We start from the raw sequence: 57,671 nt of genomic DNA, 5'->3' as shown, positions 1-57,671 counted from the left end.
CGCAGCACTTCCAGGCAGATGTCCAAGGCATGCTCGGCGTCGTACTGGCGCAATCCGACGATCCCCAGTTCCTCGGCCAGCCTGCGCTTGCCGGGACCGCGCTGCGCCGTCCGGGCGGAAACTGACCGGGTATCCTTGAGCAGGGCCCGGGCGAACTGGCCGAAGGTCATGCCGACCTTGGCCTGCTCATCCAGCCCCATGCGCCGACGCAAGGCGCCGAGCTTGGCCGGCGTGCGCGCCAGGGCCAGCACCCGACCACGGGGCAGGCAGTCCATGAGCGCGCCGAGCAGGTAGCTCTTGCCGATCCCGGCATAGCCCTGCACGTGGATGTCTTCGTCGAGGTTGGCCTGGATAACCTTGAGCAGCTTGTCCTGCTCGACGGTCAGCCAGCGTTCGGTATCGAAGCCGGTGGTCACCCGCTGGCTGAACGGGTTGTCGCTGTGATGCAGGCGAATGCGGTAGTCGAAATCCCACTTGCCATCGGCCAGCAGGTATTCCCGCGCCTGGACCTGCTCCGCGTCGAGCAGACGCAGCTTCGAACCCTTGATCACCTCAAGGCCGAAATAGAGCTTGCGCGCATCGAACAGCCTACGGGCCTCAGACAACAACCCCACGCCAGGCGAGTGCGCGCCATCTACCGCCCACGCCAACAGCTTGCCCAGCACCTTTTCCGCCGCCCGCGCATCGACCTGCCCCTGTGCATGGGCCAGGTTCTGGATCACCAGCACTGCCGCCAACTCCGGCTCGCCCAGGGTGTCGAGCGCCAGCGCGCCGTCGGCCAGCAAGGCCTGGCACACCTCTGCGGTAACCGGCAGGTACACCGGATGGGAAAAGTCGAAGTGCTCGGGCTGCATGTCGGTACGGGTCCGGGGATCACTCAAGGTTTGTCGGATTCAGCGGCCTGCCCCACCACCAGGTCGAAGCGGTAGGCACCCAACGACCCAGACATGTCGCCGGGATGGCTGACACCCGCCTGCGGTGCGTCGAGCACGCCATCGAGCTCATGCAGGGCCAGCTCCAGCAGCTTGCGCAAGTCACGCACCGAGCGCGCCGACACCTGCAGTTCCAAGGCCACCGCGTCAGCCTTCACCGCCACTGGCGCAGCCGCTTCCTCGAGGATGCGCTCGTGCTCTTCTTCCATCTGGTCGAGCACCTGGGACAACTCCAGCACGCGCTCGGGACTGGCGGCCATCTGGTCCTTGATTTCCAGGCGGCGCATTTGCCACTCGCGGATCTTCTGGCGGGTGAGGTCGTCGACATGTTCCACGGTCGCTATCTCCTGGCCGAATGGGCCGACACGATGGGATGCATGATAAGGCGCTGCGCGGGATCGTGCAGGCGGAAAACAGTGCGAGGGTGTAAAGAAACGCGTCTGATGTGCGACGCCTGACAGGTACGCCGGAAAAATCCTGCGCCCAAAATGGAGGCGGCCCCACCAGCCACACCCCGGCACTCGATGTTCCCGCTATGGCTGCTCCCTTCCGGGCCTGACCAGGTTAACGGGTAATCAATGCGGGGGGACCGATGGGGCCACCACGACGGCTCGCCAGCTGACGAGCCGCGCCATTGTACAACGCCAGCGAGAAGTTACAACCTTTGATCGAGAAAAAACCATCATTTCTCAAGGACTTGTGGCAAATCTATCGCGAGGCGAACCCGCCCCCCACGTGCGATCACCCGTGGGAGCGGGCTTGCCCCGCGACAAGGCCACCGGCCTCAGACGTCGATTCCGCGCTCCGCAAGGAAGCCCACGAACGCCTCCTCGTCCATCACCGACACGCCCAGCTCGCTGGCCTTGGCCAGCTTGGAGCCGGCGCCGGGCCCGGCCACCACGCAATGGGTCTTGCCGGACACGGAGCCCGCCACCTTGGCCCCCAGGCTTTCCAGCTTTTCCTTGGCGATATCGCGGCTCATGCGCTCCAGGGTACCGGTCAGCACCCAGGTCTGGCCGGCCAGCGGCAAACCCTCGGCGGACTTCTTCTCGCACGACCAGTGCATGCCGAAGTCCAGCAACTGGGCTTCGATGGCGCGGGCCAACTGCTGGTTGGCCTCGACCTTGAAGAACTCGCGCACCCCGTCGGCGGCCTTGGTATTCAGGGCCTGGCGCAAGTCGATGCCATCGGCGGCGATGATCTTGTCCAGGGTGCCCAGCTTGTCTACCAGCTTCTCGGCGCCGGTCGGGCCGACCGACGGGATATCGAGCTTGGCGAGCATCCCGGCGAGGGTGGTGCTGGCGGCGAACTCGGCGCCCAGCTCCCCTTCATCCTGCAGTTGCATACCGCTGTCCAGCAGCTGCTTGATCACCGCACGGTTGTGCTCGTCCTCGAAGAAGTTATGGATCTCGTAGGCAACTTCCAGGCCAATGTCCGGCAGGTAGGTCAACACCTGCGGCAGCGCCACCTGCACCCGCGCCAGGCTGCCCAGGGAGCGGGCCAGGACCTTGGCGGTCTCCTCGCCGACATCGGGGATGCCCAGGGCGTAGATGAAACGCGCCAGGCTCGGGCGCTTGCTGGCCTCGATGGCTTCGAGCAGCTTGCGGCTGGAGACCTCGGCAAAGCCTTCAAGGGCGACCACTTGCTCGAATTCCAGCTTGTAGAGGTCGGCCGGCGAGCGGATCAGGTTTTCATCGACCAGTTGCTCGACGCTCTTTTCGCCCAACCCATCAATGTCCATGGCGCGACGCGACACATAATGGATGATCGCCTGCTTGAGCTGGGCGGCGCAGCTCAGGCGCCCCACACAGCGGTACACCGCGCCTTCGCTGGTGGTTTCCTTGCCCTTGCTGCGCTTGACCAGCTGAGTGCGCTCGACCTGCGAGCCGCACACCGGGCATTGGCTCGGCACCTGCACCGCACGCGCGCCTTCGGGGCGGCGCTCGAGCACCACCTGCATGACCTGCGGGATCACGTCACCGGCACGGCGGATGATCACCGTGTCGCCGATACGCAGGCCCAACCGGGCGATCTCGTCCATGTTGTGCAGGGTGGCGTTGGACACCGTCACGCCGGCCACCTTCACCGGCTTGAGGCGAGCGACCGGAGTCACCGCGCCGGTACGCCCGACCTGGAACTCGACATCGAGCACCTCGGTGAGCTCTTCCATGGCCGGGAACTTGTGGGCGATCGCCCAGCGCGGCTCACGGGCACGGAAACCCAGCTCACGCTGGGAGGCCAGGGCATTGACCTTGAATACCACCCCATCGATTTCGTAGGGCAGGCTGTTGCGGCGCGCGCCGATGTCCCGGTAATAGGCCAGGCACTCGTCGATACCAGCGGCGTGCCTGAGCTCGCGACTGATCGGCAGCCCCCAGGTCTTGAGTTTCTCCAGGATACCGATATGGCTGTCGCCAAACGACTCGGACACCTGGCCGACGCCATAGCAGCAGAACTCCAGCGGGCGGCTGGCGGTGATCTTCGAGTCCAGCTGGCGCAGGCTGCCGGCGGCGGCGTTGCGCGGGTTGGCGAAGGTCTTGCCGCCGGCCTCGGCCTGGGCCGCATTGAGCCGGTCGAAACCGGCCTTGCTCATGTACACCTCGCCGCGCACTTCCAGCACCGCCGGCCAGCCCTCGCCCTGCAGCTTGAGCGGGATGTTGCGCACGGTGCGCACGTTGGCGCTGATGTCCTCACCGGTAGTGCCATCGCCGCGGGTGGCGCCCTGCACCAGCTGGCCGTCGCGGTACAGCAGGCTCACCGCCAGGCCGTCGAGCTTGGGCTCGCAGCTGTAGTCCACGGCCGCCTGATCGCCGCCCGGCAGGTCCAGGCCTTCGACCACGCGGCGGCCGAAGTCGCGCAGGTCGTCTTCCTCGAAGGCGTTGCCCAGGCTGAGCATCGGTATCTCGTGACGTACCTGGCTGAAGGCCGCCAGTGCCGCACCACCGACGCGCTGGGTCGGCGAATCCGGAGTCACCAGGTGCGGATGTTCGGCTTCCAGCGCCTTGAGTTCATTGAACAGGCGGTCGTACTCGGCATCAGGCACGCTGGGTTCGTCGAGCACGTAGTAGCGGTAGTTGTGCTGGTCGAGTTCGGCGCGCAGTTCATGGATTCGGGATTCGGCGTTCATTCCTGGTCTTCTCTTGCAAAGCAAAAGAGCAGCCCCTGGCTGCTCTTTCGTTTCAATCATCGCGGCGCGGACCGAGGCAGGGTCCGCCCGCTCGGGTCGGTCAGCGTTTCTGCGTCAGGGCGCGGCGCTCGAACTCGACGATACGCTGGCGGTAGTGCTCGATGGTCTGGGCGGTCAACACGCTGCGCTGGTCGTCCTTGAGTTCGCCATTGAGCTCGTGGGCCAGCTTGCGGGCGGCGGCGACCATTACGTCGAAGGCCTGCTTGGGGTGGCGCGGGCCTGGCAGGCCGAGGAAGAAGCTCACCGCACGGGTGCTGAAATGGTCGATGTCATCCAGGTCGAACACGCCGGGCTTGACCGCATTAGCCATGGAGAACAGCACTTCGCCGTGGCCGGCCATGCTCTCGTGGCGATGGAAGATGTCCATCTCGCCGAAGCGCAGGCCGCTTTCCAGGATGTTCTGCAACAGCGCCGGCCCCTTGAAGCCGCCTTCGTCACGCGAGATGACACTGATCACCAGCACTTCTTCGGCCGGCGGCAGCTCCTTGGCCGGCGTGGACGCGGCAGTGAAACCGCTGTTGCGGGCGGTGTCGGCGGCGAAGTCATCGTCGCCAGCGTCGAACAGGTCCGGTTCACGCGGCTCGGCGGCCAGCTTCAGGTCGCCCTGTTGCGGCTCGCTGTTGTTGCGCTTGCCGCGCTTGGCCTTGGCCGGTTTGGCTTCACGTTCGCGCTCACGCACTGGAGCGCTGACCGATGGCAGGTCGCTCTCATCCAGCTCGGGCTCTTTATGGGTTTCCAGCACACGCGAAGGGCCGAGCACCTCGGCGCCGCCGCTGTCGTCGTCCGGGGCGTTGGCGTAGCTACGGTCCAGACGGAACTTCAATTTGCCCTTGCCGCCGCGCATGCGGCGCCAGCCGTCGAAAAGAATACCGGCGATGACAATGATGCCGATGACGATCAGCCACTCGCGCAGACCGATTTCCATGTAATCCCGTGCCTCTATAAAAAATATGCTTGAAAACAAAGGCTTCAAAGGCCTTTAACACGTGGCGCCAACTCTATGTTCTGACAGGCGTTTTACCCACGCAAAAAACAAGTGACATTAAGCTAGCACGACCAAAGGCAACTTTACACCGTCTGTCGCGTCTGCTGAGGCTTTTGCCTACACGTTCACACCCTTTCTTTACCCCTTAGGCTCTGTCCGAAATGTATCTGCACTCGCCCATACTGCGTTGAAACGGGGCTCGGAATGCTCATGTACTCCAGTACACTGCGCTTCCTCCCCCCGTTTCGCCTTGTCTGGCCTTCGCGCAGACACATTTCGTACAGACCCTAGGCGTCGACCATGGCCATAGCCTCTTCCACATCAACTGCTACAAGACGTGAACAACCCGGCTCGTGCATGGTCACCCCCATCAGCTGGTCGGCCATTTCCATGGCGATCTTGTTGTGGGTGATGTAGATGAACTGCACGGTTTCGCTCATTTCCTTGACCAGGCGCGCATAGCGCCCGACGTTGGCATCGTCCAAAGGTGCGTCGACTTCGTCGAGCATGCAGAACGGCGCCGGGTTCAGCTTGAAGATGGCGAACACCAGAGCCAAGGCCGTCAATGCCTTCTCGCCGCCGGACAGCAGATGGATGGTGCTGTTCTTCTTGCCCGGCGGGCGCGCCATGATCGTCACCCCTGTATCGAGTAGATCTTCGCCCGTCAGTTCCAGATAAGCGCTGCCGCCACCGAAAACTTTTGGGAAAAGTGCCTGTAATCCGGCATTTATCTGATCAAAGGTATCCTTGAAGCGGTTGCGGGTTTCCTTGTCGATCTTGCGGATGACGTTTTCCAGGGTCTCCAGTGCCTCGACCAGATCGGCGTCCTGGGCATCCAGGTAGCGCTTACGCTCGGATTGCTGCTCGTACTCTTCGATGGCCGCCAGGTTGATCGCGCCCAGGCGCTGGATACGCGCCTCGACCTGCTCCAGCGCCTGCTCGGTGCCCTGCTCGCTGGCCTCGGCCTCGAGCGTGGCGAGCACGCCCTGAAGATCGTAGCCGTCGGCGAGCAGTTGTTCCTGCAAGGTCTTGCGCCGCACATCCAGCCCCTGGGACTCCAGGCGCTGCTGCTCCAGCTGGCCGCGCAACAGTTGCGACTGCTGCTCGGCCTGGGTGCGGCGGCGCTCGGCATCACGCAACTCACGGTCCGCCTCGTCCATGTGCAGCCGCGCCTGGCGCATTTCTTCGTCGACACTCATGCGGCGCTCGAGCAGTTCCTCAAGCTTCAGGCGCAACTCTTCGAGCGGCGCCTCGCCTTCCTCGAGATTCAGGTTCAGTTGCTCCTGACGCTCGTTCAGGCGCGCGGCCTGCTGCTCCAGGCGCTCGAGCGCCTGGCGGGTGGAATCGTGCTGGGCGCGCAACGAGCCCAGGCGCACGGCCAGTTGATGGGCATGGTCCTTGTGCTGGCGGGCCTCCTGGCGGACCCGGTCGAGACCTTCGCGCAGGGTGTCGCGGCGCGCCATCAGTTGCTCGCGCTGTTCGGTGTCCGCGGCCATCAGGTCGAGGGACTCCTGCAACAGCAGGCGCGCCTCGCCCAACTGCTCATGCTCCAGGGCACGCTGCTCCTGGAGCTCGGCCAACTCTTCGTGCAAGCGTCGGCGGCGCAGTTCAAGCTGTTCGGCCCGGGCCCGGCCAGCAGACAGGCGCGCCTTGAGCTCACCGTGCTGGCGGCTCTCGTCCTGGCTGCGACGGCGCAATTGCTCGCGCTGCTCCTCCAGGTCGAGCTGTTGTTCACGCAGACGCTGCAGTTGCTCGTCGAGCTGTTCGAGCGACGCTTCCTGCTCCAGTTGTTCCTGGGCCAGGCGTTCGATTTCCTGGCCCCTGGCCAGCACGCCACCCTGGGCTTCACCACCGCGGCTGACCCGCAGGAAATGCCGCCCCACCCAGTATCCGTCGCGGCTGACCAGGCTTTGCCCAGCAACCAGTGACGCCCGCTGCGCCAACGCCTGCTCCAGCGTTTCAACCGGCCTCACCTGCCCCAGCCAGGCCGACAGGTCGGCCCGCCCCTCGACCTTGTCGAGCAGGCTGCCGGGAACACGCGGACCCTCGCCCCCGGCCAGCAGCAGGCGCAGATCGCCCTGCTCCAGCGCGGCGAAGTCCAGGCCGGCGAAGTCATCCAGCAACACTGCCTGCAGGTCGGCGCCAAGCACCGTTTCCACCGCCAGCTCCCAGCCGGGCTCGACCCGCAGCCCCTCGGCCAGGCGCGGGCGCTGCTCCAGGCCCTGGGCGCGCAGCCAGTCGGCGGCCCCCACACCGGGCTCCAGCGCCGCCTGCTGCAAAGCCTCCAGCGAGGCCAGACGCCCGCCCAGGCGCTGCAGATCACCCTGCTGTTGCTGTTGTGCCTGGCTGGTCTGCTGCAGGTGTTCGCGCAACCCTTCCAGGCGCTCGACCACCTGCTGCTCTTGCAGGTGCAGCTCTTCGAGCAGCAACTCGCTGCTGGCCACTTGCTCGCCCAGATCAAACGTCTCGGTGTCCTGGGTATCACCACCGAGCTGCTCACCCTCCTCGCCCAGCTTGCGCTGGCGCTCGGCCAGGCGCTCCAGGCTGGATTCGAGCTGCGCCAGGCGCGCCTGCTGCACCTCGGCCTGACGGCGCGGCTCGGCGGAGCGGGTGTTGAAGCCGTCCCACTGCTCCTGCCAGCCGTGCATGCCGAGCTCAGCTTCCTCCAGAGTCGCGGCGGCTTCCTCGGCCGCGGCCAGGGTCAGCTCCTGCTCCGGTTCGAGCATTGCCAATTCTTCGCCGAGGGTCGCCAGCAAGGTGCGGTCATGCCCCAGGTGCGATTCGGTTTCCAGGCGGCTGCGCTCGGCCTCCTTCAGGTCGTCCTGCAACTGGCGCAGACGCTGCTGGCCGTGCTGGATGCTCTGCTCGACGCGGGCGATATCGCCAGCCACCGAATAGAAGCGGCCCTGCACCTGGTTGAAGCGTTCGGACAACTCATGGTGACCGTCGCGCAGTCGCTCGATGCTGGCGTCGGCGTTGCGCTGTTCGGCCACCAGCGCCTCGAAGGCGACCTCCTGGTCGCCGATCACCGTCTCGCGCTGGCGCACCCGCTCATCCAGGTCGCGCCAGCGCAGAGCCGACAGGCGTGCCTTGAGCTGACGCTCCTCGGCCTTGTACTCACGGTATTTCTCGGCAGCCTGGGCCTGGCGGTGCAGGCGCTCGATCTGGCGTTCCAGCTCTTCGCGCAGGTCGGTCAGGCGCGCGAGGTTTTCCTGGGTACGGCGGATGCGGCTCTCGGTCTCGCGGCGACGCTCCTTGTACTTGGAGATGCCCGCCGCTTCCTCGATGAAGTTGCGCAACTCCTCGGGCTTGGCCTCGATCAGCTTGCTGATCATGCCCTGCTCGATGATCGAATAGCTGCGCGGCCCCAGACCGGTGCCGAGGAAGATATCGGTGATGTCACGACGCCGGCACTTGGTGCCGTTCAGGTAATAGGTGTTCTGCCCGTCGCGGGTGACCTTGCGGCGGATCGAGATCTCGGCGTAGGCGGCGTACTCGCCCACCAGGCTGTTGTCGCTGTTGTCGAACACCAGCTCGATGCTGGCCTGGCTGACCGGCTTGCGGCTGGTGGAGCCGTTGAAGATGACATCGGTCATCGACTCGCCACGCAGGTTCTTCGCCGAACTCTCGCCCATCACCCAGCGCACCGCGTCGATGATGTTGGATTTACCGCAGCCGTTGGGGCCGACCACGGCGGCCATGTTGCTGGGGAAGTTGACCGTGGTCGGGTCGACGAACGACTTGAACCCGGCCAGGCGGATGCACTTCAGGCGCACCGCTCAGACCCGCGCCAGCGCCGCCAGCACCAGTTCGCAACTGCGCTGGCAATAGGCGGTGAGCACCTCGCGGATGCGCGGCAGGTCGCGGGCGACCACAGCTTCGAGCAGGCGGGCAAACAGCTCCAGGTAATCTGCCATGTTGGCCTGGCGCTGGTCCAGGGCCAGGTAGTAGGCGCGGCTCATGGCCGGCTGCAGGTTCTCGACGGTTTCCTGCAGGTACGGGTTGTTGGCGAACGGATACGCGGCGCGCATCACCGCGAAGCTGTCGCCGACGAAGGCCTTGATGTCCTTGCCGGCATGGGCCTGCTTGAGGCGCTGCTGGATGTCCAGGAACGGGCGCAGGTCGCCCTCGGTGCGCCAATGCTGGGCGACGGCGTTGCCCAGCAGGATGTAGAACTCGCCCATCAGGGCGCACAGGCTGCGCACGCTGTTTTCGTCGAGCTCGGTCACATGGGCGCCACGGCGCGGCAGGATGGCCACCAGGTGCCGGCGCTCGAGGATGAGCAGCGCCTCGCGCACCGAACCGCGGCTGACGTTAAGGGCCTGGGTGACCTTCTGCTCCTGGATGCGCTCGCCGGGTGCGAGTTCGCCGCGGATGATCCGCTCGGCCAGGTAGTGGGCAATTTGCTCGGAGAGGCTGTCCGGCGCCTTGAACGTCATGGTTTTCCTTCGCAATCTGGGTAGCTGTGCACAAGGGCGCGATTGTAGCGCACTTGCCAGGCGCTCGCGCAGCAGGACTGCGTGCTTTGTGCGACTGGCGGGTCAACTTTCCTGCACGGCGCGAACTATGCTTTGGAAAAGGCTCGATGAGGCGGCTCGGAAGGCCCTCGTGCAAATTCTTGACCTTTGAGTCAGAAAATTATTGACCCGAAGGTCAGCCGTTGCTTAGAGTCCGCCGGAACAACAATAAAACCATTGCGAGGCCCTCCCCCGTGATCCAGTTTCTCGTCAACCAGGAGCTGCGCAGCGAGCATGCCCTGGACCCGAACATGACGGTGCTGCAGTACCTGCGCGAGCACCTGGGCAAACCCGGCACCAAGGAAGGCTGCGCCAGCGGCGACTGTGGCGCCTGCACCGTGGTCGTCGGCGAACTTGTCGAAAACGCCCAGGGTGGCGACGACATCCGCTACCGCAGCCTCAACTCATGCCTGACGTTCGTCTCCGCCCTGCACGGCAAGCAACTGATCAGCGTCGAGGGTCTCAAGCACCAGGGCGAACTGCACAGCGTGCAAAAGGCCATGGCCGACTGCCATGGCTCGCAGTGCGGCTTCTGCACCCCTGGTTTCGTCATGTCGCTGTTCGCCCTGCAGAAGAACAGCCAAGGCCACGACCTGCACCAGGCCCAGGAGGCCCTGGCCGGCAACCTGTGCCGCTGCACCGGCTACCGGCCGATCCTCGAGGCTGCCGAGCAGAGCTGCGCACGCCCCTGCCGCGACCAGTTCGACGCTCAGCAGGCGCAGACCATCGCCCGCCTCAAGGCCATCGCCCCGCAACAGACCGGCGAGCTTAATAGCGGCGACAAGCGCTGCCTGGTGCCGCTGACCGTGGCCGACCTGGCCGACCTGTACAGCTCGCACCCCGAGGCGCGCCTGCTGGCCGGGGGTACCGACCTGGCGCTGGAAGTCACCCAGTTCCACCGCACCCTGCCGGTGATGATCTACGTCGGCCATGTCGCCGAACTCAAGCGCATCGACAAGACCGCCAGCCATCTGGAGATCGGCGCCGCCACGCCGCTGACCGACTGCTACACCGCGCTCAACGAGGAGTACCCCGACTTCGGCGACCTGCTGCACCGCTTCGCCTCGCTGCAGATCCGCAACCAGGGCACTCTCGGCGGCAATATCGGCAACGCCTCGCCAATCGGTGACTCGCCACCTCTGTTGATCGCCCTCGACGCGCAGATCGTCCTGCGCCAAGGCGAGCGCCAGCGCACCCTGGCCCTGGAAGACTACTTCATCGACTACCGCATCACTGCACGCCAGGACAGCGAGTTCATCGAGAAGATCATCGTGCCGCGCGCCAGCAACGACTGGGCCTTCCGTGCCTACAAGGTGTCCAAGCGCCTGGACGACGATATCTCCGCGGTGTGCGCGGCGTTCAACCTGAGCATCGAGAACGGGGTGGTCAGCGGCGTGCGCATCGCCTTCGGCGGCATGGCGGCGACTCCCAAGCGTGCCCGCGCCTGCGAAGCCGCGCTGCGCGGCAAGCCGTGGACCCAGGCCAGCGTCGAACGCGCCTGCCAGGCCCTGGCCGAGGACTTCACCCCGCTCAGCGACTTCCGCGCCAGCCGCGAGTACCGCCTGCTGACCGCGCAGAACCTGCTGCGCAAGTACTTCATCGAACTGCAAACGCCGCACATCGAAACCCGGGTGACCGCCTATGTCTAACCATCACGCCGTCAAGAGCCAGGCCGAGATGGCCGCACTGTTCAGCCAGGACCTGACCACCGGGGTCGGCCGCAGCCTCAAGCACGACAGCGCCGACAAACACGTGGCCGGCGAGGCGGTGTACATCGACGACCGCCTGGAATTCCCCAACCAGCTGCACGTCTATGCACGCACCGCCGACCGCGCTCATGCGCGCATCCTGCGCATCGACACCACGCCCTGCTACCAGTTCGAGGGGGTACGCATCGCTATCACCCATGAGGACATCCCGGGGCTCAAGGACATCGGCCCGGTGGTGGCCGGCGACCCGCTGCTGGCCATCGACAAGGTCGAGTTCTTCGGCCAGCCGGTGCTCGCCGTGGCCGCCTGCGACCTCGAGACCGCCCGCCGAGCCGCCATGGCCGCCATCGTCGAGTACGAAGACCTGGAGCCGGTGCTCGACGTGGTCGAGGCCCTGCGCAAGAAGCATTTCGTGCTCGACAGCCACACCCACCAGCGCGGCGACTCTGCCGCCGCACTGGCCAGTGCCCCGCACCGCATCCAGGGCACCCTGCACATCGGCGGCCAGGAGCACTTCTACCTGGAGACCCAGATCAGCTCGGTGATGCCCGGTGAAGACGGCGGCATGATCGTCTACTGCTCGACGCAAAACCCCACCGAGGTGCAGAAGCTGGTGGCCGAGGTGCTCGACGTGCCGATGCACAAGATCGTCGTCGACATGCGCCGCATGGGTGGCGGTTTCGGCGGCAAGGAAACCCAGGCCGCCAGCCCCGCGTGCCTGTGCGCGGTGATCGCGCGCCTGACCGGCCAGCCGACCAAGATGCGCCTGCCGCGGGTCGAAGACATGACCATGACCGGCAAGCGTCACCCGTTCTACGTGGAATATGACGTCGGCTTCGACGACAACGGCCGCCTGCACGGGATCAATTTCGACCTGGCGGGCAACTGCGGCTACTCGCCGGACCTGTCCGGTTCGATCGTCGACCGCGCCATGTTCCACTCCGACAACGCCTACTACCTGGGCGATGCCACGGTGCACGGCCACCGCTGCAAGACCAACACGGCCTCCAACACTGCCTACCGCGGCTTCGGCGGCCCGCAGGGGATGGTCGCCATCGAGCAGGTGATGGACCATATCGCCCGTCACCTGGCCCTCGACCCGCTGGCGGTGCGCAAGGCCAACTACTACGGCAAGACCGAGCGCAACGTCACCCACTACTACCAGACCGTCGAGCACAACATGCTCGAGGAGATGACCGCCGAGCTCGAAGCCAGCAGCGACTACCATGAGCGCCGCGAATCGATCCGCCGCTTCAACGCCAACAGCCCGGTGCTGAAAAAAGGCCTGGCGCTGACCCCGGTGAAGTTCGGCATCTCGTTCACCGCCACCTTCCTCAACCAGGCAGGTGCCTTGATCCACATCTACACCGACGGCAGCATCCACCTCAACCACGGCGGCACCGAGATGGGCCAGGGCCTGAACACCAAGGTCGCCCAGGTGGTGGCGCAGGTGTTCCAGGTCGACTTCAACCGTATCCAGATCACCGCCACCAATACCGACAAGGTGCCCAACACCTCGCCCACCGCCGCCTCCAGCGGCGCCGACCTGAACGGCAAGGCCGCGCAGAACGCCGCCGAGATCCTCAAGAAGCGCCTGACCGAGTTCGCGGCCCGGCACTACAACGTCACCGAGGAAGACGTCGAGTTCCGTAACGGCCATGTGCGCGTGCGCGAGCAGATCGTCAGTTTCGAGCAATTGGTCCAGCAGGCCTATTTCGCCCAGGTGTCGCTGTCGACCACCGGTTTCTACCGCACGCCGAAGATTTTCTACGACCGCAACCAGGCCCGTGGCCGCCCGTTCTACTACTTCGCGTTCGGCGCCGCCTGCGTGGAGGTGATCGTCGATACCCTGACCGGCGAGTACAAGATGCTGCGCGCCGACATCCTGCACGACGTGGGCGATTCGCTGAACCCTGCCATCGACATCGGCCAGGTGGAGGGTGGTTTTGTCCAGGGCATGGGCTGGCTGACCACCGAGGAACTGGTGTGGAATGCCAAGGGCAAGCTGATGACCAACGGCCCGGCCAGCTACAAGATCCCGGCAGTGGCCGACATGCCGATCGATATGCGCGTCAAGCTGGTGGAGAACCGCAAGAACCCTGAGGACACCGTGTTCCACTCCAAGGCCGTGGGCGAACCGCCGTTCATGCTCGGCATTGCCGCCTGGTGCGCGATCAAGGACGCGGTGGCGAGCATCGCCGACTACCGCGTGCAGCCAAACATCGACGCGCCGTCGACGCCGGAGCGGGTGTTGTGGGGTTGCGAGCAGATGCGCAAGGCGGTGGCTGCGGCGCAGCCTGCCGAACAGCAACTGGAGCCCGTGACGCACTGACGCCGCCGCCCCTGTAGGAGCGGCTTCAGCCGCGAAGCTGACACCGCGGTGCCTGGCAGCCGCTTCGCGGCTGATCGCGGGTGAACCCGCTCCTACAAGGACCGAGTCGTTTGATAGAGGATCTGAATCATGCACCAATGGATCAACGCCCTCGCCGAGCACCAAGCCCGTGGCGAGCCCTGCGTGCTGGTGACCATCATCGAGGAGCGCGGCTCCACCCCGCGCAACGCCGGCTCGAAAATGGTGGTCAGCGCCAGCGCGCTGTACGACACCATCGGCGGCGGCCACCTGGAGTTCAAGGCCCTGCACATCGCCCGGCAGATGCTCGCGGAACACCGCAGTACCCCGCACCTGGAGCGCTTCAGCCTCGGCGCCAGCCTCGGCCAGTGCTGCGGCGGCGCCACCGTGCTGCTGTTCGAGCCGATGAGCGGCGTGCAAGCCGAGATCGCCGTGTTCGGCGCGGGCCATGTCGGCCGCGCTCTGGTACCCTTGCTCGCCGCGCTGCCCTGCCGGGTGCGCTGGATCGATTCGCGCGAGCAGGAGTTCCCCGCGCTCATCCCCACCGGAGTGAGCAAGATCGTCAGCGAAGAGCCGGTCGACGAAGTTGCCGACCTGCCCGCCGGCAGCTACTGCATCGTCATGACCCATAACCACCAGCTGGACCTGGAGCTGACCTCCGCGATCCTCAAGCGCAACGACTTCACCTGGTTCGGCCTGATCGGTTCGAAGACCAAGCGTGTCAAGTTCGAGCACCGCCTGCGCGAGCGCGGCTTCGACGACGCGCTGATGGCGCGCATGCGCTGCCCGATGGGCCTGGCCGAGGTCAAGGGCAAGCTGCCGATCGAGATCGCCGTGTCCATCGCCGCCGAAATCATTGCCACCTACAACGCCTGCTTCGGCCAGCACGACGCTGCCGCCAACTCAGGCCCCATCGCCCAGTTGCTGCCGTCCTCGCGACGCAGCCAGACCCTTTGACGAGAGCCCCATGAGCGCAACCCGCAAAGCCTACCGAGCCGCCATCCTGCACAGCATCGCCGACCCCGCCGAGGTCGGCCTGGAGGCATCCTGCGAATACTATGAAGACGGCCTGCTGGTGGTCGACGACGGCCGCATCAGCGCCCTGGGCCATGCCAGCGAGCTGCTGCCAACCCTCGACGCCGCCATCCCGGTGCAACACTACCAGGACGCCCTGATCACCCCGGGCTTCATCGACACCCATATCCATTTCCCGCAGACCGGCATGATCGGCTCCTATGGCGAGCAACTGCTGGACTGGCTGAACACCTACACCTTCCCCTGCGAAAAGCAGTTCGCCGACAAGGCCCATGCCGACCAGGTGGCGAAGATCTTCCTCGCCGAACTGTTGCGCAACGGCACCACCACCGCGCTGGTGTTCGGCAGCGTGCACCCCGAGTCGGTCAACGCCCTGTTCGAGGAGGCCGAGCGCCTGGACCTGCGCATGATCGCCGGCAAGGTGATGATGGACCGCAACGCCCCCGACTACCTCACCGATACCGCCGAGTCCAGCTATCGCGACAGCAAGATGCTCATCGAGCGCTGGCACAGCAAGGGCCGCCTGCACTACGCCGTCACCCCGCGCTTCGCGCCGACCAGCACGCCGGAACAGTTGAGCGTGGCCGGTCAGTTGCTCAAGGAGCACCCGGGCGTGTACATGCACACCCACCTGTCGGAGAACCTCAAGGAAATCGACTGGGTCAAGGAACTGTTCCCCGAGCAGCAAGGCTACCTCGACGTCTACGACCACTTCGAGCTGCTCGGTGAGCGCTCGGTGTTCGCCCACGGCGTGCACCTGTGCGACGACGAGTGCCAGCGCCTGGCCGAAACCGGTTCGGCCATCGCCTTCTGCCCGACCTCCAACCTGTTCCTCGGCAGCGGCCTGTTCAATCTGCCCCAGGCCGAGCGCTTCAAGGTCAACGTCGGCCTGGGCACCGATGTCGGCGCCGGCACCAGCTTCTCGCTGCTCAACACCCTGAACGAGGCGTACAAGGTGATGCAGTTGCAAGGCGCGCGCCTGCACCCGTACAAGTCGCTGTACCTGGCCACCCTCGGCGGTGCCCGCGCCCTGCGCCTGGAGGACCGCATCGGCAGCCTGCGCCCGGGCAATGACGCCGACTTCGTGGTGCTCGACTACAAGGCCACCCCGCTGCTGGACTACCGCCTGCAGCAGTCGAAAAGCATCGAGGAGACCTTGTTCGTGCTCACCACCCTGGGCGACGACCGCACCGTGCGCGAGACCTACGCCGCCGGGCGTTGCGTACACCAGCGCTAAGGTTGTTTGGCCAGGCCTCGATAGAATGCACCGCCGATCGCAGCGCCGATCAGCGGTGCCAGCCAGAACAGCCAAAGTTGCTGCAGCGCCCAGCCACCGACGAACAGCGCAGGCCCGGTGCTGCGCGCCGGGTTCACCGAGGTGTTGGTGACCGGGATCGAGATCAGGTGGATCAAGGTCAACGCCAGGCCAATGGCGATCGGCGCAAACCCGGCCGGCGCCCGGGCGTCCGTGGCGCCCATGATGATCACCAGGAACATCGCGGTCATCACCACTTCGCTGACGAAGCCCGCGGCCAGGGTGTAGCCGCCGGGCGAGTGTTCGCCATAACCATTCGACGCCATGCCGTTGCCCACCTCGAAACCGGCCTTGCCGGTGGCGATGAAGTAGATCACCGCCGCGGCGAGGATCGCGCCGATCACCTGGGCAATCACGTAGGGCAGCAACTCTTTTGCCGGGAATCGTCCCCCCACCACCAGCCCGAACGACACGGCGGGGTTGAGGTGGCAACCGGAGATATGGCCGATGGCGAATGCCATGGTCAGGACGGTAAGGCCGAAAGCAAAGGCGACACCCAGGACACCGATGCCGACAGGCGAGCTGGCGGCCAGCACCGCGCTGCCACAACCACCCAGGACCAACCAGAAGGTGCCGACCAGCTCGGCACCCATGCGCACACCCAGGGATGAACTCATGGAGCATTCCTCAAGTAATTGGACGCAACGACTGCGCAAGCCCAACTGCTTGATGAAGGTTTGCTGAGGAAAATCTAGCAGAGCCTTGGCCAAGGGCCAGTAAAGCCAGGGGCTGCGAAGCAGCCCCGCTCAGGCAGGCAAACGATCAACCCTTGGCAGTAGCCTTGGGCTTTTTCAGCAGGTGGGAGAACACCGCGTGCAGATCGTCCGAGGCGCTCTCCTCGTCGAGGTTGAGCTTGCTGTCGATATGGTCCATGTGATGCATCATCAGGCTTACCGCCTGCTCGGCATCACGGGCCTCGATCGCATCGATCAGCTGCATGTGCTCATCGTACGAGCAGTGCGAGCGGTTGCCGCTTTCGTACTGGGCGATGATCAGCGAAGTCTGCGACACCAGGCTGCGCTGGAAGCTCACCAGCGGTGCGTTGCCGGCGGCTTCGGCCAGCTTGAGGTGAAACTCGCCGGACAGGCGGATACCGGCGCCACGGTCGCCACGGGAGAAGCTGTCACGCTCCTCGCGGACCATCTGGCGCAGTTCGTTGAGCTGTTCGAGAGTGGCGTGCTGCACGGCCAGTTCGGTGATGGCGCGCTCGACCATGCGCCGCGAGAAGAACACCTGCCGCGCCTCCTCGACCGTGGGGCTGGCCACCACCGCACCACGGTTGGGCCGCAACAGCACCACGCTTTCATGGGCCAGGCGCGACAGGGCGCGGCGGATGATGGTGCGGCTGACGCCGAAGATCTCGCCCAGTGCTTCCTCGCTCAACTTGGTGCCCGGTGCCAGACGCTGCTCGAGGATCGCCTCGAAGATATGCGCATAGACGATGTCGTCCTGGGTACCGCTGCGGCCGGCCTTGCCAGTGCGCACAGGTTTTTTCAGAGGTTGCAGCTGTTCGTTCATGGGCTCTCGAGCACAAAGGATCTGCCAGTCGGACCGTGACTGTAATACCGGTCAGCGGGGGGATGGCAAGCCCTGGAAGAAGAAAAGGGGCCAAGGTATGGCGCCATTGTACACAGGCTGACCCGTTTCTGCAGGTGGCCTTTTACCTATATAGCCGTTGTACGGCAGTTCGTGGGAACAAAAGATAAAACATTATTTGCATTCTTTGTACACAAAAGCATAATCCTGCGAGCAACTTCCTGACCCAAAAGTCAACAAACTGGTCGGACGTCTGCCACACCCCCTCGCGAAGCCCCCCAGTGCATGGCTCAGGACCAGGCTTCGAACAACAAGAAAGACTTGAGGAGTACTCGCTGTGGAAAGCCGCAAATCCGAAGCACCTACGCTGGATCTCGTCCCACCGCTCGAAACGGGCTGGCTGGAGCGGATTTTCAAACTCAAGCAGCATGGCAGCACCGTCCGCACCGAGCTGATCGCCGGGGTGACCACCTTCATCACCATGGCCTACATCATCTTCGTCAACCCCAACATCATGGCCGACGCCGGCATCGACCACGGCGCGGCATTCGTCGCCACCTGTATCGCCGCCGCCCTCGGCTGCCTGCTGATGGGCCTGTACGCCAACTGGCCGGTCGGCCTGGCGCCGGGCATGGGGCTCAACGCCTTCTTCACCTACACCGTGGTCGGCACCATGGGCTACAACTGGGAAACGGCGCTGGGGGCGGTGTTCGTCTCGGGCGTGCTGTTCATGTTCCTGACCGTTTCGCGCGTGCGTGAGTGGCTGCTCAACAGCATCCCGCTAAGCCTGCGCCACGCCATGGGGGCCGGCGTCGGCTTGTTCCTCGGGCTGATCGGCCTGAAAACCGCCGGCATCATCGTCGACAGCCCGGCAACCCTGGTCAAGCTCGGCTCGCTGCATGAGCCCGGCCCACTGCTGGCGGCGGTGTGCTTCCTGCTGATCGCCATCCTCAGCTACAAGCGGGTGTTCGGCGCGATCCTGATCAGCATCATCGGCGTCACCCTGGCCGGCTGGGGCCTGGGCCTGGTCAAGTTCGGCGGGGTGGTGTCGATGCCGCCGAGCCTGGCACCGACCTGGATGGCCATGGACGTGGTCGGCGTGTTCAACGTCAGCATGATCAGCGTGGTGCTGGCGTTCCTGTTCGTGCATATGTTCGACACCGCCGGCACGCTGATGGGGGTGGCCCAGCGGGCCAACCTGGTGGCACCGGACGGGCGTATCGAGAACCTGTCGCGGGCACTGAAGGCCGACAGCACCTCCAGCGTGTTCGGCGCGGTGGTCGGCGTGCCGCCGGTGACCAGCTACGTGGAAAGTGCTGCGGGCGTCGCGGCAGGCGGGCGCACCGGCTTGACCGCCGTGGTGGTGGGGATCCTGTTCATCGCGGCGATGTTCTTCGCCCCATTGGCGGGGATGATCCCGGCCTATGCCACCGCTGGCGCGCTGATCTACGTGGCGATGCTGATGATGGGCAGCATGGCGCATATCGAGTGGGATGAAGCCACCGACAGCATTCCGGCGATCGTCACCGTGATCATGATGCCGCTGACCTTCTCGGTGGCAGACGGCATTGCCCTTGGCTTCATCAGCTACGTGGCGCTCAAGGCAGGTACCGGCAAGTTCAAGGAGATCTCGGCCAGCCTGTGGGTGCTGTGCGCGATCTTCATTGCCAAGTTTGTGTTCCTCTGATCCCGCTGCAACAACCAAGGGCGCCTCGGCGCCCTTTCTCTATTTCAACACCCTGTACAAAAACAACAGGCGAAAAAAAGCCCGCCAGTGTGAGAGCGGGCCAAGGACCTACGAAGATTCTTCTAGCGACCAACTAGCTTCCACGATAGGTCGAATAGCTGTACGGCGAGATCAGCAGCGGCACGTGGTAGTGCTCCTGCTGCTCGTCGATGCCAAAGCGCAGCACGACCACGTCGAGGAACGCGGTGTCCGGCAGCTTCACACCCTTGGCGCGGTAGTAGTCACCTGCGCTGAACTGCAATTGATAGACGCCGGTGCGGTAGTCGTCACCCTGCAGCAGCGGCGCGTCAACGCGGCCATCGCTGTTGGTCAGGGCGGTGTTCACCAGTTCCAGCTGCTGGCCTTCGACGCGGTACAGCTCGACCTTGATCGAGCTGCCCGGGCAGCCATGCGCGGCGTCCAGTACGTGTGTGGTCAAACGTCCCATTTGCTTGTCGCCTCTTGTCGTCTACGTGGGCAAAAAATACACGGCAACGGGCTGGCACCGTGCGGGAATGCAGCTATTAAGACAGTTTAGCGATAGATTGTACACAATTTTTTCTGCATCCAAGGTCAAGGCTCCTCGAACACTCCATCAGTCGCGAAGACACGCCCGATGCCGACCCTCGCGGCATTAGCTGACCAATCAGGCAGGTTTCTTGCAAGCCATTCTCAGGCGACAAATGGGAAGAAATGCGGAAAAACAGGCTTACAAAGTATTTAAGAAGTTGTATACAATCAGCCCATCCGGTGGTGCGACATCCCGACGCGGCCCGCCCACCACTCGCACATACGTACAAGAAGGAAGACTGCAGTGAGCGCTGACTACCCTCGCGACCTGATCGGTTACGCCAACAACCCACCTCATCCGCAATGGCCGGGCAATGCCCGCATTGCACTGTCCTTCGTGCTCAACTACGAAGAAGGTGGCGAGCGCAACATCCTGCACGGCGACAAAGAGTCCGAAGCGTTCCTCTCCGAAATGGTCGCCGCCCAGCCGCTGCAGGGCGCGCGCAACATGAGCATGGAGTCGCTCTACGAATACGGCAGCCGCGCCGGCGTATGGCGCCTGCTCAAGCTGTTCAAGGACAGCGGCGTGCCGCTGACCATCTTCGCCGTGGCCATGGCCGCCCAGCGCCACCCCGACGTGATCCGCGCCATGGTCGAGGCCGGCCACGAGATCTGCAGCCACGGCTACCGTTGGATCGACTACCAGTACATGGATGAAGCGCAAGAGCGCGAGCACATGCTCGAAGCCATCCGCATCCTCACCGAACTCACCGGCGAACGCCCACTGGGCTGGTATACCGGCCGCACCGGCCCGAACACCCGGCGCCTGGTCATGGAGGAAGGCGGCTTCCTCTACGACAGCGACACCTATGACGACGACCTGCCCTACTGGGAGCCGAGTAACCCGACCGGCAAGCCGCACCTGGTGATCCCCTACACCCTCGACACCAACGACATGCGCTTCACCCAGGTACAGGGCTTCAACTGCGGCGAGCAGTTCTTCCAGTACCTCAAGGACGCTTTCGACGTGCTCTACGAGGAAGGCGCCGAGGCGCCGAAGATGCTCTCCATCGGCCTGCACTGCCGCCTGGTCGGCCGCCCGGCGCGCCTGGCCGCGCTCAAGCGCTTCGTCGACTACGCCAAGAGCCACGAGCAGGTCTGGTTCGCCCGTCGCGTGGACATCGCCCGCCACTGGCACGCCACCCACCCGTACAAGAAAGAGAACGCCTGATGACCGCCTTCAAGACCCTCAAGCCCTCCACCCTGGACCGCGCCGCCTTCGTCGCGGCCTTCGCCGACATCTACGAGCACTCGCCGTGGGTCGCCGAGAAAGCCTACGACCTGGGGCAACTGGCCGAGCTGGACGAGATCGAGGCGTTGCATCAGCGCATGAGCGACATCCTGCTCAGCGCCAACCACGCCGACCAGCTGGCACTGATCAACGCTCACCCGGACCTGGCCGGCAAGGCCGCCATCCAGGGCGAACTGACCGAATCGAGCACCAACGAGCAGGCCGGCGCCGGTATTCACCAGTGCACCGCTGAAGAGTTCGCCCGCTTCACCGAACTCAACGACGCTTACAAGGCCAAGTTCCAGTTCCCGTTCATCATGGCGGTCAAGGGCAGCAACCGGCACCAGATCCTCGCCGCCTTCGAAAAACGCATCCACAACGACACCGATGCCGAGTTCAAGGAAGCTTTGGCGCAGATCAACCTGATCGCCCTGTTCCGCCTGCTGCAGCTATAAGGCACTGGCACCGCCCTGGCCCGAGTGCGTGACGCGTCCGCACCCAGGGCCCCGGCCCGCCAGGCCACCAAAATCCAGAACAACGAATAGAAGAGATAACCGCATGCGCACCCTGATGATCGAGCCCCTGACCAAAGAAGCCTTCGCCCCCTTCGGTGACGTGATCGAAACCGACGGCAGCGACCACTTCATGATCAACAACGGCTCGACCATGCGCTTCCACAAGCTCGCCACGGTCGAGACCGCCGAGCCCGAAGACAAGGCGATCATCAGCATCTTCCGCGCCGACGCGCTGGAGATGCCGCTGACCGTGCGCATGCTGGAACGCCATCCGCTGGGCAGCCAGGCTTTCATCCCGCTGCTCGGCAACCCCTTTCTGATCGTGGTCGCGCCACTTGGCGATGCACCTGTATCAGGCTTGGTCCGCGCCTTCCGCAGTAATGGCAGGCAGGGCATTAATTACCATCGCGGCGTCTGGCACCACCCGGTGCTGACGATCGAAAAGCGGGATGACTTCCTGGTGGTTGATCGCAGTGGTTCCGGCAACAACTGCGATGAGCATTACTTCCCCGAGGAACAGATGTTGATCCTCAATCCCCACCAATAAGAAAAGGTCGGTCACCCAGGTCCGCCTGAACCGTGACCGGCGAGAGGTACATACTGTGGAAGCACACCTTCACGAATGGCTGAACCTGAGCATTCGCTGGGTTCACATGATCACCGGCGTGGCCTGGATCGGTGCATCGTTCTACTTCGTCTGGCTGGAGAACCACCTGAACCGAAGCAACCCGCGCGATGGGTTGTCGGGTGACCTCTGGGCCATCCACGGTGGTGGTATCTACCACCTGGAAAAATACAAGCTGGCCCCGCCGAAGATGCCCGAGAACCTGCACTGGTTCAAATGGGAAGCCTACTTCACCTGGATGTCCGGGATCGCCCTGCTGTGCGTGGTGTTCTACTGGAACCCGACCCTGTACCTGCTGGCACCCGGCAGCACCCTCAGCGGTGCCGAAGGCGTGGCCATCGGTATCGGCTCGCTGATCGCCGGCTGGTTCATCTACGACTTCCTCTGCGACTCGCCCCTGGGCAAGAAGCCGGCCCTGCTCGGCGCCGTGCTGTTCGTGCTGATCATCGCCGCCTGCTGGGGCTTCAGCCTGGTGTTCAGCGGCCGTGGCGCGTACCTGCACACCGGCGCGATCATCGGCACCATCATGGTCGGTAACGTGTTCCGCATCATCATGCCGGCGCAGCGCCAGCTGGTGGCGGCCATCGAGAACAACCAGACCCCCGACCCGGTGCTGCCGGCCAAGGGCCTGCTGCGCTCGCGCCACAACAACTACTTCACCCTGCCGGTGCTGTTCATCATGATCAGCAACCACTTCCCGAGCACCTACGGCAGCCAGTACAACTGGCTGATCCTGGCCGGGATCGCGGTGGCCGCGGTATTGATCCGTCACTATTTCAACACCCGCCACGACAGCAACAAGTACGCCTGGACCCTGCCAGTCGGTGCCCTGGCGATGATCTGCCTGGCCTACGTGACCGGCCCGAAACCACTGCCGAGCGCACCTGAGCAGGCCGCCGCCAAGGTCGAGTACCAACCGCTGCCGGCCACCGCCGTGGGCGGCAAGACCGCCGCCGAACTGCGCGCCGAGGAATCCGCCAAACCTGCGGCACCCGCCGAGGCTCCGGCCCAAGCCACAGCCCAGGCTGGCGGTGAAACCTTCGACAAGATCCACACCGTCATCCAGGAACGCTGCACCGTGTGCCACTCGGCCAAGCCGACCAGCCCGCTGTTCAGCGCAGCCCCAGCCGGCGTGATGTTCGACACCCCGCAGCAGATCCAGGCCCAGGCCGCGCGCATCCAGGCGCAGGCCGTCGCCAGCCAGATCATGCCGCTGGGCAACATCACCCAGATGACTGTCGAGGAACGCAAGCTGGTCGGCGACTGGATCGCCAAAGGCGCGCAGGTCAACTGAGACAACCCACGACTGCGTGGGAGCGGGCTTGCCCCGCGATGGGGCCGGTACTCCCGGCCTTGCTACAAGCTCTACGTAACAAGCAAGCATCGAGCGTTCGGCTTCACGCGGGAACCCCGGCCTCCTTTACCGGAGCCTGCCACGTGAAGCCGCCCGCTTGGATCCGAGAATAAAAACAAAACTCGAGGTGCTGCATGTCCGAGTCACCCAAGGCGTACATCCCTGTTGCGCCGCCACGACAGCCCCTGCCTTTGTTCCAGCTGATCCTGGTGGGTCTGCAACACGTTCTGCTGATGTACGGCGGCGCCATCGCGGTGCCGCTGATCATTGGCCAGGCGGCGGGCCTGTCCCGCGAAGAAGTCGCCTTCCTGATCAACGCCGACCTGCTGGTCGCCGGCGTTGCCACGATCATCCAATCCTTCGGTATCGGTCCGGTCGGCATTCGCATGCCGGTCATGATGGGTGCCAGCTTCGCCGCCGTCGGCAGCATGGTGGCCATGGCCGGCATGCCGGGCGTCGGCCTGCAGGGGATCTTCGGCGCGACCATCGCCGCCGGATTCTTCGGCATGCTGATCGCGCCGTTCATGTCCAAGGTCGTGCGCTTCTTCCCGCCGCTGGTGACCGGCACGGTCATCACCTCCATCGGCTTGTCGCTGTTCCCGGTAGCGGTCAACTGGGCCGGTGGCGGCCATGACGCCGAAGCCTTCGGCGCGCCGATCTACCTGATGGTCGCCGGCCTGGTGCTGGCGGTGATCCTGCTGATCAACCGCTTCATGCGCGGCTTCTGGGTCAACGTGTCGGTACTGGTGGGCATGGGCCTGGGTTACGTGCTCGCCGGTTCCATCGGCATGGTCGACCTGTCGGGCCTGAGCGAGGCACCGTGGCTGCAGGTGGTTACGCCGCTGCACTTCGGCATGCCGACCTTCAGCCTGGCGCCGATCCTGTCGATGTGCCTGGTGGTGGTGATCATCTTCGTCGAGTCGACGGGCATGTTCCTTGCCCTGGGCAAGGTGACCGACCGTGAAGTAACGCCAGGCATGCTGCGGCGCGGCCTGCTGTGCGATGCCGGCGCGTCGTTCATCGCCGGCTTCTTCAATACCTTCACCCACTCCTCGTTCGCCCAGAACATCGGCCTGGTGCAGATGACCGGGGTGCGCTGCCGCTACGTCACGGTGATGGCCGGCGCGCTGCTGATCCTGCTCAGCCTGCTGCCCAAGGCGGCCTTCCTGATCGCCTCGATCCCGCCCGCGGTACTGGGCGGCGCGTCCATCGCCATGTTCGGCATGGTCACCGCCACCGGGATCAAGATCCTCCAGGAAGCGGACATCTCCGACCGACGCAACCAGTTGCTGGTCGCCGTCAGCGTCGGCTTTGGCCTGATCCCGGTGGTGCGCCCGGAGTTCTTCGCGCAGATGCCACAGTGGATGGAGCCGATCACCCACAGTGGTATCGCCATGGCCACCCTTAGCGCCCTGGTGCTGAACCTGCTGTTCAACATCCTCGGCGGCGCCGACCGCGCCGCGCACAACGATGCCTGTCACCAGCATTGAGTGACCAGGGGCGGCGCCGTCCTGGCCGCCCCGCTTCAACCCTGTGGTAACGCAGTACCGTCGGCCCGCCGGAATGGGCCGTCCGGGGCGCCTGCGCGCCGAAAAAGCCCTTACAAAAACAATAAGTCCGGGAATCACAACATGAAGCGCATCACCACCTCCGTCCTGCTTGGCAGCAGCCTGCTGGCCACCCTCCCCGCCCATGCCGGCGAATGGCTGCAGTGGCACGGCGAAAGCCTGTCCTACCTCTACGGCAAGGACTTCAAGGTCAACCCCGACATCCAGCAGACCATCACCTTCGAACACGCCAACAAGTGGAAGTACGGCGACACCTTCCTGTTCGTCGACAAGATCTTCTACAACGGCAAGGCCGACCCCGGCAAAGGCGTGACCACCTACTACGGTGAGTTCAGCCCGCGCCTGTCGTTCGGCAAGATCTTCGAGCGCAACCTGGCCTTCGGCCCGGTCAAGGACGTGCTGCTGGCCATGACCTACGAGCGTGGCGAGGGCGACAACGAGGCCTACCTGATCGGCCCCGGCTTCGACCTGAACGTGCCCGGCTTCAACTATTTCACCCTGAACTTCTACCTGCGCAACACCGAGGGCAGCCGCCCCGGTGACAACGTCTGGCAGATCACCCCGGCCTGGTCCTACACCATCCCGGTGGGCAAGTCCGACATCCTGATCGACGGCTACATCGACTGGGTGGTCGACAACGACCAGACCCGCCGTGGCACCTACCACGCCAACCTGCAGTTCAACCCACAGGTCAAATACGACCTGGGCAAGGCCCTTAACCTGGGCGCCAAGCAGCTCTACGTCGGCTTCGAATACAGCTACTGGAAGGACAAGTACGGCATTGACAGCCGCGGCAACGTGGACAGCAACCAGAGCGTCGCCAGCGCCCTGGTGAAGGTGCATTTCTGACCGAACGGGCGCATGCCCGATGATGTGACACCGTGCTCCAGGACGGAGCACTTGAGGCCCGGCGCGCAAGTGAGTAATCTGCGCGCCCCCTCGATCGGGGCGGGAAGGATCCCGCCCGCGTTTGCTGACCGCCCAGTCAATGTTTCCGGGCGGTTGGCCAACGTGTTGCCAGCGTGAAATACCTATTTCATCCGTTCAGAAAGACGTCGAGCAGGATGGTTGTGCCCAACGTGGAAAAGTTGGCGCAGCTCTTGCCAAACAGCTGTGGCCAATTGAAAAAAGCTGACCCAAAAGACAAGAACAGCGCCCGAGCGCTGACAACAGATCCAACTCAAGGGAGCGACACACGCAATGCGTACCATCAATAGCCTGATCCTCGCCGGCGGCCTGCTGGCCTGCGGCGCCAGCCAAGCCGGTGACCTGCTGCAATGGCAGAACAACAGCCTGACCTACCTGTGGGGCAAGAACTTCAAGGTCAACCCCGAGACCCAGCAGACGGTCACCTTCGAGCACGCCGATGCGTGGAAGTACGGCGACAACTTCTTCTTCTTCGACAAGATCTTCTACCAGGGCAAGAAGGACGCCAGTAACGGCCCGAACACCTACTACGGCGAGTTCAGCCCACGCCTGTCGTTCGGCAAGATCTTCGACCAGAAGCTCGAGTTCGGCCCGGTCAAGGACGTGCTGCTGGCCATGACCTACGAGTTCGGCGAAGGTGACACCGAGTCCTATCTGATCGGCCCCGGCTTCGACCTGGCGATCCCAGGCTTCGACTACTTCCAGCTGAACTTCTACCAGCGCACCACCGACGGCAGCCGCCCAGGCGACAACGTCTGGCAGATCACCCCGGTGTGGTCCTACACCATCCCTGTGGGTTCGTCCGACATTCTCATCGACGGCTTCATGGACTGGGTGGTGGACAACGACGAGAACCGTCGCGGCACCTACCAGGCGAACCTGCACTTCAACCCGCAGGTCAAGTACGACCTGGGCAAAGCGCTGCACCTGGGCGAGAAGCAGTTGTACGTGGGTATCGAGTACGACTACTGGAAGAACAAGTACGGCATCAAGGACAGCGATGCCTTCACTACCGATCAGAACACCATGAGCTTCCTGGTGAAAGTGCACTTCTGATCACACAGCGCTCAGGCTCTGTCTGACGTGGGAGCGGGCTTGCCCCGCCCCCACGTCCCTGCGCTACTCAGTGAGCAGGGCGCAGCGCCTGCCACAGCTTGCCGACGACGCTCACCACCGCCAGCACCACAGCCCCCGCAATCACCCCCGCCACACCATTGAGCAGTGCCCCGGTCAACGCCCCGCCGCGCCCGTCGGCGAACGCCTCGATGGCGTGATGCAGCGGCGCGATGCCGTGCACCAGGATCCCGCCACCGACCAGGAACATCGCCGCGGTGCCAATCACCGACAGGCTTTTCATCATGTACGGCGCTGCGCGCAGGATGCCGTTGCCCACCGCCTGGCTCAGCGCCGAGGCTTTCTTGGTCATCCACAGCCCCAGGTCATCGAGCTTGACGATGCCTGCCACCAGGCCATACACCCCCAGGGTCATGACGATGGCGATCCCCGACAGCACGATGATCTGCTGGCTCAGCGGCGCATCGGCCACGGTGCCCAGGGTGATGGCGATGATCTCGGCGGAGAGGATGAAATCGGTGCGCACCGCGCCCTTGATCTTGCTCTTTTCAAAGGCCACCAGGTCGACCTGCTCGTCCGCCACGGCCGCCTTGCGCGCCTCGTGCTGCGCGTCGTCCTCGGCCTTGCTGTGCAGGAACTTGTGCGCCAGCTTCTCGAAGCCCTCGAAGCACAGGTAGGCGCCACCAACCATCAGCAGCGGAATCACCGCCCAGGGAATGAACGCGCTGATCAGCAACGCCGCCGGCACCAGGATCGCCTTGTTCACCAGCGAGCCCTTGGCCACCGCCCACACCACCGGGATCTCGCGTTCGGCGCGCACGCCGGTGACCTGCTGGGCGTTGAGCGCCAGGTCGTCGCCCAGCACCCCGGCGGTCTTCTTCGCCGCGACCTTGGTCATCAACGAGACATCGTCGAGGACCGTGGCGATATCGTCGATCAATACCAGTAAGCTGCTTCCTGCCATGTCAAAATGTTTCCAGTAGGTTCGAATGGCCGGGATTCTAGCCCAAAGACGCTGCCTTGAGCGCCCGTCCGAGCGGGTGCTACCATGCCGGACCCCTCTTGGAGGGGCCAGACCCGAGGAAGATTCCCGACAATGAGCACCATTCGCGAGCGCAACAAGGAACTGATCCTGCGCGCAGCCAGTGAAGAATTCGCCGACAAGGGCTTCGCCGCCACCAAGACCAGCGATATCGCGGCCAAGGCCGGCCTGCCCAAGCCGAACGTGTACTACTACTTCAAGTCGAAGGAAAACCTCTACCGCGAGGTGCTCGAGAGCATCATCGCGCCGATCATGCAGGCCTCGACGCCGTTCAACGCCGACGGCGATCCGAAAGAAGTGCTCAGCGCGTACATCCGCTCGAAGATCCGCATCTCCCGCGACCTGCCCCACGCCTCCAAGGTGTTCGCCAGCGAGATCATGCATGGCGCGCCGCACCTGTCGCCGCGCCAGGTGGAGCAGCTCAACGAGCAGGCCCGCCACAACATCGAGTGCATCCAGCGCTGGATCGAGCGCGGCCAGATCGCCCACGTCGATCCGCACCACCTGATGTTCAGCATCTGGGCGGCGACGCAAACCTACGCGGATTTCGACTGGCAGATCGCCGTGGTGACCGGCAAGGCCAAGCTGGCCGACAGCGACTATGACGCGGCGGCCGAGACCATCATCCGCCTGGTGCTGAAGGGCTGCGAGCCCGAGGCAGCCTGACAGGGCCAATGGGGCTGCTGCGCAGCCCTTATCGCCGGCAAGCCGGCTCCCACAGGCCCTGCACAATTCCTGTGGGAGCCGGCTTGTCGTGGCGACGAACCGCGGCGATGGGCCGCACAGCGGCCCCAGAGAAACTGAACCTTAAGCCGCCACCCCGGCATCCGCCGTCAGCCCGACTTCCTCAATTGCATTGATTGCGCACTGCTCGTCGATATCCGACGTATCCCCGCTGATCCCCACCGCCCCCAGCACCCTGCCCACCTGGTCACGGATCAGCACGCCCCCTGGTACCGGCACCACCGGTCGCTCGCCGAGCCCGTTCAAAGCCGCGTAGAAGGCTGGGCGCTGCTGCGAGTCCAGCGCCAGCAGGCGCGAACCCTTGCCCAACGCCACCGCACCCCAGGCCTTGCCAATGGCCACCTCGGGGCGCAGCAGGCTGGCGCCGTCCTCGCGCTGCAACGCCAGCAGATGCCCGCCGGCGTCGAGCACCGCCACGGTCAAGGGCGCAGCGTTGATCTTGCGGCCTGCGGCCAACGCGGCATTTACCACGCCCACGGCCTGTTTGAGGGTCAATGCGTTCATGAAAAGGTCCTCTTCTTGTTGTGAGAAGCCCTGAGGGCAGTTGAAAACCAATAGACACGATAGAACACAACAAAGACACTGTTTGTATACAATTTTCTGATCCAATGTCTCTCACTGCGACGAAATGTCGCCCTTTTTCGCCATGACCAGCAAGTCAAACCCGCCGACGAAAATGGATTGACCTTTTGCGCCGACCATGAATACACTCTGCTGCAACGCAAGTTGTATACAATTACAAAATCGATGAGGCACAAACCATGAGCAAAATGAGAGCAATCGATGCAGCCGTTCTGGTCATGCGCCGTGAAGGTGTAGATACCGCGTTCGGCATTCCCGGCGCCGCGATCAACCCGCTGTACTCGGCCCTGAAGAAAGTCGGTGGCATCGATCACGTCCTCGCTCGCCACGTCGAAGGCGCCTCGCACATGGCCGAGGGCTACACCCGCGCCAACCCGGGCAACATCGGCGTGTGCATCGGCACCTCCGGCCCCGCCGGCACCGACATGGTCACCGGCCTGTACAGCGCCTCGGCCGACTCCATCCCGATCCTCTGCATCACCGGCCAAGCCCCGCGTGCTCGCCTGCACAAGGAAGACTTCCAGGCGGTCGACATCACCAGCATCGTCAAGCCGGTGACCAAGTGGGCGACCACCGTGCTGGAGCCGGGCCAGGTGCCTTACGCATTCCAGAAGGCCTTCTACGAAATGCGCACCGGCCGCCCAGGCCCCGTGTTGATCGACCTGCCGTTCGACGTGCAGATGGCCGAGATCGAGTTCGACATCGACGCCTACGAGCCACTGGCGATCAGCAAGCCAGCCGCCACCCGCGTCCAGGCCGAAAAAGCCCTGGCCCTGCTCAATGACGCCGAGCGCCCGCTGCTGGTAGCCGGCGGCGGCATCATCAACGCCGACGCCAGCGACAAGCTGGTCGAGTTCGCCGAACTGACCGGCGTCCCGGTAGTGCCAACCCTGATGGGCTGGGGCACCATCCCGGACGATCACGAATTGATGGTCGGCATGGTCGGCCTGCAGACCTCGCACCGCTACGGTAACGCGACGATGCTCAAGTCCGACCTGGTGTTCGGCATCGGCAACCGTTGGGCCAACCGCCATACCGGCTCCGTCGACGTCTACACCGAAGGCCGCAAGTTCGTGCACGTGGACATCGAACCGACCCAGATCGGCCGAGTGTTCACTCCAGATTTGGGTATCGTCTCGGACGCCGGCAAGGCCCTGGACGTGTTCCTCGAAGTGGCCCGCGAATGGAAAGCCGCAGGCCTGCTCAAGTGCCGCAAGGCCTGGCTGGAAGACTGCCAGGAACGCAAGGCTACCCTGCAGCGCAAGACCAACTTCGACAACGTCCCGGTCAAGCCTCAGCGCGTGTACCAGGAAATGAACGAAGTGTTCGGCAAGGACACCACCTACGTCAGCACCATCGGCCTGTCGCAGATCGCCGGCGCGCAGTTCCTGCACGTGTACAAGCCACGCCACTGGATCAACTGCGGCCAGGCCGGCCCGCTGGGCTGGACCATCCCTGCCGCGCTGGGTGTCGTCAAGGCCGACCCGAAACGCAAAGTGGTCGCGCTGTCCGGTGACTACGACTTCCAGTTCATGATCGAAGAGCTGGCGGTGGGCGCGCAGTTCAACCTGCCGTACGTCCACGTGCTGGTGAACAACGCCTACCTCGGCCTGATCCGCCAGGCGCAGCGTGGTTTCGACATGGATTACTGTGTACAACTGGCGTTCGAGAACATCAATTCCACCGACGCCGCCACCTACGGTGTCGACCACGTCGCCGTGGTCGAGGGCCTGGGCTGCAAGGCCATCCGCGTGTTCCAACCGGCCGAGATCGCCCCTGCCCTGCTCAAGGCGCAGAAGATGGCCGAAGAGTTCCGCGTGCCGGTGGTGGTCGAAGTGATTCTCGAGCGTGTGACCAACATTTCCATGGGCACCGAGATCAACGCGGTCAACGAGTTCGAAGACCTCGCCCTGGTCGGCAACGACGCGCCGACCGCCATCTCGCTGCTGGACTGATCGCCTGACGCCCCCGCGCCGCGCGCGGGGGCAATCACCGCAAGGAGACGACTTATGCCTCGCTTCGCCGCCAACCTGTCCATGCTGTTCACCGAACAGGACTTCCTGGCTCGCTTCAAGGCCGCCGCCGACGCTGGTTTCAGCGGCGTCGAATACCTCTTCCCGTACGATTTCAGCGCCGCCGAGATCAAGCAGCAGCTCGACGCCCATGGCCTGACCCAGGTGCTGTTCAACCTGCCTGCGGGCGACTGGTCGAAAGGTGAGCGTGGCATCACCTGCCACCCCGACCGCGTCGAAGAGTTCCGCGCCGGTGTCGACAAGGCCATCGAGTACGCCAAGGTGCTGGGCAACACCCAGGTCAACGCCCTGGCCGGCATCCGCCCGCAAGGCCCGGACTGCGCCACCGTGCGCAAGACCTTCGTGGAAAACCTGCGCTACGCCGCCGACAAGCTCAAGGCCGCCGGCATCCGCCTGGTCATGGAAATGATCAACACCCGCGACATCCCGGGCTTCTACCTGAATACCACGAAACAGGCCCTGGAAATCCAGGCCGAGGTGGGCAGCGACAACCTGTTCCTGCAGTACGACATCTACCACATGCAGATCATGGAAGGTGACCTGGCGCGCACCCTGGAAACCAACCTCAAGCTGATCAACCACGTGCAGCTGGCCGACAACCCGGGCCGCCACGAGCCGGGCACCGGCGAGATCAACTACCGCTTCCTGTTCGAGCACCTGGACCGCATCGGCTACCAGGGCTGGGTGGGCGCGGAGTACAAGCCCAAGACCACCACCGAAGCCGGCCTGGGCTGGCTCAAAACTCACAACGCTATCTAAGGATTCGCTCGAAGGGGCTGCCCTGATTGGCCCCTGTGGGAGCTGGCTTGCCAGCGATAACGTCAACACGGCCAACATCGTTTGCATATCGATCGCAATCGCTGGCAAGCCAGCTCCCACAAGGTTCGCACCGCCTGCTCCATCGAGATTCAACAATTACAACGAGGTAATCTCTCATGGCTAAAATCGGTTTCATCGGCACCGGCATCATGGGCAACCCCATGGCCCAGAACCTGCAAAAAGCAGGTCACAGCATCTTCGTTTCGACCCACCACGACGCAGCTCCGGCCAACCTGATCGCCGCTGGCGGCGTGGCCCTGGCCAACCCGAAGGAAGTGGCCCAGGAAGCTGAATTCATCATCGTCATGGTGCCCGACACCCCACAGGTCGAAAGCGTGCTGTTCGGTGAAAATGGCGTCGCCGAAGGCGTGGGCCCGAACAAGGTGGTGATCGACATGAGCTCGATCTCGCCTACCGCCACCAAAGCCTTCGCCGAGAAGATCAAGGCCACCGGCGCCGCCTACCTGGACGCCCCGGTGTCCGGCGGCGAAGTCGGCGCCAAGGCCGCGACCTTGAGCATCATGGTCGGCGGCTGCCCGAAAGCCTTCGAGCGCGCCCTGCCGCTGTTCGAAGCCATGGGCAAGAACATCACCCGCGTCGGCGGCAACGGCGATGGCCAGACCGCCAAGGTGGCCAACCAGATCATCGTCGCCCTGAACATCCAGGCCGTTGCCGAAGCCCTGCTGTTCGCCGCCAAGAACGGCGCCGACCCGGCCAAGGTGCGCGAGGCGCTGATGGGCGGCTTCGCATCGTCGAAGATCCTCGAAGTGCACGCCGAGCGCATGATCAAAGGCACCTTCGACCCAGGCTTCCGCATCAACCTGCACCAGAAGGACCTCAACCTGGCCCTGCAAGGCGCCAAGGAGCTGGGCATCAACCTGCCCAACACCTCCAATGCCCAGCAAGTGTTCAACACCTGCCAGGCCCTGGGCGGCGGCAACTGGGACCACTCGGCGCTGATCAAGGGCCTGGAGCACATGGCCAACTTCTCGATCCGCGACGACAAGTGATTTGAATCCGGGGGCTGCTGCGCAGCCCTTTCGCCGGCAAGCCGGCTCCCACAGGGACCGCACCGTCCTATGATCCAGCGCTGTACCTGTGGGAGCCGGCTTGCCGGCGATGAATCCAACACCGTTCTCCTGCAACCACAGGTCGAAGGGTGACCCCGAGCAACACCCGCCCCTGGTTCGGCCTGCACGGAGGCAGTTCCAGGGGCGTTTTCGATTTTGCAGAACAACAAGAATCTGGGAGCCTGCCATGTCGGTCGATCCACAAAAATTCCTGCGCGAGCTGTTCGACACAGCCATCGCCGCCGCCCACCCCCGTCAGGTCCTCGAACCCCACCTGCCCGCCGACCGTAGCGGCCGGGTCATCGTCATCGGCGCCGGCAAGGCCGCCGCCGCCATGGCTGAAGTGGTCGAGAAAAGCTGGCAAGGCGAGGTCTCGGGCCTGGTCGTGACCCGCTACGGCCACGGCGCCAGCTGCCAGAAGATCGAGGTGGTCGAAGCCGCCCACCCGGTCCCCGATGCCGCCGGCCTGGCCGTGGCCAAGCGCGTGCTCGCGCTGGTCAGCAACCTGAGCGAAGACGACCGCGTCATCTTCCTGCTCTCCGGCGGCGGTTCGGCCCTGCTGGCCCTGCCCGCCGAAGGTCTGACCCTGGCCGACAAGCAGCAGATCAACAAGGCCCTGCTGAAATCCGGCGCCACCATCGGCGAGATGAACTGCGTGCGCAAGCACCTCTCGGCGATCAAGGGCGGGCGCCTGGCCAAGGCCTGCTGGCCGGCCACCGTCTATACCTACGCGATTTCCGATGTGCCCGGCGACCTGGCCACGGTCATCGCCTCCGGCCCCACCGTGGCCGACCCGAGCACCTCAGCCGACGCCCTGGCGATCCTCAAGCGCTACAACATCGAAGCGCCCAAGGCCGTCATCGACTGGCTCAACAACCCGGCGTCGGAAACCGTCAAGGCCGACGACCCGGCTCTTTCGCGCAGCCACTTCCAACTGATCGCCAGGCCCCAGCAGTCGCTCGAGGCCGCCGCGGTGAAAGCCCGCCAGGCCGGCTTCAGCCCGCTGATCCTCGGTGACCTGGAAGGCGAGTCGCGCGAGGTGGCCAAGGTGCATGCCGGCATCGCCCGCCAGGTCGTCCTGCACGGCCAGCCGCTGAAGGCGCCCTGCGTGATCCTCTCCGGCGGCGAGACCACCGTCACCGTGCGCGGCAATGGCCGTGGCGGGCGCAACGCCGAGTTCCTGCTCAGCCTTACCGAAAGCCTCAAGGGCCTGCCGGGGGTGTACGCATTGGCCGGTGATACCGACGGCATCGACGGCTCCGAGGACAACGCCGGCGCCTTCATGACCCCGGACAGCCACGCCCGCGCCGAGGCCCTGGGCCTGTCGGCCAGCGATGAGCTGGACAACAACAACGGCTATGGCTACTTCGCCGCGCTCGACGCGCTGATCGTCACCGAGCCGACCCGCACCAACGTCAATGACTTCCGCGCTATCCTGATCCTCGAGACCGACCCCTCATGACGCCTGATAAAAAAGTAAAAATCCTCGCCACCCTCGGGCCTGCGATCAAGGGCATCGACGACATCCGCCAGCTGGTCGAGGCCGGGGTGAACATCTTCCGCCTCAACTTCAGCCACGGCGAACACGCCGACCACGCCCTGCGCTACCAGTGGATCCGCGAAGTCGAGCAGCAGCTCAACTACCCGCTGGGCATCCTCATGGACCTGCAGGGGCCGAAGCTGCGCGTCGGCCGCTTCGCCGACGGCAAGGTGCAACTGCAACGCGGCCAGGCCCTGCGCCTGGACCTGGACAAGACCCCGGGCGACAGCCGCCGGGTGAACCTGCCGCACCCGGAGATCATCGCCGCGCTGGAGCCCGGCATGGACCTGCTGCTCGATGACGGCAAGCTGCGCCTGCGCGTCACCGCCAAGCACAGTGACGCCATCGACACCGAAGTGCTGGCCGGCGGCGAGCTGTCCGACCGCAAGGGCGTCAACGTGCCCCAGGCGGTGCTCGACCTGTCCCCGCTCACCGAGAAGGACCGCCGCGACCTCACCTTCGGCCTCGAGCTGGGCGTGGACTGGGTGGCCCTGTCGTTCGTGCAGCGCCCGCAAGACATCCTCGAAGCGCGCGAGCTGATCGGCGACCGTGCCTACCTGATGGCCAAGATCGAGAAGCCCTCGGCGGTCGAGCAGCTACAGGCCATCGCCGAGCTGTCCGACGCGATCATGGTCGCCCGTGGCGACCTGGGCGTGGAAGTGCCGGCCGAGAGCGTGCCGCAGATCCAGAAGGGCATCATCAATACCTGCCGCCAGCTGGGCAAGCCGGTGGTGGTGGCCACGCAGATGCTCGAATCCATGCGCTTCTCCCCGGCCCCGACCCGCGCCGAGGTCACCGATGTGGCCAACGCCGTGGCCGAAGGCGCCGACGCGGTGATGCTGTCGGCCGAGACCGCCTCGGGCGACTACCCGCTGGAAGCCGTGCAGATGATGAGCAAGATCATCCGCCAGGTAGAGAACGGCCCGGACTACCAGGCCCAGCTCGACGTTGGTCGGCCCAAGGCCGAAGCCACGGTGTCGGACGCCATCAGCTGCGCGATCCGCCGCATCAGCGGCATCCTGCCGGTGGCGGTGCTGGTCAACTACAGCGAATCGGGGAATTCCACCCTGCGCGCCGCCCGCGAGCGGCCACGGGCGCCGATCCTCAACCTGACGCCGAACCTGAATACCGCCCGCCGCCTGAGCGTGGCCTGGGGCGTGCACTCGGTGGTCAATGACCGCCTGCGCCAGGTCGACGAAGTGGTCTCCACGGCGCTGGAAATCGCCCAGGCCCAAGGCATGGCCAGCCGTGGCGACACGCTGCTGATCACCGCCGGTGTGCCTTTCGGCAAGCCGGGTTCGACTAATACGCTGCGGATCGAGACCTTGGTCTGAGATCGCCGGGGGCGCTGCGCGCCCCTTTCGCCGCGGTTCGTCGCCACGACAAGCCGGCTCCCACACGGAATTGCGCAATACCTGTGGGAGCTGGCTTGTCGTGGCGACGAACCGCAGCGATTGGAGGGCAAAGCCCTCCCCATACACCGAAATGCGGAAAACCGAGGCCCGAAGAGGCCCACCGCTCCCCCACTCACCTTACCGACTGCCCATGTACACCAAGAATTTCGTCAACCCGTGCCCCGACTGGGCCACGGCCTTGCTCAACGGCTTCAGCCAGGTGCTGCTGCTGCGCAACCCCCTGTGCGGCCTGTGCTGCCTGCTGGCCATCCTGCTGACCGCGCCGAACCTGGTCGGCGGCGCCCTGCTCGGCGCCCTGGCCGGCCTGCTTACCGCCCAACGCCGCGGCTACGACCGCGCCGACCGCCAGGCCGGGCTGTACTGCTACAACGGCGTGCTGATCGGCATCCTGATCAGCGCCGTACTGCCCTGGTCGGCGATCCTGCCACCGCTGATCATCGCCGCCGGCGGCCTGTCGAGCATGCTCACCCACCAATGGCGCAAGCGCGGCGGCAAGCTGCTGATCGCCTACACCGCGCCATTCGTGCTGCTGGGCTGGGCCGCGTTGCTGCTGACCGAGCCGTCGGCCAACGGCTATGTCGAAGCCGATCCTGTGTATGCCCTGCTGCGCGGCGTAGGGCAGATCTTTTTGCTCGACAAGCCCATGGCCGGCCTGCTGATCGTCATCGGCATGTACTTCGCCAACCCCTATGCCGCCACCTGGGCGTTGATCGGCTCGGCCATCGGCGGTGGTGTCGCGCTGCTGGCTGGAGAAACGCAGGCCGCGTGGCTGGGGCTGTATGGCTTCAACGCCGCCCTGGCAGCCCTGGCCTTCAGCCGCCAGGGTGAGAAACCCTGGATGACCTTGCTCGCCATCGCCTGCGCCCTGCTGCTGCAGCCGCTGTTCAACCTGCTGCTGATTTCCGGGCTGACCGCGCCTTTTGTGGCCGCGTGCTGGCTGATGCACCTGGGCAACCACCTGGTCCAGGTCAACCAGCGCCGCAACGCGCCTCGCTTGCACAGCTGATACCCAGCCCCTAGGCTCTGCCCATCCACACATTGGAACGAGCCCATGGACAACCCTGCGAGCCTGCGCGAGCGGCTCTACGTCATCGTCTTCCAGACCGACACCACGGCTGGCAGACGCTTCGACAAGATTCTCCTGCTGATCATCCTGGCCAGCCTGGTGACGGTGATCCTCGACAGCATCGACGACGTTCACCAGAACTACGCCGGGCTGCTGGCCGGGATCGAGTGGGGCTTCACCGCGATCTTCCTCGCCGAATACATCACCCGCCTGTACTGCTCGCCCAAGCCACTGCGCTATGCCTTCAGCTTCTACGGGCTGGTCGACCTGCTGGCGATCGTGCCGGGGATCATCGCCCTGTACTACAGCGACGCCCAGTACCTGCTGATCATCCGCGTGGTGCGCATGCTGCGGATCTTCCGCGTGCTCAAGCTCAGCCCGTACTTGAAGCAGGCGCACTACCTGCTGGCGGCGCTGCAGGGCAGCAAGCAGAAGATCATCGTGTTCCTGGTCAGCGTGTCGACCCTGGTGACCGTGTTCGGCACATTGATGTACGTGATCGAAGGGCCGGAGCATGGCTTCACCAGCATCCCCAAGGGCATCTACTGGGCCATCGTCACCCTCACCACCGTGGGCTTCGGCGATATCGTGCCGACCACGCCGCTGGGGCAGGTGCTGTCGTCGCTGGTGATGATCACCGGTTACTCGATCATCGCCGTGCCCACCGGCATCTTCACCGCCGAACTGGCCAATGCCATGCGCGGCGAACAGTTGCAGCATGACTGCCCGACCTGCGCCAAGCACCATCACGAGCATGGCGCGGCGTTCTGTTCGCGCTGTGGCAATGCGTTGTTTCCCAAGCAATAGGCAGCGTCCCCAATGCAGGGCAAGCATAAGCAAAGAGCCATTTGGTCTTTAGCCACCCTAGCGCCAAACGCTATAGTCGCTGGCATATCGCCAACCCTTTGAATCAGAACAAGGAATGCCCCCAGTGAAAAAACTCTTCAGTGCCTCGCTGCTTGCCGCGGGCCTGGCCCTGGGCAACCTCGCCCAGGCCGCCCCTACCCTGCTCAACGTGTCGTACGACGTGATGCGCGACTTCTACAAGGACTACAACCCGGCGTTCCAGAAGCACTGGGAGAAGGAGCACAACGAAAAGGTCAACCTGCAGATGTCCTTCGGCGGCTCGAGCAAGCAGGCGCGCGCGGTGATCGATGGCCTGCCGGCCGACGTGATCACCATGAACATGGCCACCGACATCAATGCCCTGGCCGACAACGGCAAGCTGGTGCCGGACAACTGGGTAACGCGCCTGCCGAACAACAGCGCGCCGTTCACCTCGGCCACCGTGTTCATCGTGCGCAAAGGCAACCCCAAGGCGCTGAAGGACTGGCCCGACCTGCTGAAGGACGGCGTGCAGGTGATCGTGCCCAACCCGAAGACATCGGGTAACGGCCGCTACACCTACCTCTCGGCCTGGGGCTACGTGCTCAAGCAGGGCGGTGACGAAAGCAAGGCCCGCGACTTCGTCGGCAAGCTGTTCAAGCAGGCCCCGGTACTGGACACCGGTGGCCGCGCCGCCACCACCACCTTCATGACCAACCAGATCGGCGATGTGCTGGTGACCTTCGAGAACGAAGCCGAGATGATCGCCCGCGAGTTCGGCCGCGACCAGTTCGAAGTGGTCTACCCGAGCGTGTCGGCCGAAGCCGAGCCGCCGGTGAGCGTGGTCGACAAGGTGGTGGCCAAGAAAGGTACCCAGGCCGTGGCCGAGGAATACCTGAAGTACCTGTGGTCGCCGGAGGCCCAGGAGATCGCCGCGAACAACTACCTGCGTCCGCGTGACGCCACTGTGCTGGCCAAGTACACCGACCGTTTCCCGAAAGTCGACTTCCTGTCGGTGGAGAAGACCTTCGGTGACTGGCGCACCGTGCAGAAGACCCACTTCAATGACGGTGGCGTGTTCGACCAGATCTATACCAGCCATTGATCACTGACCTGTACCGGCCTATCGCCGGCAAGCCGGCTCCCACACCGAACGCGCAAACCTCAACCCTTGCGCTATCCCTGTGGGAGCTGGCTTGCCAGCGATGAGGCCACTACAAACAACACAAGACAGTTGCTCCGACGGGGAACGCGATCTCCTGTGAGAGCCGGCTTGCCGGCGATAGGCCGGTAAGGGCTACTGATCACCCCTGGCGAAACACCAGCGCCTTCAGCCCACCCTCCGGATCCGCATCGGGAAACTCCGGCGGATTCTCCAGCCGCTCGACGAACGCCAGCCCCGGCGCCTGCTCGGCCATCCCCTCGATGAGAAACTGCGGCCCGATCCCAGGATCGTTGACGCAGGCCAATACCGTGCCGCCTTCAGTCAACAACTCCGGCAAACGCCGAAGGATCTTGGCGTAGTCCTGGGTCAGCACGAAGCTGCCGCGCTGGAAGGTCGGCGGATCGATGATGATCAGGTCGTACGGCCCGTACTTGCGCACCTTGCCCCACGACTTGAACAGCTCATGCCCCAGGTACGCCACCCGCGAGGCGTCATGGCCATTGAGCCGGTGATTGTCGCGGCCCCGGGACAGCGCCGACTTGGCCATGTCCAGGTTGACCACCTGCTCGGCGCCGCCGGCGATCGCCGCCACCGAGAAACCGCAGGTGTAGGCGAACAGGTTGAGCACGCGCTTGCCGCCCGCCTGCTCGCGCACCCAGCGCCGGCCGTAGCGCATGTCGAGGAACAGGCCGTTGTTCTGTCGCACGCCCAGGTCGAGCAGGTACTTCAGGCCATCCTCGACCACCTCGCGCTGCTGGCACGGCGCGCCCCACAGCCACTGCCCAGGGCTGTCGGGCAGGTAGCGGTGCTGCAGCAGGATGGCCTGGCCGCTCCACTGCGGGCGCTCGGCCAACGCCATCAGCATCGCTTCAAGCTCGGCCAGCTGGCCCTCGGGCGGCTCGCGGAACAACGCCACCAGCAACACGCCGTCGAGCCAGTCGACGGTGATCTGTTCAAGCCCCGGCCAGCAGCGGCCACGGCCATGGAACAGGCGGCGAGTCTCCTGGGGGGCAGGGTCGAGGGCGGCGAGCAGGTGCTGCTCGAGGGTGGCAATGGCTGGGCTCATGTCGGCTACGGTCAGGCAAAAGCGCCATTCTACCCGCTCGCGGCCGGGCCGGGCGGCCATCGATGAAGGGGATGAGAGGGTTTGCGGCACTTTTGTCGCTTTTTTCTTGCCGGGGCGCTGTGGATAGTGCGGCCATCCCTCCCTGAAACCGGATCACTGCCATGTCACCCCTGAAAGTCGAATTCTTCCACGATGTCGTCTGCGGCTGGTGCTTCGTCCTCGCCCCGCGCCTGAAGCAGTTGCAGGACGAACTGAACCTGGACGTGCAGCACCGCAGCTTCATCCTGCAGACTAGCCGCGAGGCAATGGTCGAGCGCTTCGGCTCGATGCCCAAGGCCAAGGAGACCATCCTCAGCCACTGGCTGTCGTGCTCGCGCGCCGAGGACGTCAAGCGCATCAACATCGAAGCCATGCGCCAGCAGGACTTCGAGTACCCCACCGGCCTGCTCGCGGGCCTGGCCTGCCAGACCGCCAAGGCCCTGGGCGGCAACGAAGGCCACGAGCGCCTGTTCGACCGCCTGCAGGAAGCCCACCTGGTGCAGGCCCGCAACATCGGCGACCGCGCCACCGTGCTGGCGGTGGCCGCCGAAGCCGGTTTCGACCCGCAGGCCTTCGCCACGGCATTCGACCAGCAGGCCCCGCAGATGCTCGAGGAAGAACTGGCCCAGGGCCGGCGCCTGGGCATCAGCTCGGTGCCCAGCCTGGTGATCGACGGCCGCTACCTGGTCCCCGGCGCGCTGAGCCTCGAGCAACTGCGCCAGACCTTCATCCAGGTCCGTGCCAACCAGAACCAGGCACAAGGAGCCGCCCAATGAAAAACCGTTACTGGATCGCCGCCGGCACGTCCCTGTCGCTGCTGGCCATGGCCCTGCTGCCCGCCCCGGCGGTAGTGGCCAACGACGCCCCCGCCGCCCAGGCCAACGCCACCCCGGTGGCAATCGCCCGTGTGCAGTCGGGCCCGATGCCGCAGGTGCTCAGCGCCGTCGGCACCCTGGAGGCGGTACACCAGGTCAATGTCTCGCCCGAGGTCGGCGGGCGCATCACCGCGTTGGAGTTCACCGCCGGCAAGGCCGTGGCCGCAGGCCAGGTGCTGGTCAAGCTCAACGACGCGCCCGAGCGCGGCGAGCTGGCCAAGCTGCAGGCCCAGGCCAAGAACGCCAAGCTGGCCCTGGAACGCACGCGCAAGGTGCTGCCGCTGGCCTCCACCCAGGCCCAGCTGGACCAGGCCCAGGCCAACTACGACCAGCTGCTCGGCGAGATCGCCCAGGTCCAGGCGCAGATCGCGCAGAAGACCATCCGCGCCCCGTTCGCCGGCGTGCTGGGTATCCGCAAGGTCAACCTCGGCCAGTACGTCAGCCCCGGCGACAGCCTGGTGACCCTCACCGAGCTGTCGCGCCTGCACGTCAACTTCCCGCTGCCCGAGCAGTCCGCCGCCGCCCTGCAGGCGGGCCAGGCCATCACCCTCAAGGTCGACGCCTGGCCGCAGCAGCGCTTTGTCGCCGCGGTGACCACCCTGGAGCCGCAGATCGACCCGGGCGCCCGCTCCATGTTGGTGCAGGCAACCCTCGACAACCCCGGCCAGCAACTCAAGCCGGGCATGTTCGCCAACGTCAGCATCGAGCTGCCGAGCCACGCCGATGTGCTGAGCGTGCCGGAGACGGCGATCAGCTACAGCGCCTACGGCAACTCGCTGTACGTGCTGCGCGAGAAGGACGGCGCCCTGCGCGTGGAGCAGGTGTTCGTCAAGCTCGGCGCGCGCCGCGACGACCGCGTGGTGGTGCTCGACGCGCTGACCCCGGGCGACCGCGTGGTGGTCTCGGGGCAGATCCGCCTGAGCAATGGCATGCCGGTGCGGGTCACCGACGACACCCTGGCCGCCAGCACCCCGCGCAAGCCGGACCTGGCCCAGCAGTAATGGGTTTGCGTGCCACTGAAAAGGACCTGTAGCACCATGAAATTCACCGACCTGTTCATCCGCCGCCCGGTACTGACCCTGGTGGTCTGCGCGATGATCGTCATGCTTGGCCTGTTGGCGCTGCTGAACCTGCCGATCCGCCAGTACCCGCAGCTGGAAAGCGCGACCATCACCATCACCACCGAATACCCCGGCGCCCGCTCGCAACTGATGCAGGGCTTCGTCACCCAGCCCATTTCGCAGGCCGTGGCATCGGTCGACGGCGTCGACTACCTGAGTTCGACCTCGACCCAGGGCAAGAGCGTCATCAGCGTGCGCCTGAAGCTCAACGCCGACTCCAACAAGGCCCTCACCGAGATCATGGCCGCCGTCAACCAGGTCAAGTACCGCCTGCCCGAAGGTGCCTACGACTCGGTGGTGGCCAAGTCTTCCGGCGAAGGCACGGCGGTGATCTACGTCGGCTTCTCGAGCAAGGACATCGGCCTGCCGGCGATCACCGACTACATCTCCCGCGTGGTGCAGCCGCGCCTGGCGGCCATCGACGGCGTGGCCGAGGCGCAGATCCTCGGCGGCCAGAAACTGGCCATGCGCCTGTGGCTGGACCCAGCGCGCATGGCTGCGCGCAACCTGTCGGCCAGCGACGTGGCCGAGGCCATCCGCCAGAACAACTTCCAGGCTGCCCCCGGGCAGACCAAGGGCCAGTACGTCTCGGCCAACATCAACATCAACACCGACCTGACCAGCGTCGACCAGTTCCGCCAGATGGTGGTGCGCCGCGACGGCGACACGCTGATCCGCCTGAGCGACATCGGCACCGCCGAGCTCGGCGCCACCTCCTACGACACCAGCGGCATCATGGACGGCGAGCCTGCGGTGTTCATCGGCCTGCACGCCACCCCCACCGGCAACCCGCTGACCATCGTCGGTTCAGTGCAGGAAATGATGCCGCAGATCCGCGAGACCATGCCGCCGGGCATGACCGCCAACATCGTGTTCGAGGTGGCGCGTTTCATCCAGGCGTCCATCGACGAGGTGGTCAAGACCCTGGTCGAGGCCGTGGTGATCGTCGCCGTGGTGATCTTCCTGTTCCTCGGCTCGCTGCGCAGCGTGCTGATCCCCCTGGTGACCATCCCGCTGTCGCTGATCGGCGCGGCGGCGATCATGAGCCTGTTCGGCTTCAGCATCAACCTGCTGACCCTGCTGTCGATGGTCCTGGCCATCGGCCTGGTGGTGGACGACGCCATCGTCGTGGTGGAGAACGTGCACCGGCATATCGAGGAAGGCAAGACGCCGTTGCATGCGGCCTTGGTCGGCGCCCGCGAGATCGCCGGCCCGGTGATCGCCATGACCCTGACCCTGGCCGCGGTGTACGCCCCGATCGGCCTGATGGGCGGGCTGACCGGCGCGCTGTTCAAGGAGTTCGCCTTCACCCTCGCCGGCGCCGTGGTGGTGTCCGGCGTGGTGGCGCTGACCCTGTCGCCGGTGATGAGCGCCTTCCTGCTCAACCGCCAGGCCAGCGAAGGGCCGATGGCGCGTGGCGCCGAGCGTTTCTTCCACTGGCTGGGCAACGGCTATGGCCGTTTGCTTGACGTGTCCCTGCACCACCGCTGGGTCACCCTGGCCATCGCCGTGGCGGTGTTCGTCAGCCTGCCGATCCTCTACCTCGGCGCCCAGCGCGAACTGGCGCCGGTCGAGGACCAGGCCCAGGTGCTGGCGGTGGCCAAGGCCCCGCAGTACGCCAACATCGATTACACCCAGATGTACGCGCACCGCATGGACCGCCTGTTCGCCACCTTCCCGGAAACCGACATCACCTGGGTGGTCAACGGCAACGACGGCCCGCGCACCGCGTTCGGCGGCGCCAACCTGAGCACCTGGGAAAAGCGCCAGCGCAGCGCCGACCAGCTGCAGGCCGAGATCCAGAAAGCCGTGGGCGAAATCGAGGGCGTGGCCATCTTCGCCTTCCAGCTGCCGCCGCTACCCGGCTCCACCGGCGGCCTGCCGGTGCAGATGGTGATCCAGAGCTCCCAGGACCACCGCGTGGTGTTCGACGCCATGGACAAGATCAAGCAGGCGGCCATGGCCAGCGGCCTGTTCGCCGTGGTCGACAGCGACCTGGACTTCAACAGCCCGCTGGTCAACATCAACATCGACCGCAGCAAGGCCAACGACCTGGGCATCAGCATGCAGGCCATCGGCGACGCCCTGGCGGTACTGGTGGGCGAGAACTACGTCAACCGCTTTGCCCTCGACGGCCGTTCCTACGACGTGATCCCACAGGTGGCACGGGCCCAGCGCCTGTCGGCGGAAATGCTGGTCGGCCAGTACGTCAAGGCCGCCAACGGCGCCCAGGTGCCGCTGTCGACCCTGGTCAGTTTCGACATGTCGATCGAGCCCAACAAGCTGACCCAGTTCAACCAGCTCAACTCGGCCACCCTGCAGGCGGTGCCGGCGCCGGGCGTGAGCATCGGCGACGCGGTGCAGTTCCTCGCCGCCCAGGCCAATGCCCTGCCCACCGGCTTCAGCCATGACTGGCTGTCGGATGCCCGCCAGTTCGTCCAGGAAGGCAGCGCCCTGGTGGTGACGTTCATCTTCGCCATCCTGGTCATCTACCTGGTGCTGGCGGCGCAGTTCGAAAGCCTGCGCGACCCGTTGGTGATCCTGGTCAGCGTGCCGATGTCGGTATGCGGCGCGCTGATCCCGCTGTACCTGGGCTACGCCACGGTGAACATCTATACGCAGATCGGCCTGGTGACCCTGGTCGGCCTGATCAGCAAGCACGGCATCCTCATGGTCGAGTTCGCCAACGAGCTGCAGCAGGCCGACCAGCTCGACCGCCGCACGGCCATCGAGCGCGCCGCGCAGATCCGCCTGCGGCCGATCCTGATGACCACCGCGGCCATGGTCGTGGGCCTGGTGCCGCTGCTGCTGGCCAGCGGCGCCGGTGCCCACAGCCGCTTCAGCCTGGGCCTGGTGATCGTCATCGGCATGCTGGTCGGTACGCTGTTCACCCTGTTCATCCTGCCCACCGTGTACTCGCTGCTGGCCAAGGATCACCGTGCCAGCGAAGACCCACGCCTGCAGGAACTGGCCGCCTACACCCAGCCGGCCTGACCCCTTAGCCCGCCCTCCCCTGTGGCAGCCATGACCGGCTGCCCCTGGGAGCGGCCGGCCCGAATAAAGAGAAACGACATGCTACGTAAGACCCTTCTGCCCCTGCTGCTGCTGGCGCCCCTGGCACAGGCCGTTGCCGCCGACCGTGCGACGCTGATGTCGGTGTACGCCCAGGTGGTCGAGCACAACAGCGACATGGCCGCCGCCCGCGAGAACTACCTGGCCCGCCGCGAGGCCGTGCCCCTGGCCCGCGCCCGCCTGCTGCCGCAGGTGGCCCTGGATGCCGAGGCCGGCGACGTGCGCAGCGACCGCCGCCAGGTCGAGCAACGCAGCGGCAGCCTGTACCGCCTGAGCCTCGACCAACCGCTGTTCGACCTCAGCCGCTGGTTCGACTACAAAGCCGCGCAGTCCGAGAACGAACAGGCCGAACTGGACTTCTCGGCATTCCAGCAGCAGCTGATCCTCGACACCGCCAGCAGCTACTTCGACACCCTGCTGGCCGAGGACAATTTGGCCACCGCCAAGGCCGAGCTGCGCGCCTTCGACCGCCAGCTGCAACAGACCCGGCTGAGCTACGACGCCGGCCTGTCCGACCAGAACGACATGCTCTCGGCCCAGGCCAGCTTCGACCGCGCCAGCGCCAACCTGATCGACAGCCAGCGCCGCAGCGAGGACGCCTACCAGGCACTGATGCGCCTGACCGGCCAGGCCCAGCCGGCATTGGCCGGGATCCGTCACAGCCTGCCGGTGCAGGCGCCGGTGCCCGAGCGCGCCGAGGCCTGGGTCGAGCAGGCCATGGCGCAGAACCTGCGCCTGCGCGCCAGCCAGGCCGCCGTTAGCCAGGCCGGCCAGACCCTGCGCAGCAGCAAGGCCGATCACCTGCCGACCTTCAACCTGGCCATGGGCTACGCCGAGGGTGACAGCGACCTGATGGACTCCAGCGCGCACTTCGGCCAGCGCCCCGGCAACCAGCGCGACAGCTCGGTGATGATACAGATGAAGCTGCCGCTGTTCAGCGGCGGCGGCACCAGCGCGCGGGTGCGCCAGGCCACCCATGAGCTGGCGCGTACCGAGTACGGCCGCACCAGCCTCGAACGCGAGGTGCTGGAAGGGTCGCGCAACGCCTTCCGCGCGGTGGTCAGCGATGTCGAGCAGGTGCGCGCGCGGCGCCAGAGCATCATCTCCAGCCAGGGCTCGTTGCGGGCCACCGAGGCGGGGTATGAGGTGGGCAGCCGCAACATCGTCGATATCCTCGATGCCCAGCGCGACCTGTACAACGCGGTGCGTGACTACAACGTCTCGCGCTATGCGTACATCGTCGACAGCCTGCGGCTCAAGCAGCAGGCTGGCAGCCTGAGCCCGGAAGACCTGCGCGAATTGGCGGGGTATCTGAAGCTGGATTACGAGCCGGAGCGGGATTTCCTGCCGAGTGATCTGCGCGGGTAAGGTATTGGTAATCGCGGGGCCCGTGCCCACGACAGGGTGTTTAGCGTCAGGCCTTGCAAGGTGTTCGCCGTAGCTCTTGCAGCGCCTGTCAGATCGAGCGCCGCCCGCGCGGCGCATCGCTGGCAAGCCAGCTCCCACATCTGTTTCGGGCCAGTTATGCCTGTGCTGCCGCGGCTGTACGCCTTGTTGGTACGACGCGGTTTCAGCGTAGGCACCACTGGCGCCCCACCAGTCCCAAGGCATGCACCAAGGCGGACAGTGATAACCCCACAGGACAGACTGGCCCGAAACAGATGTGGGAGCTGGCTTGCCAGCGATGCGCCGCGCGGGCGGCGCTCGATCAGACAGGCGCTGCAAGAGTTAAGGCGAACACCTGGTAGCCCTGATGCGGTCAATAACCCTCGCGCCAAAAGACCTTGAACGGGATGGTGTTTGGCGTGGGAGCGGCGGTGCGACTTGCCCCGCGATAGAGCCATCGGATCAACCGGACCGGTTCAACCCCAACTCCATATCATCAATCAACGCCTTGGCCATGGCGCTCAACATGCGCGCTGCGCTGCCCGCCATCAGGTCGCCTTCCATCTCGGCCTCGCAAGTGAGGTGGCGAATGCAGCCAAGCAGCACCGACAACTCGCTGAAGGCATCCGCGAAGGGAATGCCCGGCTCGACCTTGAACAGGTCCATGCAACGGGTCCGGCCTGCGGTACGTGCATTGGTCATGGCTGCACCTGCGGCTTGTGTTCGAGCAAGGCACAGGCAAGCTGGCCAAGGTAGTCGCTGGCGGTGAACAGGCGGTTCTGGGTTTCGCCAGGTTCGGTCTTGAAGTAGATATCGAGGACATCGGAAATAGCCGTGGCCACTTCGACGGCGGCGGTCATGGCTTCTTCGCGGGTGAGGGTCGGGCGGATAGCGATGAAGGGGGCTAGACGGGGTGGGTCTGGAACGATCTTTTTCATAGTCAACACTCCTGCGCGGTTCAAGAATGCTGCCCTCCGACGCCTTTCTCACGGGACAAAGGGTGGCAGCCGTGCACGGGGTGAGAAACCGAGGCGCAAGAGAAACTCGGCCAGACCGAAGTCTGCCCGGGCACGGCTGCCATAACTGGATTGCCGATAATTTACGCCTCGGGTTCTCACGCCCGGTCACCTGGTGTGGCGACCCCGTGAAGTTATCCGTGGGGTATTTCCCCGACAACGCAGCAGCTTCCGGCAAGCGCGTAGGATAGTTCCCAAGCTTTGCTGGCTGAAGCATTTGGTTTCAGGTTCGGAAAGATCCGACAGATCGCCGGGGCTGCTGCGCAGCCCTTTCGCTGGCAAGCCAGCTCCCACAGGAACGGCGCTTGGCTTGAGGGCGGCGCGGTCGGAGTGGGAGGCGGCTTGCCGGCGATGCGCCGCGTCAGCGGCGCTCGATCACTCAGGCGCTACGACAATGACGCCAAGCACCTGGCCCATCACCCCGGCCGATACTCCCGGCACCGCTCCCGCAGTATCTGCGCCAGCAAGCGCACCTCGGGACTGTGCCGGTACTCCTCGGGGTACCCCATGTACATCGGCACCTCCCGCTCCCGCTGATGCTGCAGGTTGACCCGCACCAACCGCCCTTGCGCCAACCCCTGCTGCACCCGATGCTCCGGCAGCCAGGCAAAGCCCATCCCCCGTTCGACGAAGCTCTCGGCCGCCGCCAGGCTGCTCACCGTCCAGCGCTGCGAGGTCCCCAGCCAGCCGCTGTTCTGCGAATTGCGCGTGCCGGAATCGCGGATCACCACCTGCCGGTGGTTCTTCATGTCGTCCAGGCTCAACTCGCCCTGCGCCTCGCTGAGCGGGTGGCTGGCCCCCACCACGCAGATCAACGAGACATTCAGCAAGAACTCCTGCAGATACCCCGAGGGCAGGCTGCTGGCGATGCCCAGCTCGACCTTGCCGTCCTCGAGCAACTCGCGAGCCCCGGACAACGCCGTCTCGTACAGGCGGATACGGTGATCCTTGTACTCCAGGGCGAACTCCTGCAATGCCTGTTGCAGCAGCTCGATGGGGAACAGCACATCCACCGCCAGCGCCTGTTCGGTGAACAACCCTGGCTGGTATTGGTTAGCCAGGTGCTCGAGCTTCTGCGCCGCGCCCAGCAGGTGCTTGGCCTGGGGCAATAGCGCCTTGCCCAGCGAGGTGAGCACGGCCTTGCGCCCTTCGATGATGAACAGCTCCTGGCCCAGGAGCATTTCCATGCGGTTGACCGAATGGCTGATCGCCGACTGCGACTTGTACATGTGCTCGCCGGCCTGCTGGAAACCGCCGCACTCGACCGTGCAGACGAACGCGCGCCACTGATCGAGACTGATCTTGGAAAACACCACTACCTCCTTGTGTGCCCGAAAACCGGGCGACGATTCCTTTGTCCTGCGGCGTTGTACCACAGCTGCCGCCAACACATGAAGACCGTGCCGCGATGCACGCACTTTTTGTCACTATTCGCCCAGCCCGCTTCGTGCGACAACAACGTCCCGCACAGTGCCTGGCACTAATGGATGAATTTTGGACAAGGAGTGTCCCCCCATGCAGATATGCACAAGCGATACGGCATAAAACAATAGCCGGAACAACACGGCAAAATAAAAGGCGATAACGCCATAAAATTTTCATATTAAGACAATTGAAAATTTTAATTGCCATATTGTTCGACAATCCCCCTTCCAAGCCTTTTATGAAAGCCGCGTGACAGCACGGGGCTTGCGTCTGCGCGCGCTAAAAAAAAGAATAACTTAATAGCCAAAAAAACCATGAACAGGCGTCATCAATCCCATCTGAATTATTCGCTTTTTTTGGCAAAAGCTTCAGCCGCAATAATTAAATGGCCAGCAGGGACTGGCACCGGAACAACAAGACCGGTTGTGTATTTTGGGATTTTTTCAACAGTGAAAAATAATTGGGCATACACATGAAAATCGGCATTGATGATATTGGGCTGTCTGTACCGCAACACTTTTTCGCACTGGAAGAACTTGCCGAACGGCACGGTATCGACCCGCAGAAGTACCTGGTCGGCATCGGCCAGGAGTTCATGGCCGTGCCGGCCCCGGACGAAGACATCGTGACCCTGGCGGCCAACGCCGCCCTGCCGCTGCTCGATGACGCCACCCGCGCCTCGATCGCCACGGTGATCCTCGCCACCGAGAGCGGCATCGACCAGTCCAAGGCCGCCGGCCTGTTCGTCCACAGCCTGCTCGGCCTGCGCGCCGACTGCCGCGTGGTGGAGTTCAAGCAGGCCTGCTACGGCGCCACCGCCGGCTTGCAGATGGCCCGTGCGCTGGTCGCCCAGCGTCCTCACGAAAAGGTGCTGGTGATCGCCACCGACATCGCCCGCTACGAGCAGAACTCCGAGGGCGAATGCACCCAGGGCGCCGGCGCCGTGGCCATGATCGTGGCCGAGAACCCGCGCCTGCTGGAGCTGCACCCGCACCAGGGCCGCTACAGCCTGGACGTCTCGGACTTCTGGCGGCCGAACCTGCGCAGCACCGCGCTGGTCGATGGCAAGCTGTCGATCGAGGTCTACCTGGAGTCGCTGCGCAACGCCTGGCAGAGCTACCGCGCCGACGGCGGCCTGGGCCTGGAAGACATGAGCTTCCTGTGCTTCCACCAGCCGTTCACCAAGATGGCGAAGAAGGCCTTCTCGGTGTTCGAGGCGATCGAACCCGAAGCGGCCAAGGCCCTGGGCGAGCAGGCCTACGCCACCAGCCAGCTGTACGGCAAGGCCATCGGCAACTGCTACACCGCCTCGCTGTACATCGCCCTGCTGTCGCTGCTGGACAACAGCGACGAGGACCTGACCGGGCGCAACATCGGCCTGTTCAGCTACGGTTCGGGCAGCGTCGGCGAGTTCTTCAGCGCCACCGTGGTGCCGGGCTACCAGGCCCATTCGCGGCGCAAGGCGCATGCGCGCATGCTGGCCAGCCGCACCCGCCTGGGCCATGAGCAGTACAGCGCCTGGTTCTACGGCGACAACCACCCGGCCGTGGCCGACTACAGCACGCCGTACGTCACCGGCGGCGCCTTCCGCTACGGCGGTTGCGAAGGCTACCGCCGTCAGTACGAGAGCACCGCCCTGTCCCTGAAGATGGCGAGCTGACGACCATGAGCGACGTGCTGCTGAGCTGGCCGCAACCTGCGGTCGCCTGCCTGACCCTGAACCGTCCGCATGCCGGCAACGCCCTCGACGAGGCCCTGCTCGGAGCCTTGCACGAGCAGTTGCAGGCCCTCGCCGAGCACCCCGGGCTGCGCGCCCTGGTGCTCGACGGCGCCGGCGAGCACCTGTGCACCGGGGCGGACCTGGAGTGGATGCGCCGCAGCCGCGAGTTCGACCATGCGCGCAACCTGGAGGACGCCAGCCTGCTGGCCAACGTCCTGCAGCGCCTGGACGACTTCCCGGTGCCGGTGCTGATGCTGGCCCGCGGCGCGGTGTTCGGCGGGGCCTTGGGCCTCTTGTGCTGCGCCGACCATGTGCTGGCCGCCGAGGATGCGCGGTTCTGCTTCAGCGAGGCGCGCCTGGGCCTGGCCCCGGCCTTGATCAGCCCCTACGTGGTGCGCGCCATGGGCGTGCGCCAGGCACGGCGCTACATGCTCTCGGCCGAGGTGTTCGGCACCGAGGACGCGCTGCGCCTGCAGCTGGTCCACCGCCTGGTGCCCGCCGCCGAGCTGGAGCAGGCCCGCGACCGCTGGCTGGCCACCCTGCTGCAGACCGGCCCCCAGGCCAGTCGCGAGATCAAGCAGATGCTGGCGCGCCTGGCAGGCCGCGACCACCTGCTCGACGAGCAGGGTTGCAACCTGCAGCTGATCGCCCGCCTGCGCACCTCCAGCGAGGGCCAGCACGGTCTTGCCGCCTTCTTCGAACGCAGCCGCCCCGACTGGGCGCAATGAACCCTGGGTGCGCGGACCACGAAGCCCGCGCCGTTCCGGCGTCGCCGACGACGCCGACCTATGAGAAAAGGATTTTGCCATGTGTGGTTTCATCGGTGTCTACCAGTCCAAACGCAACAGCATCAGCGACCAGTCGATCCTCGACGCCCTGGCCGCCATCAACCACCGCGGCCCGGACGAGCACAGCCTGTGGCGTGACCCGGGCGAGCGCGCCGTGCTCGGCCATACCCGCCTGAGCATCATCGGCCTGGACAACGGCATGCAGCCGATCGTCGCCGACGAAGGCGACCTGGCGGTGATCGTCAACGGCGAGTTCTACGACCACGAGCGCATCCGCGCCGAGCTGCAGGCCGAAGGCGCGATCTTCAAGACCGCCTCGGACAGCGAGATCGCCCTGCACCTGTACCGCCGCTCCGGCATGGCCGGGCTCAAGGAGCTGCGCGGCGAGTTCGCCATGGTCCTGTTCGACCGCCGTCGCCGCCTGATGCTGGCGGTGCGCGACCGCCTGGGCATCAAGCCGCTGTTCTACACCCAGCATGAAGGCAACTGGTACTTCGCCTCCGAGATCAAGGCCCTGCTGGCCGCCGGCGTCAACCCGACCTGGGACGAGAACGCCTACGCCAGCCGCGCCTTCTACCTGCGCGACCACACCCTGTTCGAAGGCGTGCGCAGCGTGCAGCCGGGCTGCTGGGTGATGGTCGACCACGGCGGCCTGCACAGCGGCCGCTACTGGGACATGGAATTCGCCCGCCGCGACACCCCGGCGCCGAGCGACGAGGCCGGCATGATCGAGGCCGTGCGTGCCTCCATCGAAGAAGCCGTGCGCCTGCGCCTGCGCGCCGACGTGCCGATGGGCGTGTACCTGAGCGGCGGCATCGACTCCTCGGCGATGCTGGGCATGGCCACCGCCCTCAAGGGCGAGCCACTGGACGCCTTCAACCTGTCGTTCACCGACATGGACGACTACGACGAGAACCGTTTTGCGCGCATGGCCGCCGAGCACAACGGCGCGCGCTTCCACACCATCGAGATCACCCAGGACGACCTGGCGGATAACTTCGAGCAGGCGGTATGGCACAACGAGACGCCGTTCTTCAACGCCCACGGCGTGGCCAAGTACATCCTCAGCAAGGAAGTGCGCAAGGCCGGCCTGAAGGTGGTGCTGACCGGCGAAGGCGCCGACGAAGTGTTCGCCGGCTACCCACACTTCCGCCGCGACATGCTGCTGTACAACAACGAACAACAAGACCCGAAAGTCATCGACCTGCTGCGCCAGCGCATCCAGGCCAACGAACAGGGCTACACCAACGCGCACATGCCCCACGACATCCACTGGATGGTCGACCAGCTCAAGCACGGCGTGTCGTGGCTGGACAACCAGGCCGGCTGGTTCAAGGCCCTGGAGAGCCTGTACCGCGGCGACTTCCGCGACCACTTCACCGGCGTCGACCCGTACCGCCAGTTCTTCGACCGCCTCGACCACGGCAAGCTCGCCGACCGCGACCCGGTGCACAACTCCATGTACCTGTGGGCCAAGTCGTACCTGCCGAACTTCGTCCTCACCACCCTGGGCGATCGCATGGAAATGGCCAACAGCATCGAAGGCCGCGTGCCGCTGCTCGACCACCATGTGGTCGAACTGGCCTGCCAGCTGCCGGTGTGGATGAAGGTGCGCGGCGCCACCGAGAAGTACGTGTTCCGCGAGGCCATGCGCCCTTACCTGCCCAAGGCCCTGTACGAGCGCAAGAAGCACTACTTCCGCGCGCCGCCGGCCACCCTGCAGCAGCAAGGCCGTCTGTGGCAGCTGGTGCAGGACACCCTGCACAGCCGTGACCTGGACGCGCTGCCGTTCTTCGACGCGGCCAAGGTACGCAGCCTGCTCAAGCAACTGCCGACCCTCAGCGCCCAGGAACAAGGCCTGCTCGACCCGATGCTGATGGAGCTGACCAGCCTGTGCCTGCTGCAGCGCCGCTACCGCATGAGCGGCCAGAGCTGGAACACCTTGAGCGAGGTGGCCGCATGAAGATCGCGATCATCGGCGCCGGCCTCAATGGCCTGGCCTGCGCCCTGATTCTCAAGCGCTTCGGCCTCGAGGCCACGGTGTACGAGCGGGCCCATGGCCCGCGCGACTCGGGCACCGGCATCTACGTCTGGCCCCAGGGCGTGCAGGTGCTGCGCTTCCTGTTCAACGACACCAGCTTCATCGGCCGCGGCAAGGCCATCGAGTTCCTCGACACCCATGGCCGCGACGGTCGCCTGATCCACAGCCAGCCGGTACGCCCGGACGGCCTGGGGATCCCGGCGCCGGCGGTGATGTTCCCACGCCCCGAGCTGTTCGGCCTGCTGCGCGAACGCCTGGCGCCGGGGCAGATCCGCTACCAGATGGGTTGCGAGAAGGTGGAGAAGGTCGGCGAACAGGCGCGGGTCACCTTCAGCAACGGCGAGCAGGAAGACTTCGACCTGGTGATCGGCAGCGACGGCGTCGGCTCCACCGTGCGCCAGTGCCTGGAGCCGGGGCTGACGCCCTATGACACGGGCCTGGTGGCCAGCCGCGGCATGGTCGAGTTCGACTCGCCGCTGCTGCTGCCCGACCGTTGCCAGATCTTCGCCTCGGAGTTCTCGCGGGTGGTCACCTACCCGCTGGCGGCCGACCGCCCGTACCGCTACTGGTTCGCCGCCTACCAGCACCGCAACCAGCCGCTGCTCGACCGCGACGGCCTGGTGCGGCTGTTCGCCGACCTGCCGCCGGATGTGGTGCGGATGATGGAAGCCACCGAGCACGAGCAGATCCTCACCCACAAGATGATGGCCCTGACCGGCGCCGGCTGCTGGCAGAACGGCCGCGTGGTGATGCTCGGCGACAGCATCCACGCCATGCTGCCGACCCTCGGCTACGGCCTGACCCTGGGCCTGGAGAACGCCTTCATGCTCGCCCAGGCCCTGGTCGGCTGCTGCGACGAGCGCCTCGACAGCGCTCTGCAGCGCTACGAGATCCGCGCCGCCGAGCGTTCGCGGGTGATGCTGGAAGTGATGCGCGATATGACCGACCTGTACTACTTCGAGGAGGACAGTGCCATGACCTCCTCGCGGATCCGGCCGATCGTCGAGCGCTTCCACGACCTGGCCCTGACCACGGTGTTCTGAGGAGATCGCCATGACCGACGCATACCGCCAGCGCCTGCAGGCCTTCGTCAGCGAGCGCATCACGCCGAACGTGGCGGCCTGGGAGCAGCTCGGCGCCTACCCGGCCACGCTCAACCGCGAGGCCGGCGCCGCCGGCCTGCTCGGCCTGGGCCACGACCACCGCCAGTTGCCGGACGACCCGCGGGCCGTGGCGGTGCTGATCGAGGAGCTGACCCGCAGCGGCGCCCAGGGCATCACCATGGGCCTGGGCTCGCACTTCGTCAGCCTCAAGGCGGTGCAGGCCACCGGCCACCCGATCGTCCACGACCTGGTGCCGGCGGTGCTCGACGGCCGCCAGAGCATCGCCCTGGCGATCACCGAGCGCCAGGCCGGCTCCGACCTGCGTGCCCTGGAGTGCCGCGCCACGCGCCAGGCCGATGGCTACCGGCTGAACGGGCACAAGGCGTTCATCTGCAACGCCACCCGCGCCGACTGGCTGCTGATGGTCGGCCACTGCGAGGACGGCCTGGCGCTGTTCCTGGTCGAGGGCTCCGCCGCCGGCATCCGTCACACCCCGCGCCAGGCCCTGGGCTGGCGCTGCCTGCCGCTGGCCGACCTGGAGCTTGTGGACGTGCCAGCGCTGCGCCTGACCGGCAAGGGCGGCGTCGGCCGCCTGCTGCAAGCCAGCCTGCAGCAGGAGCGGCTGAACCTGGCGGTGATGGCCATCACCAGCGCCGACATGGCCCTGCAGGCCGCCATCGACTGGTGCAAGAGCCGCCAGGTCGGCGGCAAGGCGTTGTTCGACAAGTCGGTGATCCGCCAGCGCCTGGCCGAGCACTATGCGCAGCTGACAGTCAGCCGCCAGTTCGTCGACACCTGCGTGGCCCGCCAGGCCGAAGGCACCCTCGACGCGCACCAGGTCGCCATCGCCAAGAACAGCGCCGTGCAGACTTTGGAAACCCTGGCCCGCGACGCCGTGCAGCTACATGGCGCCCACGGCTGCGTCGAGCCCTCGCTGGTCGAACGCATCCACCGCGACGCCCGCCTGCTGGCCATCGGCGGCGGTACCCACGAAATCATGCTGGAAATCATTGCCCGGCACCTGTGAAGGATCACACCATGAGCACCATCAGCGACCACGCCGCCGCGCACTCGCGCGCGCTGCTCGAACACGCCTACCAGCGCTACTGCGGGCTGGAAATGCTGGAACAGTCCCCCGGCCAATGCACCTGCCGGCTGACCGTCACCGATGCCATCGACAACCTCAGCCAGACCCTGCACGGCGGGGTGATCTACTCGATGCTCGACGTCACCAGCATGCTCGCCACCCTGCCCCTGCTGGGGCCGGACGAGTACGCCCTGACCAACAGTTTCAACACCCTGCTGCTGTCGGCCACGCCGCGCGACACCGAGGTGTTGTTCCACGCCAAGGTGATCCGCGACGGCCGCAACCTGATGTTCACCCAGGCCGAGGCCTGGCGGGTCAATGCCGACGGCAGCCAGACCCGCATCGCCAGCGCGCAGCTGAGCAAGTTCAGGCTCAAGCGGGAGTGGTGACGGCGTAATCGCACATCACCTTCATCGCGGGGCAAGCCCACTCTCACACCCACTGTGAGAGCGGGCTTGCCCCGCGCTCGTTTCAACGCAAAGCCCCTGCCGATACATGACAACCTTAAGGGTAAAACCCTGATTATCTGCGCTTTTCACTCCAGCCCGATTGCTCAAGACTGCATGCCACACACATCACAGAAAGGATTCGCGCAATGAATCACAAGGTCCTGGTCATCCGCTCCTCGATCAAGTCCGACGGCGGCTTCTCCGGCCAACTGGTGGACAACTTCCTCAAGCAGCTCAAAGAGGTCAACCCCGAAGCTTCGGTGGCGGTGCGCGACCTGCACGCCCAGCCCATCCCGCACCTCAATGCGGTGACCATGGACGCCCTGTTCGGCGGTGACGCCAGCAGCATCGAGGCGGCCGCGGCGCTGAAGCTGTCCAACGAACTGATCGAAGAGATCCAGGAAGCCGACCGCGTGGTGATCGGCCTGCCACGCTACAACTTCGGCGCACCGTCGATCCTGCACACCTGGGTCGACTACATCGTGCGTGGCGGCGTCACCTTCACCTATGTCGACGGCGCCCCGGTCGGGCTGCTCGACGACAAGCCGGTGCACGTGCTCAACGCCAGCGGCGGCGTTTACAGCCAGGGCACCGACACCCTGGCTGGCTGGCTGTCGCAGACCTTGGGCTTCGTTGGCCTGAACAGCGTCGAGTTCATCTACGCCGAAGGCCTTGGCATGGGCGAAGAGAGCCTGGCCGCGGGCCTGGCCGCCGCCAACCTGAAGATCCAGCACAGCATCGCCGCCCTCGGCGAGCGCCCATGCCCAAGCCTGGCCACCGCAGTAGGGAGGTAAGATGACCCGCAGCCAAGACAACCCGTCGGTCCAGGAGCTGTTCCTCAGCGAACTGGTGGCCGAGCCCAACCGCTACCACCTATACATCTCCCACGCCTGCCCGTTCTCGCACCGGGTGCACCTGGTGCAGAGCCTGCTGGGCCTGGAAGATGCACTGGACGTCACCTCGGTGGGGGGGGGGCGACAAAAACAAGGAGGGGGGGTTGGAGAGCACGAACAAAAAAAACTGCCC

The 57,671-nt window shown here is 65.1% G+C and carries 47 protein-coding genes, 1 other RNA gene and 1 pseudogene (1 of these 49 running past the window's edge); 33 read left to right on the top strand and 16 right to left on the bottom strand.

Features of this window, described 5'->3' with window-relative positions; all coding sequences use genetic code 11:
* The 7 genes from ACQ4OD_RS09540 to ACQ4OD_RS09510 form a co-directional block, all read right to left on the bottom strand.
* On the bottom strand, positions 1-854 hold the 5' end (the start) of the coding sequence (locus tag ACQ4OD_RS09540) for a hypothetical protein (RefSeq protein WP_430944213.1). It extends 1,093 nt beyond the left edge of the window; only the first 854 of its 1,947 coding nucleotides appear in the window; it begins with the start codon at positions 852-854; its stop codon lies off the left edge, out of view.
* Positions 855-877: 23 nt separating this feature from the next.
* The gene (locus ACQ4OD_RS09535) at positions 878-1,267 is read right to left on the bottom strand and encodes a hypothetical protein (RefSeq protein WP_258701024.1); all 390 of its coding nucleotides are present in this window, start codon (positions 1,265-1,267) and stop codon (positions 878-880) included.
* A gap of 163 nt (positions 1,268-1,430) precedes the next feature.
* Positions 1,431-1,527, bottom strand: an RNA gene (ffs, locus tag ACQ4OD_RS09530) — signal recognition particle sRNA small type.
* Between the two features lie 189 nt (positions 1,528-1,716).
* Positions 1,717-4,059 carry an NAD-dependent DNA ligase LigA gene (gene ligA / locus ACQ4OD_RS09525; RefSeq protein ID WP_430944206.1) on the bottom strand — a complete coding sequence of 781 codons (2,343 nt, stop codon included), beginning with the start codon at positions 4,057-4,059 and terminating at the stop codon, positions 1,717-1,719.
* A 100-nt stretch (positions 4,060-4,159) separates the two neighbouring features.
* On the bottom strand, positions 4,160-5,044 hold the full coding sequence (gene zipA, locus ACQ4OD_RS09520; RefSeq protein ID WP_430944205.1) for a cell division protein ZipA: 885 nt from the start codon (positions 5,042-5,044) through the stop codon (positions 4,160-4,162).
* 347 nt (positions 5,045-5,391) lie between these two features.
* On the bottom strand, positions 5,392-8,880 hold the full coding sequence (gene smc, locus ACQ4OD_RS09515; RefSeq protein WP_430944204.1) for a chromosome segregation protein SMC: 3,489 nt from the start codon (positions 8,878-8,880) through the stop codon (positions 5,392-5,394).
* 3 nt (positions 8,881-8,883) lie between these two features.
* Positions 8,884-9,543: a GntR family transcriptional regulator gene (locus ACQ4OD_RS09510; protein WP_430944203.1), complete on the bottom strand. Its 660-nt coding sequence runs from the start codon at positions 9,541-9,543 to the stop codon at positions 8,884-8,886.
* 272 nt (positions 9,544-9,815) lie between these two features.
* Here ACQ4OD_RS09510 and xdhA point away from each other — a divergent pair, with 272 nt between their 5' ends.
* From xdhA to guaD, 4 genes are all read left to right on the top strand, one after another.
* Positions 9,816-11,270, top strand: a complete 1,455-nt coding sequence (gene xdhA / locus ACQ4OD_RS09505; protein WP_139672540.1) for a xanthine dehydrogenase small subunit — start codon at positions 9,816-9,818, stop codon at positions 11,268-11,270.
* Positions 11,263-13,662 (top strand): xanthine dehydrogenase molybdopterin binding subunit, encoded by a 2,400-nt coding sequence (gene xdhB, locus ACQ4OD_RS09500; RefSeq protein WP_139672543.1) that lies wholly within the window; start codon positions 11,263-11,265, stop codon positions 13,660-13,662. The genes xdhA and xdhB overlap by 8 nt, the downstream gene beginning before the upstream one ends.
* Positions 13,663-13,791: 129 nt before the next feature.
* Positions 13,792-14,637: a xanthine dehydrogenase accessory protein XdhC gene (xdhC, locus tag ACQ4OD_RS09495; protein ID WP_430944202.1), complete on the top strand. Its 846-nt coding sequence runs from the start codon at positions 13,792-13,794 to the stop codon at positions 14,635-14,637.
* Positions 14,638-14,647: 10 nt separating this feature from the next.
* Positions 14,648-15,952, top strand: coding sequence for a guanine deaminase (gene guaD, locus ACQ4OD_RS09490; protein WP_430944201.1), 1,305 nt, complete (start codon positions 14,648-14,650; stop codon positions 15,950-15,952).
* Here guaD and aqpZ read toward each other — a convergent pair.
* Both aqpZ and ACQ4OD_RS09480 read right to left on the bottom strand, forming a co-directional pair.
* A complete protein-coding gene (gene aqpZ, locus ACQ4OD_RS09485; protein WP_102684656.1) occupies positions 15,949-16,647 on the bottom strand; it encodes an aquaporin Z in 699 nt (232 codons plus the stop codon). The two genes, guaD and aqpZ, sit on opposite strands and share 4 nt — an antisense overlap.
* Before the next feature lie 145 nt (positions 16,648-16,792).
* Positions 16,793-17,548 carry a GntR family transcriptional regulator gene (locus ACQ4OD_RS09480; RefSeq protein ID WP_038705701.1) on the bottom strand — a complete coding sequence of 252 codons (756 nt, stop codon included), beginning with the start codon at positions 17,546-17,548 and terminating at the stop codon, positions 16,793-16,795.
* Between the two features lie 355 nt (positions 17,549-17,903).
* Here ACQ4OD_RS09480 and ACQ4OD_RS09475 point away from each other — a divergent pair, with 355 nt between their 5' ends.
* A complete protein-coding gene (locus tag ACQ4OD_RS09475) occupies positions 17,904-19,253 on the top strand; it encodes an NCS2 family permease (protein ID WP_102684655.1) in 1,350 nt (449 codons plus the stop codon).
* A 133-nt stretch (positions 19,254-19,386) separates the two neighbouring features.
* Here the strand turns inward: ACQ4OD_RS09475 and uraH are convergent, their stop codons facing one another.
* Entirely contained in the window at positions 19,387-19,740 is a 354-nt protein-coding gene (gene uraH, locus ACQ4OD_RS09470; protein WP_028692847.1) for a hydroxyisourate hydrolase, read from the bottom strand.
* 366 nt (positions 19,741-20,106) lie between these two features.
* Here uraH and puuE point away from each other — a divergent pair, with 366 nt between their 5' ends.
* The 7 genes from puuE to ACQ4OD_RS09435 all read left to right on the top strand — a co-directional run bounded on the left by puuE (position 20,107) and on the right by ACQ4OD_RS09435 (position 27,138).
* The gene (puuE, locus tag ACQ4OD_RS09465; protein WP_102684653.1) at positions 20,107-21,033 is read left to right on the top strand and encodes an allantoinase PuuE; all 927 of its coding nucleotides are present in this window, start codon (positions 20,107-20,109) and stop codon (positions 21,031-21,033) included.
* Positions 21,033-21,548 (top strand): 2-oxo-4-hydroxy-4-carboxy-5-ureidoimidazoline decarboxylase, encoded by a 516-nt coding sequence (gene uraD, locus ACQ4OD_RS09460; RefSeq protein ID WP_139672555.1) that lies wholly within the window; start codon positions 21,033-21,035, stop codon positions 21,546-21,548. The genes puuE and uraD overlap by 1 nt, the downstream gene beginning before the upstream one ends.
* A gap of 103 nt (positions 21,549-21,651) precedes the next feature.
* On the top strand, positions 21,652-22,155 hold the full coding sequence (locus tag ACQ4OD_RS09455) for an ureidoglycolate lyase (protein WP_023631381.1): 504 nt from the start codon (positions 21,652-21,654) through the stop codon (positions 22,153-22,155).
* Between the two features lie 55 nt (positions 22,156-22,210).
* Positions 22,211-23,527, top strand: coding sequence for a urate hydroxylase PuuD (locus ACQ4OD_RS09450; RefSeq protein ID WP_430944200.1), 1,317 nt, complete (start codon positions 22,211-22,213; stop codon positions 23,525-23,527).
* Between the two features lie 194 nt (positions 23,528-23,721).
* Positions 23,722-25,077 (top strand): nucleobase:cation symporter-2 family protein, encoded by a 1,356-nt coding sequence (locus ACQ4OD_RS09445; RefSeq protein ID WP_046856489.1) that lies wholly within the window; start codon positions 23,722-23,724, stop codon positions 25,075-25,077.
* 141 nt (positions 25,078-25,218) lie between these two features.
* Positions 25,219-26,004, top strand: a complete 786-nt coding sequence (locus ACQ4OD_RS09440) for an outer membrane protein OmpK (protein ID WP_139672561.1) — start codon at positions 25,219-25,221, stop codon at positions 26,002-26,004.
* Positions 26,005-26,355: 351 nt separating this feature from the next.
* Positions 26,356-27,138, top strand: coding sequence for an outer membrane protein OmpK (locus tag ACQ4OD_RS09435; protein WP_102684649.1), 783 nt, complete (start codon positions 26,356-26,358; stop codon positions 27,136-27,138).
* A 67-nt stretch (positions 27,139-27,205) separates the two neighbouring features.
* Here the strand turns inward: ACQ4OD_RS09435 and ACQ4OD_RS09430 are convergent, their stop codons facing one another.
* Positions 27,206-28,120, bottom strand: a complete 915-nt coding sequence (locus ACQ4OD_RS09430) for a DUF808 domain-containing protein (RefSeq protein ID WP_102684648.1) — start codon at positions 28,118-28,120, stop codon at positions 27,206-27,208.
* A 132-nt stretch (positions 28,121-28,252) separates the two neighbouring features.
* Here ACQ4OD_RS09430 and ACQ4OD_RS09425 point away from each other — a divergent pair, with 132 nt between their 5' ends.
* The gene (locus tag ACQ4OD_RS09425; RefSeq protein WP_028692838.1) at positions 28,253-28,864 is read left to right on the top strand and encodes a TetR/AcrR family transcriptional regulator; all 612 of its coding nucleotides are present in this window, start codon (positions 28,253-28,255) and stop codon (positions 28,862-28,864) included.
* Between the two features lie 141 nt (positions 28,865-29,005).
* On the opposite strand, the gene ACQ4OD_RS09420 is transcribed toward ACQ4OD_RS09425, so the two are convergent.
* The gene (locus ACQ4OD_RS09420) at positions 29,006-29,446 is read right to left on the bottom strand and encodes a GlcG/HbpS family heme-binding protein (protein WP_430944199.1); all 441 of its coding nucleotides are present in this window, start codon (positions 29,444-29,446) and stop codon (positions 29,006-29,008) included.
* Positions 29,447-29,703: 257 nt separating this feature from the next.
* Between ACQ4OD_RS09420 and gcl the strand changes: the two genes are divergently transcribed.
* The 8 genes from gcl to ACQ4OD_RS09380 all read left to right on the top strand — a co-directional run bounded on the left by gcl (position 29,704) and on the right by ACQ4OD_RS09380 (position 39,397).
* The gene (gcl, locus tag ACQ4OD_RS09415; protein WP_102684645.1) at positions 29,704-31,479 is read left to right on the top strand and encodes a glyoxylate carboligase; all 1,776 of its coding nucleotides are present in this window, start codon (positions 29,704-29,706) and stop codon (positions 31,477-31,479) included.
* A 54-nt stretch (positions 31,480-31,533) separates the two neighbouring features.
* On the top strand, positions 31,534-32,316 hold the full coding sequence (hyi, locus tag ACQ4OD_RS09410) for a hydroxypyruvate isomerase (protein ID WP_046856495.1): 783 nt from the start codon (positions 31,534-31,536) through the stop codon (positions 32,314-32,316).
* A gap of 176 nt (positions 32,317-32,492) precedes the next feature.
* Positions 32,493-33,386, top strand: a complete 894-nt coding sequence (locus ACQ4OD_RS09405; protein ID WP_023631172.1) for a 2-hydroxy-3-oxopropionate reductase — start codon at positions 32,493-32,495, stop codon at positions 33,384-33,386.
* A 247-nt stretch (positions 33,387-33,633) separates the two neighbouring features.
* Positions 33,634-34,908 (top strand): glycerate kinase type-2 family protein, encoded by a 1,275-nt coding sequence (locus ACQ4OD_RS09400; protein WP_198753822.1) that lies wholly within the window; start codon positions 33,634-33,636, stop codon positions 34,906-34,908.
* The gene (gene pyk / locus ACQ4OD_RS09395) at positions 34,905-36,320 is read left to right on the top strand and encodes a pyruvate kinase (protein ID WP_110605504.1); all 1,416 of its coding nucleotides are present in this window, start codon (positions 34,905-34,907) and stop codon (positions 36,318-36,320) included. The genes ACQ4OD_RS09400 and pyk overlap by 4 nt, the downstream gene beginning before the upstream one ends.
* 211 nt (positions 36,321-36,531) lie before the next feature.
* Entirely contained in the window at positions 36,532-37,407 is an 876-nt protein-coding gene (locus ACQ4OD_RS09390) for an urea transporter (RefSeq protein ID WP_430944198.1), read from the top strand.
* Positions 37,408-37,452: 45 nt separating this feature from the next.
* Positions 37,453-38,274 carry an ion transporter gene (locus ACQ4OD_RS09385; protein ID WP_102683547.1) on the top strand — a complete coding sequence of 274 codons (822 nt, stop codon included), beginning with the start codon at positions 37,453-37,455 and terminating at the stop codon, positions 38,272-38,274.
* 124 nt (positions 38,275-38,398) lie between these two features.
* Complete coding sequence (locus ACQ4OD_RS09380) at positions 38,399-39,397, top strand: sulfate ABC transporter substrate-binding protein (protein ID WP_102683548.1); 999 nt, start codon at positions 38,399-38,401, stop codon at positions 39,395-39,397.
* 199 nt (positions 39,398-39,596) lie between these two features.
* Here ACQ4OD_RS09380 and ACQ4OD_RS09375 read toward each other — a convergent pair whose 3' ends face one another.
* The gene (locus ACQ4OD_RS09375; protein ID WP_102683602.1) at positions 39,597-40,523 is read right to left on the bottom strand and encodes a class I SAM-dependent methyltransferase; all 927 of its coding nucleotides are present in this window, start codon (positions 40,521-40,523) and stop codon (positions 39,597-39,599) included.
* 161 nt (positions 40,524-40,684) lie between these two features.
* Between ACQ4OD_RS09375 and ACQ4OD_RS09370 the strand changes: the two genes are divergently transcribed.
* The 4 genes from ACQ4OD_RS09370 (at position 40,685) to ACQ4OD_RS09355 (ending at position 46,998) form a co-directional block, all read left to right on the top strand.
* Positions 40,685-41,338, top strand: a complete 654-nt coding sequence (locus ACQ4OD_RS09370) for a DsbA family oxidoreductase (RefSeq protein WP_102683549.1) — start codon at positions 40,685-40,687, stop codon at positions 41,336-41,338.
* Positions 41,335-42,438, top strand: a complete 1,104-nt coding sequence (locus ACQ4OD_RS09365) for an efflux RND transporter periplasmic adaptor subunit (RefSeq protein WP_111532720.1) — start codon at positions 41,335-41,337, stop codon at positions 42,436-42,438. Before ACQ4OD_RS09370 ends, ACQ4OD_RS09365 begins: the two co-directional genes overlap by 4 nt.
* 36 nt (positions 42,439-42,474) lie before the next feature.
* Entirely contained in the window at positions 42,475-45,552 is a 3,078-nt protein-coding gene (locus ACQ4OD_RS09360) for a MexW/MexI family multidrug efflux RND transporter permease subunit (protein ID WP_430944197.1), read from the top strand.
* Positions 45,553-45,630: 78 nt separating this feature from the next.
* The gene (locus ACQ4OD_RS09355; protein WP_430944196.1) at positions 45,631-46,998 is read left to right on the top strand and encodes a TolC family outer membrane protein; all 1,368 of its coding nucleotides are present in this window, start codon (positions 45,631-45,633) and stop codon (positions 46,996-46,998) included.
* A gap of 480 nt (positions 46,999-47,478) precedes the next feature.
* Here the strand turns inward: ACQ4OD_RS09355 and ACQ4OD_RS09350 are convergent, their stop codons facing one another.
* From ACQ4OD_RS09350 to ACQ4OD_RS09340, 3 genes are all read right to left on the bottom strand, one after another.
* Entirely contained in the window at positions 47,479-47,682 is a 204-nt protein-coding gene (locus ACQ4OD_RS09350) for a DUF3077 domain-containing protein (protein ID WP_139672577.1), read from the bottom strand.
* Between the two features lie 32 nt (positions 47,683-47,714).
* Positions 47,715-47,954, bottom strand: coding sequence for a hypothetical protein (locus ACQ4OD_RS09345; RefSeq protein ID WP_102683553.1), 240 nt, complete (start codon positions 47,952-47,954; stop codon positions 47,715-47,717).
* Between the two features lie 494 nt (positions 47,955-48,448).
* The gene (locus ACQ4OD_RS09340) at positions 48,449-49,345 is read right to left on the bottom strand and encodes a LysR family transcriptional regulator (RefSeq protein WP_046856506.1); all 897 of its coding nucleotides are present in this window, start codon (positions 49,343-49,345) and stop codon (positions 48,449-48,451) included.
* Between the two features lie 584 nt (positions 49,346-49,929).
* Here ACQ4OD_RS09340 and ACQ4OD_RS09335 point away from each other — a divergent pair.
* The 8 genes and pseudogenes from ACQ4OD_RS09335 to ACQ4OD_RS09300 form a co-directional block, all read left to right on the top strand.
* Positions 49,930-51,117: a hydroxymethylglutaryl-CoA synthase gene (locus ACQ4OD_RS09335; RefSeq protein WP_110704543.1), complete on the top strand. Its 1,188-nt coding sequence runs from the start codon at positions 49,930-49,932 to the stop codon at positions 51,115-51,117.
* 5 nt (positions 51,118-51,122) lie between these two features.
* Complete coding sequence (locus ACQ4OD_RS09330; protein WP_046856508.1) at positions 51,123-51,905, top strand: enoyl-CoA hydratase-related protein; 783 nt, start codon at positions 51,123-51,125, stop codon at positions 51,903-51,905.
* Positions 51,906-51,984: 79 nt separating this feature from the next.
* The gene (gene asnB, locus ACQ4OD_RS09325; protein ID WP_102683557.1) at positions 51,985-53,928 is read left to right on the top strand and encodes an asparagine synthase (glutamine-hydrolyzing); all 1,944 of its coding nucleotides are present in this window, start codon (positions 51,985-51,987) and stop codon (positions 53,926-53,928) included.
* Positions 53,925-55,049, top strand: a complete 1,125-nt coding sequence (locus tag ACQ4OD_RS09320; RefSeq protein WP_102683558.1) for an FAD-dependent oxidoreductase — start codon at positions 53,925-53,927, stop codon at positions 55,047-55,049. Before asnB ends, ACQ4OD_RS09320 begins: the two co-directional genes overlap by 4 nt.
* A gap of 10 nt (positions 55,050-55,059) precedes the next feature.
* On the top strand, positions 55,060-56,136 hold the full coding sequence (locus tag ACQ4OD_RS09315) for an acyl-CoA dehydrogenase family protein (RefSeq protein WP_110605497.1): 1,077 nt from the start codon (positions 55,060-55,062) through the stop codon (positions 56,134-56,136).
* Positions 56,137-56,147: 11 nt separating this feature from the next.
* A complete protein-coding gene (locus tag ACQ4OD_RS09310; RefSeq protein WP_028692820.1) occupies positions 56,148-56,585 on the top strand; it encodes a PaaI family thioesterase in 438 nt (145 codons plus the stop codon).
* Between the two features lie 206 nt (positions 56,586-56,791).
* Positions 56,792-57,439, top strand: a complete 648-nt coding sequence (locus ACQ4OD_RS09305; protein ID WP_023629104.1) for an FMN-dependent NADH-azoreductase — start codon at positions 56,792-56,794, stop codon at positions 57,437-57,439.
* Between the two features lies 1 nt (position 57,440).
* Positions 57,441-57,671 (top strand): annotated as a pseudogene (locus ACQ4OD_RS09300) (hypothetical protein); the annotation flags it as partial.

This window comes from Pseudomonas sp. WC1, assembly GCF_050586565.1.
Taxonomy (GTDB): Bacteria; Pseudomonadota; Gammaproteobacteria; order Pseudomonadales; family Pseudomonadaceae; genus Aquipseudomonas.
This window is presented reverse-complemented; position numbering and strand designations above follow the sequence as displayed.

Bases quoted from the DNA above. Each gene is read 5' to 3' on its own strand.
- ligA (WP_430944206.1), bottom strand. From the start codon at position 4,059: ATGAACGCCGAATCCCGAATCCATGAACTGCGCGCCGAACTCGACCAG.
- zipA (WP_430944205.1), bottom strand. From the start codon at position 5,044: ATGGAAATCGGTCTGCGCGAGTGGCTGATCGTCATCGGCATCATTGTC.
- ACQ4OD_RS09510 (WP_430944203.1), bottom strand. From the start codon at position 9,543: ATGACGTTCAAGGCGCCGGACAGCCTCTCCGAGCAAATTGCCCACTAC.
- xdhB (WP_139672543.1), top strand. From the start codon at position 11,263: ATGTCTAACCATCACGCCGTCAAGAGCCAGGCCGAGATGGCCGCACTG.
- xdhC (WP_430944202.1), top strand. From the start codon at position 13,792: ATGCACCAATGGATCAACGCCCTCGCCGAGCACCAAGCCCGTGGCGAG.
- guaD (WP_430944201.1), top strand. From the start codon at position 14,648: ATGAGCGCAACCCGCAAAGCCTACCGAGCCGCCATCCTGCACAGCATC.
- aqpZ (WP_102684656.1), bottom strand. From the start codon at position 16,647: ATGAGTTCATCCCTGGGTGTGCGCATGGGTGCCGAGCTGGTCGGCACC.
- ACQ4OD_RS09480 (WP_038705701.1), bottom strand. From the start codon at position 17,548: ATGAACGAACAGCTGCAACCTCTGAAAAAACCTGTGCGCACTGGCAAG.
- uraH (WP_028692847.1), bottom strand. From the start codon at position 19,740: ATGGGACGTTTGACCACACACGTACTGGACGCCGCGCATGGCTGCCCG.
- uraD (WP_139672555.1), top strand. From the start codon at position 21,033: ATGACCGCCTTCAAGACCCTCAAGCCCTCCACCCTGGACCGCGCCGCC.
- ACQ4OD_RS09455 (WP_023631381.1), top strand. From the start codon at position 21,652: ATGCGCACCCTGATGATCGAGCCCCTGACCAAAGAAGCCTTCGCCCCC.
- ACQ4OD_RS09445 (WP_046856489.1), top strand. From the start codon at position 23,722: ATGTCCGAGTCACCCAAGGCGTACATCCCTGTTGCGCCGCCACGACAG.
- ACQ4OD_RS09440 (WP_139672561.1), top strand. From the start codon at position 25,219: ATGAAGCGCATCACCACCTCCGTCCTGCTTGGCAGCAGCCTGCTGGCC.
- ACQ4OD_RS09435 (WP_102684649.1), top strand. From the start codon at position 26,356: ATGCGTACCATCAATAGCCTGATCCTCGCCGGCGGCCTGCTGGCCTGC.
- ACQ4OD_RS09430 (WP_102684648.1), bottom strand. From the start codon at position 28,120: ATGGCAGGAAGCAGCTTACTGGTATTGATCGACGATATCGCCACGGTC.
- ACQ4OD_RS09425 (WP_028692838.1), top strand. From the start codon at position 28,253: ATGAGCACCATTCGCGAGCGCAACAAGGAACTGATCCTGCGCGCAGCC.
- ACQ4OD_RS09420 (WP_430944199.1), bottom strand. From the start codon at position 29,446: ATGAACGCATTGACCCTCAAACAGGCCGTGGGCGTGGTAAATGCCGCG.
- gcl (WP_102684645.1), top strand. From the start codon at position 29,704: ATGAGCAAAATGAGAGCAATCGATGCAGCCGTTCTGGTCATGCGCCGT.
- hyi (WP_046856495.1), top strand. From the start codon at position 31,534: ATGCCTCGCTTCGCCGCCAACCTGTCCATGCTGTTCACCGAACAGGAC.
- ACQ4OD_RS09405 (WP_023631172.1), top strand. From the start codon at position 32,493: ATGGCTAAAATCGGTTTCATCGGCACCGGCATCATGGGCAACCCCATG.
- ACQ4OD_RS09400 (WP_198753822.1), top strand. From the start codon at position 33,634: ATGTCGGTCGATCCACAAAAATTCCTGCGCGAGCTGTTCGACACAGCC.
- pyk (WP_110605504.1), top strand. From the start codon at position 34,905: ATGACGCCTGATAAAAAAGTAAAAATCCTCGCCACCCTCGGGCCTGCG.
- ACQ4OD_RS09390 (WP_430944198.1), top strand. From the start codon at position 36,532: ATGTACACCAAGAATTTCGTCAACCCGTGCCCCGACTGGGCCACGGCC.
- ACQ4OD_RS09385 (WP_102683547.1), top strand. From the start codon at position 37,453: ATGGACAACCCTGCGAGCCTGCGCGAGCGGCTCTACGTCATCGTCTTC.
- ACQ4OD_RS09375 (WP_102683602.1), bottom strand. From the start codon at position 40,523: ATGAGCCCAGCCATTGCCACCCTCGAGCAGCACCTGCTCGCCGCCCTC.
- ACQ4OD_RS09370 (WP_102683549.1), top strand. From the start codon at position 40,685: ATGTCACCCCTGAAAGTCGAATTCTTCCACGATGTCGTCTGCGGCTGG.
- ACQ4OD_RS09365 (WP_111532720.1), top strand. From the start codon at position 41,335: ATGAAAAACCGTTACTGGATCGCCGCCGGCACGTCCCTGTCGCTGCTG.
- ACQ4OD_RS09360 (WP_430944197.1), top strand. From the start codon at position 42,475: ATGAAATTCACCGACCTGTTCATCCGCCGCCCGGTACTGACCCTGGTG.
- ACQ4OD_RS09355 (WP_430944196.1), top strand. From the start codon at position 45,631: ATGCTACGTAAGACCCTTCTGCCCCTGCTGCTGCTGGCGCCCCTGGCA.
- ACQ4OD_RS09350 (WP_139672577.1), bottom strand. From the start codon at position 47,682: ATGGACCTGTTCAAGGTCGAGCCGGGCATTCCCTTCGCGGATGCCTTC.
- ACQ4OD_RS09345 (WP_102683553.1), bottom strand. From the start codon at position 47,954: ATGAAAAAGATCGTTCCAGACCCACCCCGTCTAGCCCCCTTCATCGCT.
- ACQ4OD_RS09335 (WP_110704543.1), top strand. From the start codon at position 49,930: ATGAAAATCGGCATTGATGATATTGGGCTGTCTGTACCGCAACACTTT.
- ACQ4OD_RS09330 (WP_046856508.1), top strand. From the start codon at position 51,123: ATGAGCGACGTGCTGCTGAGCTGGCCGCAACCTGCGGTCGCCTGCCTG.
- asnB (WP_102683557.1), top strand. From the start codon at position 51,985: ATGTGTGGTTTCATCGGTGTCTACCAGTCCAAACGCAACAGCATCAGC.
- ACQ4OD_RS09320 (WP_102683558.1), top strand. From the start codon at position 53,925: ATGAAGATCGCGATCATCGGCGCCGGCCTCAATGGCCTGGCCTGCGCC.
- ACQ4OD_RS09315 (WP_110605497.1), top strand. From the start codon at position 55,060: ATGACCGACGCATACCGCCAGCGCCTGCAGGCCTTCGTCAGCGAGCGC.
- ACQ4OD_RS09310 (WP_028692820.1), top strand. From the start codon at position 56,148: ATGAGCACCATCAGCGACCACGCCGCCGCGCACTCGCGCGCGCTGCTC.
- ACQ4OD_RS09305 (WP_023629104.1), top strand. From the start codon at position 56,792: ATGAATCACAAGGTCCTGGTCATCCGCTCCTCGATCAAGTCCGACGGC.